The organism is Cellulomonas sp. P2_F12, from assembly GCF_056403775.1.
In genome coordinates, this window is sequence record NZ_JBFUEV010000003.1 from 277,272 (window position 1) to 334,942 (window position 57,671).

The following is a 57,671-nucleotide window of genomic DNA, read 5'->3' on the forward strand; positions in this document are numbered from 1 at the left end:
GGCGTCGGTCGCTTCTACACCGGTCACACCGGGATCGCGGTGACGCAGCTCCTGATGACCGTGGTGGGCTGGCTGACGGTCATCTTCTTCGTCGGAGTCTTCCTGCTGATCGGCGTCGCGATCTGGGCGTTCATCGACGGGATCATCCTGCTCTCCGCGGGCGGGACGGACTCGCGAGGGTTGAAGCTCCGCTAGTGCGCTGGGTCGTCGTGGTTCCTGTGAAGCCCGCCGCCGCGGGCAAGACGCGGCTGGCCGGGGCGCTGTCCGACGCCGCCCGCGAGCGGCTGGTCCGCGCGATGGCGCTCGACACGGTCGCCGCTGCTGCTGCCGCCGAGGGCGTCGAGAGGGTGGTCGTCGTGACCGCCGACGCGGCGTTGCGCACGCTGCTCGCGGCGTCCGTCGAGCTGGTCGACGACCCCGACGGCGGCCTCAACACCGCCGTGCGCGCGGGGATCGACCGGGCCGCGGTGCTCGACCCGGAGGCGGGCGTCGCGGCCCTGCTCGGCGACCTGCCCGCGCTGCGGCCCGCCGACCTGGCGGACGCCCTGAGCATGGCGGGGGCCCACGACAAGGCCGTGGTCGCCGACGCCGGCGGGACCGGGACGACCCTCCTGGCGGCCCTGCCCGGGGTCGTGCTCGAGCCTCGGTTCGGCGCAGGCTCCGCCGCCGCGCACGAGCGGGCCGGGCACGTCCGGCTGACGGTTCCCGCCACCTCGACCGTGCGGCGGGACGTCGACGTGCCGGACGACCTGGTCGAGGTCGAGCGGCTCGGCGTCGGGCCCGCGACGCGCGCGGTGCTGGGCCTCGATCGAGACCCGGTGGGTTAGCGTCAGCGCGTGCTCCTGTACCGCTGTCCCCGCTGTGCGAGCGTCGCCTTCGTCGAGACCACCGCGTGCGACGCGTGCGGGCTGGAGATGGGCTTCCACCCGCCGACGCTGACCATGCGGCCGGCGCCGGCGCAGGGCACCGACGTCGACGGCACGTGGTGGTTCCCGTGCACCAACCGCGGGTGGGGGTGCAACTGGCTCGCGGCGGCCGACTCGGGGGCCGGTCGTTGCCTCGCCTGCCGGTTGATCCGCACCCGGCCGGACAACGCCGACACCCTGGCGCTGGAGAAGCTCGCCACGACCTCGGGCGACGAGCGCCGGCTGCTCGTGCAGCTGGCCGACCTCGGGCTGCCGATCACGCCCTGGTACGAGAAGCAGGGCGGCCTCGGCTTCGACCTGCTCTCGTCACGGTCCGACGGGGCGAGCGTGCGGATCGGGCACGCCAACGGGATCGTCACCATCGACCTCGCGGAGTCGCTCGACGCGCACCGGGAGGCCCTGCGGGTCCGGCTGGGCGAGCCGTACCGCACGATGCTCGGCCACTTCCGGCACGAGGTCGGGCACTACTACGAGTGGATCCTGGTCGAGCAGACGGGCTGGATCGACGAGTGCCGCACGGTGTTCGGCGACGAGCGCGCGTCGTACCGCGACGCCATCGCCCGCCACTACCGCACGGGCGCGCCGCGGGACTGGGCCGAGAGCTTCATCTCCGAGTACGCGACGATGCACCCGTGGGAGGACTTCGCGGAGTGCTTCGCCCACTACCTGCACCTGACGAGCACCCTGCAGACGGCGGCCGCGGGCGGGCTCACGCTCCAGGTCGAGGGCGTCCCGCAGATGGCCGACGGCGAGGTGCGTCCGCGGACCGGCTACGCCGCCGCGACGATGGACGAGATCCTCACCGACTGGCTGCCGGTCGCCACGTTCCTCAACCGGGTCAACCGCGCGATGGGCAAGAGCGACCTGTACCCGTTCGTCATCGCGGAGCCGGTGGCCCGCAAGCTCGACTTCGTGCACCGCGTGGTCACGGCGTCCCGCGTGGAGCGCCCGTTCGGCTGACGCCCGTCAGGGGAGCCGGTCGACCAGGGCGAGGGCGTCGGCCGCGATGCGCGCGGTCGTCGGGATGTCGCGCATGAGCGTGTCCACCGCGGCTGCGGCCCAGCCGCCCTCGCGCAGCGTCGCGACGGCGTCCGCGTCGACGGTGTCCACCAGCCACGCGTCCAGCACCCCGGCGGGGCGCCGGCCGTAGTGCTCGGCCACGGCGAGCGCCGTCGTCTCCACGCCGATCGCGGCCAGGCAGGCGTCGGCCATGCCCCGCACGGGCGCGCCGCCGATCACGGGGCTGATCCCGACGACCGGCGCGGACGTGGTGCGCACGGCGTCACGGATGCCGGGGATCGCGAGGATCGTGCCGACGGACACCACCGGGTTGGACGGCGGGACGACGAGCACGTCGGCGCCGGCGATCGCCGCCAGGACGCCCGGTGCGGGGTCCGCCGTCCAGAGGTTGGTCTGCACGAACCGGCGGGCGGGCAGGGCGGCGCGGTGCCGGACCCACCACTCCTCGAAGTGCATCGTCGTGCCGTCGTCGACGACGACCTGCGTCTCCACCTCGTCGTCGGTCATCGGCAGGAGCGTGACGCCCGGCTCCCAGCGCTCCGCCAACCGCGCCGTGACCTGCGACAACGGCAGCCCCGAACGCAGAAGCTCGGTGCGGGCCAGGTGGGTGGCCAGGTCGAGGTCGCCCAGCGTGAACCACTCCCAGCCGAGCCCGTACGCCTGCAGGTCGTCGCTGACCCGACGGGTCTCGTCGCGGCGCCCCCAGCCCTGGTCCTCGTGCACGGCGCCGCCGAGCGTGTACATCAGCGTGTCGAGGTCGGGGCAGACGCGGACGCCGTGCAGCCACATGTCGTCGCCGGTGTTGGCGACGACCGTGATGTCCGCGTCGGGCACCAGGGCCCGCAGGCCGCGGGTGAAGCGCGCACCGCCGACCCCGCCGGACAGGACCGTGATCTTCATGCAGGCCTCCTGGGATCGGGGGACGTCTCGTGGAACGCGATCACGGGGCGACCCGTGCGGGGGTGCTCGAGGACGTCGGCCTCGACGCCGTAGACCTCCCGCAGGAGGTCGGGCACGAGGACGTCGCGCGGGTGGCCGGCTGCCGCGAGGTGGCCGTCGGCCAGCACGAGCACGTGCTCGCAGAACGCGGCGGCGAGGTTGAGGTCGTGCAGGGCCGCGATGGTGGTGGTGCCCAGGTCCCGGACGAACGCCAGCAGGCTCAGCTGGGCGCTGACGTCGAGGTGGTTGGTCGGCTCGTCGAGGAGCAGCAGGTCGGGCTCCTGCGCGAGGGCGCGGGCGATGTGCACGCGCTGCCGCTCGCCGCCGGACAGGGAGGACCAGGGGCGGTCGGCCAGGTGGTCGGCCTGCGCGCTGACCAGCGCGCGGTCGATCGCGGCGTCGTCCGGGTCGCTGCCCCACAGGCTCCGGTAGGGGATGCGGCCCAGCGAGACGACCTCGCGGACCGTGAGGGGGACCGTGCTCGACGACTCCTGCTCGAGCAGGGCGATGCGTTGCGCGCGGCCCTTGCGCGGCAGCTCGTGGACCGGCGTGGCGTGGTCGACCAGGACCCCGCCCCGCTCGGGCGGGAGCAGCCCGGCGATGAGCCGCAGCAGGGTCGTCTTGCCCGCGCCGTTGGGGCCGAGCAGCCCGGTCAGGTGGCCCGCGGGTGGGGTGGCGTCGATGCCGTCGACCACCCAGCGGCCGCCCAGGCGGGTGCCGACGCCGTCGAGGGTCAGCTCCATGCCATCCCCTTCCCGCGGCGCAGCAGGTACGCGAAGACGGGGACCCCGATGAGGGCCGTGACGATGCCGACGGGCAGCTCCCGCGGGTCGAACAGCGTGCGCGCGAGGGTGTCCGCCCAGATCAGGAACACCGCGCCGCTGAGCGCCGCCACGGGCAGCAGCCTGCGGTGCGCCGGACCGGTGAGCGACGAGACCGCATGGGGGAGGATCAGGCCGACGAAGCCGATGGCCCCGCTCACCGCGACCATCGCGCCCGTCAGCAGCGCGACGACCGTCATCAGGGTCCAGCGGGTGCGGTCGACGTCGATGCCGAGCGCCCCGGCCGACGTGTCACCGAACGCGAACGCGTCGAGCCGGGTGGCGGCCCCCAGCAGGACGACGCCGGTGACGACGACCGCGGACCCGGCGATGGCGACGGACGACCACGTGGAGCCCGCCAGCGACCCGAGGAGCCAGTTGAGGATCTCGCGGTAGGAGTCGCCCGTGGCGGTCCAGAAGATGACGAAGCTGGTGCCGGCCGCGAACAGCTGCGACACGGCCAGGCCCGCCAGGACCGCCCGGCCAGGTGCGAGCGTGCCGCCGGTGCGGGCCAGCGCCAGGGTGGCGACGAGGGCCACCAGCGCACCCGCGAAGGCCGCGACCGGGAGCAGCAGGCTCACGCCCACCACCAGCACCGCAACGGCGCCCAGCGACGCGCCCGACGACAGCCCGAGCAGGTACGGGTCGGCCAGCGGGTTGCGGGTCAGGCTCTGCATCACCGCGCCGGCGATCGCGAGCCCGGCTCCGACCGCCGCCGCCGTCAGCACGCGGGGCAGGCGCAGGTCCCAGACGATCGCGTCGTGCAGGCGCGGCACCGGGCCGACCGGGAGGCCCAGGTGCCCGCCGATGCTCCGCGCGACCTCCGAGACGCTCAGGTCCGCCGGTCCGATGGTCACCGCCACCAGGATCGTCAGGACCAGCGCTGCGAGCCCGGCGGCGACCAGCAGCGCGAGCGGTGTCCGGGCTCTCACCCCAGCGCGGCGAGCTGGTCGTCGAGGGACTTCACGGCGTCGGCGTTCCGCACGCCCGCCTCGGACGCCGGGAACGGGATGGTGAGGTACCGGTGCTCCTTGACCGCCGTGAGCTGGTTGGTCGCCGGGTTGGCCTCGAGCATCTCGATCTTCTTCGCGGCCGTGTTCCAGCTGGCGTCCACCAGCACGATCACGCTCGGGTCCGCCGCGACGATCTGCTCCCAGCCGGCCGACGTCCAGGTGTCGTGCACGTCGGCGAAGATGTTGGTCAGCCCCGCGGCGTCCATCATCATCTGCGGCGCGCCGATGCCCGCGCCGACGTACGGGGTGTCGGAGCCCGAGCTGTACCAGAGTGCGGTCGTCTTCTCGGTCGGCTTCGTCACGGCCGCGAGCGTCGCCTTCTGCTCCGCGATGAGCTCCTCCGCGCGGTCCTGCACCCCGAAGATGCTCGCCACCTCGCGGATCTCGTCGTCGACCTTGTCGAAGGTCAGCGGGTCGGGCATGTAGTCCGGCTCCTTGCACGCGGCGGGGGAGACGTAGCTGGCGATCCCGAGGTTCGCCAGGGTGCTGCGGTCGCCGACGCCGTCGGCCGAGAAGTTCGACTCCCAGCCGCCGTAGACGAAGTCCGGCTCCAGCGCGAGCAGCGCCTCCTGGCCGGGCACCTTGTCCGAGACGACGGGGATCGAGTCGTAGGCCGCAGCCTGGTCGTCCGGCACCGGGCCGTCGGCGAACGCGGTGCCGATCATCACGTCCTGCAGCCCGAGCGCCAGCAGCATCTCGGTCGCCGTCGACTTGATGGTGACGACCTTCGTCGGCGGCGCGTCGATGGTGACCGGCGTGCCGCAGTTGTCGAGGGAGACCGGCGCGAACGTGGCGCTCGGCGTGCTGGTCGGCGCGGTCCCGGACGTGCTCTGCGCCGCCGAGCAGCCGGCGAGCGCGAGGGTCGCCGCGGCGGCGACGACGAGGATGCGGGTTCTGGGCATGAGGGGTGCGGGCTCCGGGGTGCTCGTTCGCCAGGCGCGCGGCGGTGCATCGCTCGCGCGGGGGTGGGGTGCACGTCGCACCTCCGGAGGGCCGCCCACGACCGGGCGGCGCGACCCGGCCAGATCCGGTCGGGTTCCGCGCACAGAGTAGGCCTGGGGGGTGGCCACTCGGCAAGCGGAGCCGCTGGTCAGTGGCGGATCTCTCGCTCAGGGGGCCGCGGCCAGGGCGAGGGCGCGGGCGACGTCGTCGACCTCCGCGCCGAGCAGGCCGACCGTGACGCGGACGTGGTCGCCCGCACCGCTCGTGCCGTCGGCGCAGAACGGGGCGCCCGGCGCGACGCGGATCCCGGCCGCCTCGAGCCGGACGAGGGCCGTGCGCTCGTCGTGCACGGGCAGCCACAGGTTGATGCCGTCGCCGGGCTCGAGCGCGATGTCGTGGGTGGCCAGGGCCTCGCGCAGGGCCCGGCGGCGCGCGAAGTACACGCGCCGGGCGTGGGCGACGGCCTCGATGGCCCCGCCGTCGGTCAGCAGGTCCACCAGGACGTGCTGCAGGAGCCGGCTGGTCCAGCCCGGGCCGAGCATCCGCCGGGCCACGAGGCCGTCGAGGACGGTGGCCGGTCCCCCCACGGCGGCGATGCGCAGGTCAGGCCCGTGCGACTTCGAGTAGGAGCGGACGTGCACGACGCGGTCGGGCAGGAACGCCCCGAGGCTCACGTCCCGGGCGGACGCGATCTCGCCGGAGTGGTCGTCCTCGACGACCAGCGCGTCGTGCCGGCGCAGGACGTGCGCCAGCTCCCGCGCCCTGGTCGCCGTCGTGCTCACGCCCGTGGGGTTGTGCGCGCGCGGCTGCAGCACCACGACGCCGGCCCCGCCGTCGAGCGCCCGCTCCAGGTCGTCGGGCCGCATGCCCTGCCGGTCCAGCGTGACAGGCACCCTCTCGAGCCCCAGCTGGTCCAGGAGGTCGAACAGCGGCGGGAAGCCGGGGTCCTCGACGGCCACGCGCGAGCCGTAGACCGCCACCCGCTCCAGGACGCGGCTGATCGCGTCGAGCGCCCCGTCGACCACCGTGATCCGCTGCGCCGCGAACGGCCACGACTCGCGCAGGAGGACCTCGAGCGCGGGCACGACGGGGGCGGCCAGGTAGGCGCCCGTGTCCGCGGCGGGGCGCTGCAGCGCGACGCGGGCGAGGGCGGGGCCGATCAGGGGCAGGAGCTCGGGGTCCGGGGTGCCGGTCGAGAGGTCGACCCGCGCCGGGGCGCCGCCGGCGAGGTCGCGGTAACGCGGCGGCAACCAGCTCGCCGGCGGGGGGAGCACGACCGTGCCGGCGCGACCGCGGGAGATGACGATGCCGACGGCCGCCAGCGCCTGCCAGGCACCGCTGACGGTCGCGGGGCTGACGCCGAGCTCGGCGGCGAGCGTGCGGACGGTGGGCAGGCGGTCGCCCGGCCGCAGGTCACCGCCACGCACGAGGCGGGCCACGGTCGCGGCGATGCCGCGGGGGCTGCGGTCGTCGACGTGGGCGGCGAGGTCCATGCGGGTCAGGATGCCTGCCACGGGGGCCGGGTCCGAGGCGGTCCGGCGTGGCGCCCGCGTGCGGGACGAAGTGTTTACGCGGCGGTCATCGATGTTCGCGTCCAGGAAACGGGGAGTAACGCCGCAGAAATGTTCAACCCCGACAGTCACATTCCAGGCTACGGTGCCAAGAACGGGCACTCAGGCGCCGCGTGGGCTCCGAGGCCGGTCGAGGACAGAGAAGCGGAGGAGCCCTATGACCGTCGTACGCGTCGCGTTCACCCAGGCCACCTGGACGGGCGACAAGGAGTCGATGACCGCGCTCCACGAGGCCTGGACCCGGGAGGCCGCCTCGCAGGGTGCCCAGATCATCGCGTTCCAGGAGCTCTTCTACGGCCCGTACTTCGGGATCACGCAGGACACCGCGTACTACGACTACGCGGAGTCCGTGCCCGGCCCGACGACGGAGCGCTTCTCGGCGCTGGCCAGGGAGCTCGGCATCGTCATCGTGCTCCCGGTCTACGAGGAGGAGCAGCCGGGCGTCCTGTACAACACGGCGGCGGTCATCGACGCGGACGGCAGCTACCTGGGCAAGTACCGCAAGCACCACATCCCGAACCTGCCCAAGTTCTGGGAGAAGTTCTACTTCCGGCCGGGCAACCTCGGGTACCCGGTGTTCGAGACCGCGGTCGGCAAGATCGGCGTGAACATCTGCTACGACCGGCACTTCCCGGAGGGCTGGCGCGTGCTGGCCCTCAACGGCGCCGAGATCGTCTTCAACCCGAACGCCACGGCCCCCGGCATCTCCAACAAGCTGTGGGAGATCGAGCAGCCGGCCGCGGCGGTGGCCAACGGCTACTTCGTCGTCGCCAACAACCGCGTGGGGCTCGAGGACAACGAGTACGGCGACGAGGCCGTCAACTTCTACGGCTCGTCGTACGCGGTCGGCCCCGACGGCAACTACGTCGGCGAGGTCGGCTCGTCGAGCGAGAACCAGCTGCTGATCCGCGACCTCGACCTCGACCAGGTGCGGATCGTGCGGGAGCGGTGGCAGTTCTTCCGCGACCGCCGGCCCGAGGCCTACGGCCCGATCGTGGCTCCGTGAGCGGGGAGGGACACCGATGAAGACCCTGATCTCCGGCGGCACCCTGGTCAGCGCGACCGGGCGGACGGCCGCGGACGTGCTCATCGACGGCGAGACGGTCGCCGCCGTGCTCAGCCCCGGCTCGACGCTGCTCGGCTTCGACCTCGCCGCGAACGTCGACCAGGTCATCGACGCGAGCGGCAAGTACGTGATCCCGGGCGGCATCGACGCACACACGCACATGGAGCTGCCGTTCGGCGGCACCAACGCCTCGGACACGTTCGAGACGGGCACCCGGGCAGCGGCCTGGGGCGGGACGACCACGATCATCGACTTCGCCGTGCAGCGCACGGGGGAGCGGGTCATGGACGGGCTGGGCGCCTGGCACGAGAAGGCCGCCGGCAACTGCGCGATCGACTACGGCTTCCACCAGATCATCGGCGGCGTCGACGAGGACTCGCTCAAGGCGATGGAGGGCCTGGTCGCCGAGGGCATCACCAGCTACAAGCTCTTCATGGCGTACCCGGGGGTCTTCTACTCCGACGACGCCCAGATCCTGCGCGCGATGCAGAAGGCGGCCGACCTCGGGCTGCTGACGATGATGCACGCGGAGAACGGGCCGGCCATCGACGTGCTGGCCGCGCAGCTGGTCGCCCAGGGCAAGACCGACCCGTACTACCACGGCATCGCGCGCGCCTGGCAGCTCGAGGAGGAGGCCACGCACCGCGCGATCATGCTGGCCGACGTCACGGGAGCCCCGCTGTACGTGGTGCACGTGAGCGCCAAGCAGGCCGTGGCGCAGCTGGCGTGGGCGCGCGACGCCGGCAAGAACGTGTTCGGCGAGACGTGTCCGCAGTACCTGTACCTGAGCCTCGAGGAGCAGCTGGGAGCACCAGGCTTCGAGGGCGCCAAGTGGGTGTGCTCCACGCCCCTGCGCTCGCGGGCCGATGGTCACCAGGAGCACATGTGGCAGGCGTTGCGGACCAACGACCTGCAGATGGTCAGCACCGACCACTGCCCCTTCTGCATGAAGGGCCAGAAGGACCTGGGGGTCGGTGACTTCCGGGCCATCCCGAACGGGATCGGCTCGATCGAGCACCGCATGGACCTCATGTACCAGGGGGTCGTGACGGGCCAGATCACCCTGGAGCGCTGGGTCGAGCTCACGTCGACCACGCCCGCGCGGATGTTCGGGCTCTACGGGAAGAAGGGCGTCGTGGCGCCGGGGGCCGACGCCGACGTCGTGGTCTACGACCCCGCGGGGCACACGTCGATCGGCGTGGGCAAGACGCACCACATGAACATGGACCACTCCGCGTGGGAGGGCTACGAGATCGACGGGCACGTCGACGTCGTCCTGTCGCGGGGGTCCGTCGTCGTGGACGAGACCGGCTACCGCGGGCGCGCCGGGCACGGGCAGTACGTGCCGCGCGGCCTGTCCCAGTACCTCCTGTAGATCGGACCCATACATGGACTTCGGCGTCGTCCTGCAGACGAACCCGCCCGCCTCCCGGACGGTGGAGCTCGCCCGCCTGGCCGAGACCCACGGGTTCAGCCACGTCTGGACCTTCGACTCGCACCTGCTGTGGCAGGAGCCGTTCGTCATCTACTCGGCGATCCTCGCGGCCACCCGCAAGGTCATGGTCGGCCCCATGGTGACCAACCCCGCGACGCGGGACTGGACGGTCATCGCGTCGCTGTTCGCCACGCTCAATGAGATGTACGGCAACCGGACCATCTGCGGCATCGGTCGCGGCGACTCGGCGGTGCGCACCCTGCACGGGAAGCCGTCGAACCTGGCGACCCTGCGTGAGGCCGTGCACGTGATCCGCGAGCTCGCCAACGACCGGGCCGTGGAGATCAACGGCGCGAAGGTGCAGTTCCCGTGGTCGCGGGGGTCGGCGCTCGACATCTGGGTGGCGGCCTACGGACCGCTGGCGCTCAAGCTCACCGGCGAGGTCGGCGACGGGTTCATCCTGCAGCTCGCGGACCCCGACATCGCGGCGTGGACCATCAAGGTGGTGCGGGACGCCGCGGAGCAGGCCGGCCGGGATCCCGACGCGGTGAAGTTCTGCGTCGCAGCGCCGATGTACATCGGGGACGACTCGCCCGACAGCAGAGCGCACATGCGCGAGCAGTGCCGCTGGTTCGGCGGGATGGTCGGCAACCACGTGGCCGACATCGTCGCCCGCTACGGCGCCGACTCGTCCGTGCCGAAGGCCCTCACCGACTACATCGCGGGGCGGCAGGGCTACGACTACAACGAGCACGGCCGCGCCGGCAACACGCACGCCGCGTTCGTGCCGGACGAGATCGTCGAGCGCTTCTGCATCCTCGGCGGCGCGAGCGAGCACGTCGAGCGCCTCGAGGCCCTGCGCGAGCTCGGCGTCACGCAGTTCGCCGGCTACCTCCAGCACGACAACAAGGAGGAGACGATGCGCGTGTACGGCGAGCACGTCATCCCCGCGCTGGCGACACCGGTCGTGGCCACCGCATGACCGATCTCGCGACGACCCTGGCCCCTCCGCAGACCGCCCCCGTCCCGGTCCCCGGCCGGTCCGGGCGCCGGAACCCGGGGCGCCAGGTCCTCGTCGGCGTGCTCGCCGTCGTGCTGCTGGCGGTGCTGTGGGAGCTGGTCAAGGTCGTCGTCCCCGACACGGGCGGCCACGTCGGCGGGGCGAGCCTGCTGCCGCGGACCGACGACGTCGCGATGCCGCACGTCTGGGAGATCGTGCAGCGGGTGCTGCAGCCCGAGACCTCCGCCACGGGCTCGCCCACGGTCCTGAGCGCGATGTTCGCCGCGTGCTGGTTCACGTTGCGGGTCGCGCTCGCCGGCTGGCTGCTGGGGTCGGTCGGCGGCCTGCTGCTCGCTGCGCTGATGCAGCGCTCGCCCCTCGCCGAGTCCGCGCTCGTGCCGTGGGTCGTCCTGAGCCAGACCGTGCCGCTCATCGCGCTCGCGCCGCTGGTGGTCGGTTGGGGCGGGCGGATCCACCTCGGCGGGCTCGAGTGGCAGCGCTGGATGTCGGTGGCGCTGATCGCGAGCTACCTGGCGTTCTTCCCGGTGACCATCGGCGCCCTGCGGGGGTTCCAGTCGCCTCCGGCCGCGCAGGTCGAGCTCTACAGGTCCCTCGCGGCCGGCTGGACCCGCACCCTGGTCTCCCTACGGCTGCCCGCGAGCGTCCCGTACCTCCTGCCTGCGCTGCGGCTCGGGGCGGCCACCGCGGTGGTCGGCGCGATCGTGGCCGAGGTGTCGACGGGCACCAAGGGCGGCATCGGGCGGCTGATCATCGGCTACGCCCAGTCCGCCAGCGGCGACCCCTCCAAACCGTGGGCCGCGATCATCGCGGCCGCTCTGCTGGGCCTGCTCGCCGCGGGTCTGGTGTCGCTGCTCGGGCTCGGCCTGGGCCGCTTCCGCTACGGGGAGGTCCGATGAACAGGGAGCGCGCCGGCGTCGTGAACTCCGTGGAAGCCCGGGGCGTCGGGAAGGTCTTCACGTCCCGGTCGGGCGAGGTGGTTGCGCTCGACGGCATCGACCTCACGGTCGCGGCGGGGGAGTTCGTCTCGTTGATCGGGCCGTCGGGCTGCGGCAAGTCGACGCTCCTGCGGCTCATCGCGGACCTGGACGTCCCGACGTCCGGGGAGCTCACCGTGTTCGGCAAGACCCCGCAGCAGGCCCGCGAGGCGCAGGACTACGGCATCGCGTTCCAGCAGGCGGGCCTGCTGCCGTGGCGGACGGTCACCGCGAACGTCGAGCTCCCGCTCGAGCTGCACGGGGTGGGCAAGGCGGAGCGGGCGGCGCGCGTGGTCGAGCTGCTGGACCTGGTCGGTCTGAGCGACTTCGCCGGTCACTTCCCGCACCAGCTGTCCGGCGGGATGCAGCAGCGTGTGGCGATCGCGCGGGCGCTGGCCGAGCGGCCGAGCATGCTGCTGATGGACGAGCCGTTCGGGGCGCTCGACGAGATGACGCGCGAGCGGATGCAGACCGAGCTGGTGCGGATCTGCGCCGAGAGCGGTGCGGCGGTCGTGTTCGTCACGCACTCGATCCCGGAGGCGGTGTTCCTCTCGCAGCGCGTCATCGTGATGTCGCCGCGGCCGGGCCGGATCAGCGCGGTCGTCCCGGTGAACCTGGGCGACGAGCGCGGCGAGGGGCTGCGGGAGGACGCCGCGTTCTTCGCCGCCGTCACGGCGGTGCGCGAGGCCCTGCACGGCACCCCGGTCGCCGCCCGCGGGATGGACCAGCGATGACCGGCGCCACCGTCCGCCGCTGGCTGGCCCCCGTGGTCGTCGGCGTGCTGGCGCTGCTGGTCTGGCAGGCGATCGTCGTCGGCGCCGGCCTCAAGCCGTACCTGCTGCCCAGCCCGACGGCCATCGTCGAGCAGCTGCTGCTGGTGATCCCGCTGGTGTGGTCCGCCGCGCTCGCGACGGGCATGAACGTGCTGGTCGGGCTGGTGGTCGGCAGCGTGGCGGCGATCGGCGCGGCCATCGTCGCGGCGCGCAGCCGGATGGCGGACACCCTGCTGTCGCCGACGGCCGCCGCGCTGAGCGTCATGCCGATCGTCGCGCTCGCCCCCGCCCTGAACACGATGTTCGGCACCACGTCGACCACCCCGCGACGCCTCGTCGTCTCCGTCGTCGTGTTCGCGCCCGTCTTCGTCAACACCCTGCGCGGCCTGCGCCAGGTGCAGCCGGTCCACCGCGACCTGCTCAAGGCGTACGCGGCGACCCCCCGGCAGATCACGCGGACGGTGACCATCCCGGGCGCGCTGCCGTACCTGTTCACCGGCCTGCGCATCGCGTCCTCGACCGCCGTGATCGCGGCGATCGTCGCCGAGTACTTCGGCGGGCTGCAGAACGGCCTCGGCTCCCGGATCACGTCGGCGGCGTCGAACAGCGCCTACGCCCGGGCCTGGGCCTTCGTCCTCGGCGCCATCCTGCTGGGGCTCGTGTTCTACCTCGCGACGCTCGCCCTGGAGCGCGGCGTCGCGAGGCGCCAGGGGGGATAGGAACGTCCGCCTGCCACCGGAGCCAGGCCGGCCGATCAACCGCACAGCACAGCCAACGAGAGGATTGACGATGAGACTCACCAGGCGTACTGCGTGGGGCGCGGCCGCGGTCGGCGCTGCCGCCGCGCTCGTCCTGTCGGGATGCAGCTCCGACGACGGCGGGGACGCGGGGAGCGACCCCTCGATGAGCTCGCAGGTGCTCATCCCCGTCAAGCTCCAGCTGCAGTGGTTCACCCAGGCCCAGTTCGCGGGCTACTACGCGGCGGTGGACCAGGGCTACTACGTCGACGAGGGCCTCGACGTGCAGATCGTCGAGGGCGGCACGGACATCGTGCCGCAGTCGGTGCTGGCCGACGGCTCGGTCGACTACGCGATCGCGTGGGTGCCCAAGGCGCTGGCGTCGCGCGAGCAGGGCGCGGGCATCACCGACGTCGCGCAGATCTTCCAGAAGTCCGGGACGCTGCAGGTCGCGTTCAAGGACAAGGGCATCACCAGTGCGGCCGACCTGGCGGGCAAGAAGGTGGGCAACTGGGGCTACGGCAACGAGTTCGAGCTGTTCGCGGGCATGACGAAGGCGGGCCTCGACCCGGCCACCGACGTCACGCTGGTCCAGCAGCAGTTCGACATGAACGCGTTCCTGGCCGGGGACATCGACGCGGCGCAGGCCATGACGTACAACGAGTACGCCCAGCTGCTCGAGGCTGAGAACCCCGACACGGGCGAGCTCTACACGGCCGACGACTTCACGGCGGTGAACTGGAACGACGAGGGCACCGCGATGCTCCAGGACGCCATCTGGGCGAACTCCGACAAGCTCGCGAACGACAAGGACTACCAGGACCAGACCGAGAAGTTCATCAAGGCGAGCCTCAAGGGCTGGATCTACGCCCGCGACAACCCGGAGAAGGCGCGGGACATCGTCGTGGCCCAGGGCTCGCAGCTGGGCAACAGCCACCAGCTGTGGCAGACGAACGAGATCAACAAGCTGATCTGGCCCTCGCCGGACGGCATCGGCATGATCGACGAGGCCGCCTGGAAGCAGACGGTCGACGTCGCGCTCAAGACGAAGAACGACCAGGGGGCGACGGTCATCACGGCCGAGCCCGACGCCGACGCGTACACCAACGAGTACGTGCAGAAGGCCCTGGCCGAGCTCAAGGACGAGGGCGTCGACGTGTCCGGCGAGGACTTCACGCCGATCGACGTCACACTCGAGGCCGGCGGCAAGTGACCTCTCGCGCGCGGGCGTCGACCACGGCGCCCGCGCGCGGGGACGCATCAGAAGGAGAAGCACCATGACCACCGACGACGACGCCACCGCGCTGCGTCTCGACCGCGACCACGTCTTCCACTCGTGGTCGGCGCAGGCCCACCTGAACCCGATGGTGATCGCGGGCGGGCTCGGCTCGACCGTGTGGGACCACAGCGGGCGGCGGTACCTGGACTTCTCCAGCCAGCTGGTCAACACGAACATCGGCCACCAGCACCCCCGCGTGGTCGCCGCGATCCAGGAGCAGGCGGCAACCCTGACGACGGTCGCGCCGGCCACGGCCAACCTCACGCGCGGCCGGGCGGCGCAGAAGGTGCTGAGCCACGCGCCGCAGGGGTTCAGCAGCGTCTTCTTCACCAACGGCGGGGCCGACGCCAACGAGAACGCGATCCGGATGGCCCGCCTGCACACCGGGCGGGACAAGGTCGTGTCCGCGTACCGGTCGTACCACGGCAACACCGGCGCGGCCGTGGTCGCGACGGGGGACTGGCGCCGCGTGCCCAACGAGTACGCCCGCGCGCACGTGCACCACTTCGGGCCGTACCTGTACCGCTCGGAGTTCTGGTCGACCACCCCGGAGCAGGAGAGCGAGCGCGCGCTGCACCACCTCGAGCGCGTGATCCAGGCCGAGGGGCCGACCTCGGTCGCGGCGATCCTGCTGGAGACCATCCCCGGCACGGCCGGCGTGCTGGTGCCGCCGCCGGGCTACCTCGCGGGCGTCCGCGCCATCGCCGACCGGTACGGGATCCTGCTCATCCTCGACGAGGTCATGGCCGGGTTCGGCCGGACGGGACAGTGGTTCGCGTTCGACGGGTTCGACGTGGTCCCGGACCTCATCACCTTCGCGAAGGGCGTCAACTCCGGGTACGTCCCGGCGGGCGGCGTCATCCTCAGCGACGCGATCGAGGCGACGTTCGAGGACCGTGTGTTCCCCGGCGGCCTCACCTACTCGGGCCACCCGCTGGCCATGAGCTCGATCGTCGCGACCCTGGACGCGATGGCGGACGAGGGCATCGTCGAGCACGCCGCCGCCATCGGCCGTGACGTGCTCGGCCCGGGCCTGGCGGAGCTGGCCGAGAAGAACCCGCTGGTGGGAGAGGTGCGCGGGCTCGGCGTGTTCTGGGCGGTGGAGCTGGTCAAGGACCAGGCGACCCGCGAGCCGGTCGATGCCGCGCTGATGGGCCGGGTCAAGGCCGGCGCGCTCGCCCGCGGGCTGCTCCCGTTCCTGGCCGACAACCGCGTGCACGTCGTCCCGCCGTGCGTGGTCACGGCCGACGAGGCTGCCACCGGTCTCGGACTGCTGACCGAGGTCCTGGCCGAGGTCGCCTAGCCTTCTGCGTAGTCCCACCCACCCCTTGGAGTTCCGCATGAGCACACGCACGCCCCGACGCGCCCTGGTCACGGGTGCCTCCTCCGGCATCGGCGCGGCGACCGTCCGTCGCCTGCGCGCGGAGGGCTGGGACGTCGTCGCGACCGCCCGCCGCGCGGACCGGCTCGCCGCGCTGGCCCAGGAGACGGGCGCGCAGACCGTCGTCGCCGACGTCACGGACGACGCCGACGTGGCGCGCCTCGCCGAGCAGGTCGCCGCGGGCGGCCCCCTCGACGCGCTGGTCAACAACGCGGGCGGCGCCTTCGGGCTCGACCCCGTCGAGTCGGCGGACCTCGATCACTGGCGCCAGATGTACGAGCTCAACGTGATCGGGACGCTGCGGGTCACCCAGGCGCTGCTCCCGCAGCTGCGCGAGGGCGACGGCGGCGACATCGTCGTCGTGACGTCCACGGCCGCGCACGGCACGTACGAGGGGGGCGCCGGGTACGTGGGCGCCAAGCACGCGGAGCGCATGCTCGCGACGACGCTGCGCTGGGAGATCCTGGGCGAGCCCATCCGGATCATCGAGATCGCGCCCGGGGCCGTGGCCACCGAGGAGTTCTCGATGGTCCGGTTCGACGGGGACAGCGAGCGGGCCGCGGCCGTGTACGCGGGCTACGAGCCGCTCGTCGCGGACGACATCGCCGACGCCATCGCGTGGTCGCTGAGCCGGCCCGCGCACGTCAACATCGACCTGCTGGTCGTCCGTCCGCGCGCGCAGGCGAGCAACAACAAGATCGTGCGCACCGGAGCCTGACCGTCCCGAGGGTCGGATCGATCGGGCAACTGTCGGACCCCGTCCGTAGTGTGGAGGCGTGCCTTCTGCTCCACCCGCCGGTCCCGCACGTCCCGAGTCGACCACCCGCGTGCTCCTGCGCCTGCGCCACTGGGCGCGCCCCGCGCTCCCGCGGATCGCGCTCGGCGGTCTGACGGCCCTCGGCGCGAGCCTGCTGGCGCTCGCGGTGCCGCAGGTCCTGCGCGTGATCGTCAACGGCCCGCTGCTCAGCGAGGGATCGCAGCGCGGGGTCGTCATCGGCGCGCTCGTCGTCCTGGGGCTCGGGGTGCTCGAGGCGTTCCTGGTCTGGTGCCGCCGCGCGCTGATCCTCACGCCGGGCACCACGGTCGAGCGCGACATGCGCACCGACCTGTTCCGCCACCTGCTGGACCTCCCTGTCGAGTTCCACGACCGCTGGTCGGGCGGGCAGCTGCTGTCCCGCGTGATGTCGGACCTCGGCACGATCCGCCGCTGGACGGTGTTCGGGCTCGTGATGCTGCTGGTCAGCGCCACGACGGTCGTGGTCGGCATCGGGCTGATGATCTGGACCAGCTGGGTGCTCGGGCTGGTCTACCTGGTCGGCGCGGTGCCCATGATCTGGCTCGGCTTCCGGTTCCGCGAGGACTACAAGGTGGTCGCGCGGCGGGCCCGTGACCAGGCGGGCGACCTGGCCACGACGGTCGAGGAGTCGGTGCACGGCATCCGCGTGCTCAAGGCGTTCGGCCGGGGCGCCGACGCGCTCGACGACTTCGCGCGGCAGGCCGACGAGCTGCGCACCACCGAGGTGCACAAGGCCAGGACGCTGTCCCGGGTGTCGTTCGCGCTCGGCGCGATCCCGGAGGCGATCCTCGCGGTCTCGCTCGGGTTCGGCGTCGTGCTGACGTCCCGCGGCGAGCTCAGCGTCGGCGCCCTCGTCGCGTTCTTCGCCACCGCGGCCGTGGTGAACAACCCCGTCGAGCGTCTCGGCATGCTGCTCGCGATGACCCTCGACGCGAAGGCCGCGACGGACCGGTACCTGCAGGTCATGGACACGGGGTCGACCGTCCGGGACCCCGCGGAGCCGGCGGCGCTGCCCACGGCCGACCCGGCGGGCTCGCGCGTCGAGCTGCGGGGCGTCCACTTCGGGCACCCGCGCGGCGTCGACGCCGAGGGCCACCCGCGCGGCGGCTCCGACATCCTCGCGGGCATCGACCTCGTGCTGGAGCCGGGCGAGACCATGGCGCTGGTCGGGCTGACCGGCAGCGGCAAGACGACCCTGCTCCAGCTGGTCCCCAGGCTCTACGACGTGACCGCGGGCAGCGTGCGGATCGACGGCGTCGACGTCCGGGACCTCACGCGCGCGGACCTGCGGGCGGCGGTCTCGGTCGCGTTCGAGGACCCGATCCTGTTCTCCGCGTCGGTGCGGGAGAACGTGCTGCTCGGCACCGACCTCACCGGGACCGAGGCCCACGACCTGGTCACCGAGGCGCTCGACGTCGCCCGCGCGGGCTTCGCGTACGGGCTTCCGGACGGCCTCGACACCGTGATCGGCGAGGAGGGGCTCAGCCTCTCGGGCGGCCAGCGGCAGCGCGTCGCCCTGGCCCGCGCCATCGCCGTCCGACCCCGCGTGCTGCTGCTGGACGATCCACTCTCGGCGCTCGACGTCACCACGGAGGCCGCGGTCACGGCCCGGCTCCGGGACATGCTCACGGGCACCACGACCCTCGTCGTCGCGCACCGGCCGTCCACGGTCGCCCTGGCCGACCGGGTGGCGGTGCTCGAGGACGGGCGGATCACGGGGGTCGGCCGGCACGCCGACCTGCTGACCACCCACCCGCACTACCGGTACGTGCTCACGGCGCTGTCGGCGCTCGACGACGTGGACCACCTCGAGGAGGTGAGCCGGTGAGCGTCCTGACCTCGGAGGCCTTCGGGGACGAGGCCACGAAGGCCGAGTCGCGGCGGATCCGCCGACGTTCGCTCGGGCTGCTCGGCACGCTGCTGCGGCCCGTCGCGGGTCCGGCGTGGTGGACGGCCGCGCTCGTGGTGGGCTCGCAGCTCGCCGCGGTCGCCGGCCCGGCGCTCGTCGCGTACGGCATCGACAAGGCCCTGCCGGCCCTCACCGCGGGCGACGCCCGTCCGATCACGCTGGCGACCCTCGGGTATCTCGCGGCGGCGCTGCTCGGCGGCGTGCTCACCGCGGCGACCGTGCGGGCGTCCGCGCGCGTGAGCCAGACGATGCTGCTGGACCTGCGGCGCCGGGTGTTCCGGCACACGCAGCGGCTCAGCCTCGAGTTCCACGAGAAGTACACGTCGGGCCGGATCATCTCGCGGCAGACCTCCGACCTCGACGCGCTGCGCGAGCTGTTGGACGGCGGCGTCACCAACCTGGCGTCGAGCGTGCTCGCCATGGTGTTCACCGCGGTCTCGCTCGTGCTGCTCGACTGGCGCAGCGGCCTGGTGCTGCTCATCGCGGTGATCCCCGGCGTGGTGCTCACCCGGTGGTTCCAGGTGCGGTCGCAGGTCCAGTACCGCAGGCAGCGGACCGCCGCGGCACGGCTCATCGTGCGGTTCGTCGAGACGATGACCGGCATCCGCGCCGTCCAGGCGTTCCGCCGTGAGCCGCAGGTCGAGGAGGTCTACGGCGGGCTGTCGGAGGACTACCGGGAGACCAACGCCGCGGGGATCCGCCTGAACGGCGTCTTCGACACCGGGCTCACGCTCATCGGCAACGTCACGGTCGCCGCGGTGCTGCTGGTCGGCGGCCTGCGCGCGCTCGACGGCGGCCTCGAGGTCGGCGTGCTCGTCGCGGCGGTGCTGTACGCGCGACGGTTCTTCAACCCGCTGCAGCAGATCGGCATGTTCTACAACTCCTTCCAGTCGGCCACCGCGGCGCTGGAGAAGGTCGCGTCGCTGCTGGCCGAGGAGCCGACGGTCCCGGACCCGCAGCACCCGTCGGCCCTCGCGCACGCCCGCGGAGACGTCCGGTTCGACGACGTCGAGTTCGGCTACGGCACGGGGCCGACGGTCCTCCCGCACGTCGACCTGCACATCCCGGCCGGCCAGTCGCTCGCGCTCGTCGGGGAGACGGGGGCCGGCAAGTCCACCATTGCCAAGCTGCTCGCCCGGTTCTACGACGTGCGTGGCGGCGCCGTGCGGCTCGACGGGCTCGACCTGCGCGAGATCGATCCGGTCGACCTGCGGCGGGCGGTCGTCATGGTGACCCAGGAGGCGTACCTCTTCTCGGGCTCGGTCGGCGCCAACATCGCCCTCGGCAAGCCGGACGCCACGCCGGCGGAGATCGAGGCGGCCGCGCGCGCGGTCGGCGTGCACGACCTGATCGCGTCGATGCCCGACGGCTACGCCACCGAGGTGGACAAGCGCGGGGTGCGGCTCTCGGCCGGCCAGCGTCAGCTCGTCTCGTTCGCCCGCGCGTTCCTGGCGGACCCGGCCCTGCTGATCCTCGACGAGGCGACCAGCTCGCTCGACGTCCCGGGGGAGGCCCTCGTGCAGCTGGGGCTGCAGACCCTGCTGGCCGATCGCACCTCGGTCGTCATCGCCCACCGGCTCTCCACGGTCATGGGCTCGGACCGGGTTCTGGTGATCGAGGGCGGCCGGATCGTCGAGGACGGCACTCCGGACGGGCTGGTCGCGGCGGGCGGCCACTTCGCGGAGCTGCACGCCGACTGGCAGCGGTCGATCCGCAGCACCACCTGACGTCTACCCCTCAGAGGTGCCGCGCCGCGTACTCGTGCAACGCGTCGCGGACGAACGTCGCGCCCTGCTCGCCGCCGTAGCTCGCGGCGAACCGCGGGTCGGCGACGTACATCTCGGCGAGGCCCACGATGTACTCCTTCACGGGGGTCGACCCGTGCCCGGGCGTACCAGGGATGCTGCCGAGCCAGGCGACGTGCCGCCGGGCCAGCTCCTGGGCCTCGTCGGACGCGGGGTCCGCGCCGGCCGACGCGGCGGCGCCCCACTCGGTGGCGAGCCGCGCGGTGGTCGCCTTCCACGCGGCTCGCTCGTCGTCGGTCATGCCACGCCACCAGCCGTCGGACGTCGCGTAGGCGTCGGCGCCCCAGCGGCGCTCCACCTCGTCCTTGTGCTGGGTGTGGTCGAACCCGTCGAACATGTCCTCGGCCATGATCGGCCCTCCGTTCTCTCGTGCGGTGATGGTCCGTTCGACAGAGGCCGCCTGCCGCTCCAGGCGTCGCTGCTCGCTGCGCAGCCAGTCGAGGTGGGCGCGCAGCGCGGCGGTCTCGTCCTGCTCGCTCATCAGCACCCGGCCGATGTCGGGCAGCCCGAGCCCGAGCCGGCGCAGCAGCAGGATCCGCTGCAGCCGGACCAGCGCGTGGTCGTCGTACCAGCGGTACCCGTTGTCGCCGACCCGGCTGGGCTCGAGCAGACCGATCGCGTCGTAGTGCCGCAGCGTCCGGCTCGTGGTGCCCGTCAGGCGGGCGACCTCCTGGATCGATGCCTCCATGCCGTCCACGGTAGGAGTTGACGCAACGTCAAGGTCAAGCCCGGCGAGCGATCCCGTTGCCGACGCGCGCCAGGACCGTGCGCCGGAGCTCCTCGACGGTGTCGACGACGGCGACGGCACCCGCGGCCACGAGCTCGCCCGGCGCCGCGTATCCCCAGGTCACGCCCACGCAGTCGATGCCGTGCGCACCGGCACCGTGCACGTCGTGCTCGCGGTCCCCGACCATCAGCGTGGTCGCGGGCGACGGCGCGTGCGGTTCGGCGGCGAGCGCGCGGGCGATCACGTCCGCCTTAGTGCCGGACTCGTCGAGCGGTGCGCCGAAGATGCCGTCGACCAGCGGGGTGAGCCCGTGGTCCGCGCAGATCGGCACGGCGAACACCTCGGGCTTGGAGGTCGCGACGACGAGCCGGCAGCCTGCCGCGCGCAGGTCGACGAGCAGCTCGGGGACGCCGTCGAACACCGTCGCGTCGTGCATCCCCGTCGCCCCGAAGTCCTCGCGGTACGCGCGGACGAGCTCGCCGACGCGCTCGTCGGGGACGCCGTGCGCGCGGAGGCTGTCGCCGATGGGCGGCCCGACGAACGTGCGCAGCTCCGCGGGCGTCGGGACCGGCAGGCCGCACCGGCGGTACGCGACGGCGATGGACGCCGTGATGCCGGGGATGGAGTCGATGAGCGTGCCGTCGAGGTCGAGCAGGACGAGGGGAGAGGTCACGCGTCGATCATGCCCGGGGGATCGAGCAACCGGCGCCGCCGCTCGTAGGCTGACCGCATGGCGACCACCGAGACCGCACCCGGACAGCAGCTGCCCCAGGAGCGGGAGGTGCTCGACTGGGAGCTCTTCGGCACCGCGGCCCGGGAGCTCGCGCAGACGGTGGTCGACGACGGCTTCGTCCCGGACATCGTCATCGCGGTCGCCCGCGGGGGACTGCCGCCGGGCGGGGCGATCGCGTATGCGCTGGGCACCAAGGCTGTCGGCACGCTGAACGTCGAGTTCTACACGGGCATCGACGAGCGGCTGCCGGACCCCGTGGTCCTGCCGCCGCTGCTGGACACGGACGCGATGCACGGCTTGCGCGCGCTCGTCGTCGACGACGTCGCGGACACCGGCGAGACGCTGGCCCTCGTCCAGAGGCTGATGACCCTGCACTGCGCGGAGGCCCGGACCGCCGTGCTGTACGCCAAGTCCCGGTCGATCATCGAGCCCGACTACGTGTGGCGCCGCACCGACCGCTGGATCACGTTCCCGTGGTCGGCGCTCCCGCCGGTCGTCGCGTCGGCCACCTGACCGCGGCCGTCGGGTCGGACCACCAACGCTGAAGGGCGCCGTGCGGGAGCCATGTACAACGATGTACAGAGTCTCCACAACGTTGTAGATTTCGGATCCGGTGGTCCACCGCGGCACTGCGCACGACGTCGGCGGCCGGTCCCCGTGTCCTGAGTCCGACGTCGCACCAGGAGTTCCGATGGCCCGTCCAGCCCTCCGTGCCGCCCTCACGGGAGCCGCCCTCACCCTCGCGCTCGTCGCCACGAGTGCACCCGCCCAGGCGGACCGCCGCGCCTCCGACCCACCACCGCCGACCTTCCAGGACGTCTCGGTGCACGACCCGTCGGTCGTCGTGGCCGACGGCGACATCTGGGTCTTCGGGAGCCACCTGGCCGCCGCCCGCACCGACGACCTGATGTCGTGGGAGAAGGTCGCCGACGGCGCGAACGCCGACAACCCGCTCTTCGACGACGTCCGCGAGAACCTGCGCGAGACGTTCGAGTGGGCGCAGACCGACACCCTGTGGGCCGCGGACGTCATCCAGCTCCCCGACGGCCGGTTCGCGATGTACTACAACGCGTGCAAGGGCGACTCGCCGCGCTCCGCGATGGGCATCGCCGTCAGCGACGACGTCGACGGCCCCTACGTGGACCAGGGGATCTTCCTGCGCTCGGGCATGTGGGACCTGCCCTCGGAGGACGGCACGACCTACGACGCCCGCGTGCACCCCAACGTCGTCGACCCCGACGCGTTCGTCGACGCGCGCGGCCGCTGGTGGCTCGTGTACGGCTCGTACTCGGGAGGCATCTTCATCCTGCGGCTCGACAAGTCGACCGGGAAGCCCGTGCCCGGCCAGGGCTACGGCACGCACCTCGTGGGCGGCAACCACAGCCGGATCGAGGGCCCGACTGTCATGTACGACGCCTCGACGAGCTACTACTACCTGTTCCTCTCGTTCGGCGGCCTCACCGCCGACGGCGGGTACAACGTCCGGGTCGCACGCTCGAAGAACCCCGACGGCCCGTACCTCGACGCCGCCGGCAACGACATGGCGCAGGTGAAGGCGGACCCGACGCTGCCGCTGTTCGACGACGCGTCGATCGAGCCGTTCGGCACCAAGATCCTCGGCAACCACCTGTTCGCGCGCGAGGTCGGCGACCCGGGCGAGGGCCCGGGCACGGGGTACCTCTCGCCCGGTCACAACTCCTGGTACCGCGACCCGACGACCGGTGAGACGTTCCTCGTCTTCCACTCCCGGTTCCCGGGGACGGGCGAGCAGCACGAGGTCCGTGTGCACCAGATGTGGATGAACGCGCAGGGCTGGCCGGTGCTCGACCCGTACCGGTACGCCGGCGGGGACGACCGGCGCATCGAGCGGCGCGACGTCGCAGGCGCGTACGCGCTGGTCACGCACGACAAGGCGCTCACCGCCGACCAGCGGCGGGCCACGTCCGTCACGCTCGCGTCGGACGGCACGGTCTCCGGCGCGCTCACGGGCCGGTGGTCGCTCGAGGGCGCGGGCCGCGCGAGGCTCGACGTCGGGGGCACCCGCTACGACGGCGTGTTCACGCGCTCCTGGCAACCGGACCTCGCGCGGTGGGTCGTGACGTTCAGCGTCCTGTCCCGCGACGGGGTCACGCTCTGGGGCAGCACCGTCCCGCCGATGTCCGCGCGCCAGGCGGTGGACGCCGTCGTCGCGGACCTCGACCTGGGCGACACCTCGGGTCTCGTCGCCGACCTCGTGCTCCCGACCACGGGCACGCACGGCACGACGATCACCTGGACGAGCTCGGACGAGGCCGCCGTGTCCACGACCGGCGACGTCACGCGTCCCGAGGCCGGCGCGGGCGACGCGCACGTGACGCTCACCGCGCGGGTCACGAACGGCTCGGTCGAGCGCGCGGTCACGATCGAGGTGGTCGTGCTGCAACGGGTCGCGGGCGGACTCGTCGGCTCCTGGTCGTTCGAGGGCGACCTCGCCGACGGGACGGGGGCGCACGCTCCGGCCACGACGACCGGCCCGCGCCTCGACCAGGCCGGCGGCCAGGTCACGTACACCGACGGCGCGCACGGCCAGGCGGTGCACCTCGACGGCGCGTCAGGCGTCCGGCTGCCCGACGGGCTCGTCGCCGGCTCGACGTGGTCGGCCGCGATGTGGCTGCGGCCCGAGGTCCTCACGCAGTTCACGTCCGCGTTCTTCGCCGCGCGCGACGGCAACGCCTGGGTGAGCGTCGTGCCGCGCGGTCACGACGGCGTCGCAGGCTCGACCATGGTCTGGTCGGGCTCGCAGTGGTACGACGCGGGCACCGGCACGCAGATCCCCGTCGGGCAGTGGAGCCACGTCGCACTCACCGTGGACGGCGGCGAGCTCGTCGTGTACATCGACGGGCAGGCGGCCTTCACGGGGACCGGGTTCCCGGACGTCCTGACGACGACCACCGGCACGTTCGCGCTCGGCGTCAACTGGTGGGACACACCGTTCCAGGGTGACGTCGACGAGGTGTCCGTCTGGAGCTCGGCGCTCACCGCGTCGCAGGTCGCCGCCCTCGCGACGCGCTGACGCCGCACCGACGGCACGGTCGCCACGGCGCTGCGCGTGGTGACCGTGCCGGGCGCGGCATTCCGGTGGCGGGCCGGCCGGACGGGCCCGCTAGACTCGGCCGCACAGGCGTCGACCCGGACATCACCGGCGAGCCTCCGGAAGAACGGGCCCGCAAGGCCTCATTAGAACCGGACGGGTAGGCCCGTCACAGCCCTCACGAAGTGGTCGACGACCCGCCAGGGGAGCCGGCAAGCGAGGTGGTACCGCGGTAGAGCCCGGCCGGTCCGGGTCCCATCGTCCTCGCAGCCGAGAGCGACGCACCCCACCGGGTGCCGACCACAGGAGAGCCGCACGGTGGCCTACCCGCTGCACCGCCAGTCCGGAGTCCCCGCGTCCCCGGACCTGCCCGCCCTCGAGAAGGACGTGCTCGCGTACTGGGAGTCCGACGGCACGTTCCAGGCGTCCATCGACGCCCGCGACGCCGGCGAGCACGGCAGCAACGAGTTCGTCTTCTACGACGGCCCGCCGTTCGCCAACGGCCTGCCGCACTACGGCCACCTGCTGACCGGCTACGCCAAGGACGTCGTGCCGCGCTACCAGACGATGCGCGGCCACCGCGTGGAGCGTCGGTTCGGCTGGGACACCCACGGGCTGCCGGCCGAGCTCGAGGCGCAGCGGCTGCTCGGCATCACCGACACCTCGCAGATCGAGGAGATGGGCCTCGCCGCGTTCAACCAGGCGTGCCGCGAGTCGGTGCTGCGGTACACGGGCGAGTGGCGCGAGTACGTGACGCGCCAGGCGCGCTGGGTCGACTTCGACCACGACTACAAGACGCTCGACGTCACGTTCATGGAGTCGGTCATCTGGGCGTTCAAGCGCCTGTACGACCAGGACATGGCGTACGAGGGCTACCGCGTGCTGCCGTACTGCTGGCGCGACGAGACGCCGCTGTCCAACCACGAGCTGCGCATGGACGACGACGTCTACCAGTCGCGCCAGGACCCCGCGCTGACGGTCGGCCTGCGCCTGGAGACCGGCGAGCTCGCGCTCATCTGGACCACGACCCCGTGGACGCTGCCGAGCAACCTGGCGATCGCGGTCGGGCCGGACGTCGACTACGTGACGGTCGAGCCGGGTCCCGACTCGGCGCTCGCGGGGGAGCGCGTGGTGCTGGCGGCGGCCCGCGTCGGCGCGTACGCGAAGGAGCTCGGCGAGGCGACCGTCGTCGCCACCGTCAAGGGCCGGGAGCTCGCGGGCCGCCGGTACACGCCGCCGTTCGACTACTTCGTCGGCCGGGAGAACGCGCACCAGGTGCTGCTCGGCGAGTTCGTGACCACCGAGGACGGCTCGGGCATCGTGCACATGGCGCCCGCGTTCGGCGAGGACGACATGGTCGCGTGCGAGGCCGTCGGCATCGCGCCGGTCGTGCCCGTCGACTCGCAGGGGAAGTTCACCACCGAGGTGCCGGACTACGTCGGCCAGCTGGTGTTCGACGCCAACAAGCCGATCATCGCGGACCTCAAGGCCGGCACCGGCCCGCTCGAGCGCGTCCCGGCGGACCAGCGGTCGGTCCTCGTCCGCCACGAGACGTACGAGCACTCCTACCCGCACTGCTGGCGCTGCCGGAACCCGCTGATCTACAAGGCGGTGACCAGCTGGTTCGTGCGCGTGAGCGACTTCCGCGACCGCATGGTCGAGCTCAACCAGGACATCACCTGGACGCCGGAGCACATCAAGGACGGCCAGTTCGGCAAGTGGCTGTCGAACGCCCGCGACTGGTCGATCAGCCGCAACCGCTACTGGGGCACGCCCATCCCGGTGTGGGTCTCGGACGACCCGTCGCACCCCCGCGTCGACGTGTACGGCTCGCTGGCCGAGCTGGAGGCGGACTTCGGTCGGGTGCCGACGAACGAGGCGGGCGAGCCGGACCTGCACCGGCCGTTCATCGACGAGCTGACGCGCCCGAACCCGGACGACCCGACGGGCGCCTCCACCATGCGCCGGATCCCGGACGTGCTGGACGTGTGGTTCGACTCGGGCTCCATGCCGTTCGCGCAGGTGCACTACCCGTTCGAGAACGCGGACTGGTTCGAGCACCACTACCCGGGCGACTTCATCGTCGAGTACATCGGCCAGACCCGCGGCTGGTTCTACACGCTGCACGTGCTGGCCACGGCCCTGTTCGACCGCCCGTCGTTCCGCAACGTCCTGTGCCACGGCATCGTGCTCGGCGACGACGGCCGCAAGGCCAGCAAGAGCCTGCGCAACTTCCCGGACCCCGCCGAGATGTGGGACCTGTACGGCTCCGACGCCGTGCGCTGGTTCCTCATGTCGAGCTCGATCCTGCGCGGCGGCAACCTCATCGTCGGCGAGGAGGGCATCCGCGACGGCGTGCGCCAGGTGCTGCTGCCGCTGTGGAGCACGTACTACTTCTTCTCGTTGTACGCCGGGGCGGCGGACGGGGGTGCCGGCTACAGGGCCACGCCGGTCGACGCCGCGCGTGCCGCCACGCTCGCGCCGATGGACCGCTACGTCCTGGCGCGCACGCGGGATCTGGTGGCGCGCACCACGGAGCAGTTGGATGTGTACGACATCTCGGCGGCGTGCGAGACCGTGCGCGAGCACCTCGACGTCCTCACCAACTGGTACGTGCGCACGCAGCGCGACCGGTTCTGGGCCGAGGACGCCGACGCGTTCGACACGCTCTGGACGTCGCTGGAGGTGCTCACGCGGGTCATGGCGCCGCTCGCGCCGCTGGTCACCGAGGAGGTCTGGCGGGGCCTGACGGGCGGGCGCAGCGTGCACCTGACCGACTGGCCCTCCGTCGACCTCGCGCCGGCCGACGAGGCGCTCGTGTCCGCGATGGACCAGGTCCGCGCAGTGACGTCGACCGCGCTCGGCCTCCGCAAGGCCGCGGGCGTGCGCGTCCGGCAGCCTCTGCACACGCTCACCGTGGCGGTCGACGACGCGGACGCCCTGGCGCCGTACCGCGACCTGCTCGCGGCCGAGCTGAACGTCAAGGCCGTCGACCTGGTCACGGCCGACGCCGGCACGGCCGAGCGGTTCGGCATCACGCAGCGCCTCGCGGTGAACGCCCGCGCGGCGGGCCCGCGGCTCGGTCGCGGCGTGCAGGTGGTCATCCAGGCCGCGCGCTCGGGCGCCTGGCGGGTCGACGGCGACGCGGTCGTCGTCACCACCACCGACGGGGACGTGGCGCTCGAGCCGGCCGAGTACGAGCTCACGACCGTGGTCGGCGCCGAGGGCGGGGCCGCGGCGGTCCTGCCCGGCGGCGGCTTCGTGGTGCTCGACCTCACGCTCGACGACGCCCTGCGCGCCGAGGGCTACGCCCGCGACGTCGTCCGGGTGGTCCAGGACGCCCGCAAGGCCGCCGGCCTGCAGGTGGGAGACCGGATCGTGCTGACGCTCGACGTCCCGGCCGAGCACCTCGCGGCCGTCGAGGAGCACCGGGACACCATCGCCCGCGAGACCCTCGCGGTCTCCGTGGAGATCGAGACGGGGCCCGCGCTGCAGGCCACCGTGGAAGCCGTCGACGCCGGAGGGTACGAGGCATGAGTGCGCGCGAGCAGGGCACGGGACGGTCAGGAGGGTCCGACCACCTGCGCCGCCAGGCCGAGAAGGAGGCCCGCACGGCCGCCGACGAGGTCTACCAGGCGATCCTGGCGCGGGCCCCGGAGCACGACATCGACCCGACCCTGGACCGGGTGCGGGCGGTGTGCGAGCTGCTGGGCGACCCGCAGAAGGCGTACCGGACGATCCACCTCACCGGCACCAACGGCAAGACGTCGACCTCCCGCATGGTCGAGCGGCTGCTGCGCGAGCACGGCCTGCGCACGGGCCGGTTCACCAGCCCGCACCTGAGCCGCGTGAACGAGCGGATCGCGATCGACGGCGAGCCCATCAGCGACGAGCGGTTCGTCGAGGTGTGGCAGGACGTCGCGCCCTACGTGCACCTGGTCGACCAGGGCTCGATCGAGAAGGGCGAGCCGCGGCTGTCGTTCTTCGAGGTGTTCACCGTCATGGCCTTCGCCGCGTTCGCGGACACCCCGATCGACGTCGCCGTGATCGAGGTGGGCCTGGGCGGCACGTGGGACTCCACCAACGTCGTCGACGGCGAGGTCGCGATCATCACGCCGATCTCGCTGGATCACGAGCGCTACCTCGGCCACACGCTGGTCGAGATCGCGTCGGAGAAGTCCGGGATCATCAAGGACGGAGCCACGGTCGTCCTCGCGCAGCAGACCGAGGACGTCGAGGGCGTGCTGCTGGCGGTAGCCGCCGAGCGCGGCGCGCGCGTGCTGCGCGAGGGCGTCGACATCGCGGTCGGGGAGCGGCAGGTCGCCGTCGGCGGGCAGCTGATCACGCTGCAGGCGCTGGGCGGCACCTACACGGAGATCTTCCTGCCCCTGCACGGGGAGTTCCAGGCGCACAACGCGCTGCTCGCGCTCACCGCGGTCGAGGCGTTCCTCACCGGTGGCCGCGCGCTCGACCCCGGCGTCGTCGAGGTCGCGTTCGCGGACGTCGACTCGCCGGGTCGGCTCGAGGTCGTGCGGTCGAGCCCGACGATCATCGTCGACGGCGCGCACAACCCCGCGGGGATCGAGGCGCTCGTCGCCGGCCTCGAGGAGGCGTTCGAGCTCACGCGGCTCGTCGGGGTGGTCGGCGTGATGGCCGACAAGGACCCTGAGGGCATGCTCGCCGCGCTCGAGCCGCTGCTCGCCGAGGTCGTGGTCACCCGTGCATCGACGTCCCGCGCGCTCGACGCCGAGGACCTGGCGGACATCGCGATCGACATCTTCGGCGAGGACCGCGTGCACACCGTCGAGCGGCTGAACGACGCCCTCGACCTCGCGGTGTCGCGGGCGGAGAGCGAGGTAGAACGCGGGTCCGGCGTGCTCGTCACCGGTTCGATCCTGCTCGTGGCCGAGGCGCGGCGGCTGCTCGGGCGTCCGTGACTCCTGGTCACCCGTCCGGGTGACGCCGCGCCGCTCACGCCGCCGCGTGCACGAATGTGCACCGACTGCGCACGATCTCCCCTTGACGCCCCCGTTGCACGACAACAAGGTGAGGTTTGTCGGGACGAAGGAGTTCACGACGGACGTGCGGGGCCTGCCGTGGGTGCCCGGTGGAAGGGATGGCTGCAGTGAAGAAGCTCATCAACGACCCGCAGACCGTCGTGGCCGAGTCGCTCGAAGGATTCGCGGCCGCGCACGCTGACGTGGTGGCGGTCGACGCCGACCACGCCGTCGTCACCCGGGCGGGCGGCGCGAAGGCCGGGAAGGTCGGGCTCGTGAGCGGCGGCGGCTCGGGTCACGAGCCGCTGCACGGTGGGTTCGTCGGCGTCGGCATGCTCGACGCCGCGGTCGCCGGACCGGTGTTCACGTCGCCGACCCCGGACCAGATCACCCCGGCGTTCGAGGCGGCCGACGGAGGCGCCGGCGTCCTGGCGATCGTCAAGAACTACACGGGCGACGTGCTCAACTTCGAGATGGCGGCCGAGGTGGCCGACAACGTGACGGTCCGGACCGTCATCGTCAACGACGACGTCGCCGTCGAGGACTCGCTGTACACGGCGGGCCGTCGTGGGGTGGCCGGCACGGTCGCCGTCGAGAAGATCGCAGGCGCCGCCGCGGAGCGCGGGGACGACCTCGACGCCGTCGTCGCCGTGGCGGAGAAGGTCATCGCGAACGTGCGCTCGATGGGCGTCGCGCTCACCGCCTGCACGGTCCCGCACGCGGGAGGACCCAGCTTCGACCTGCCGGACGACGAGATCGAGATCGGCATCGGCATCCACGGCGAGCCCGGGCGTCGGCGCATCCCGCTGGCGAGCGCCGACGAGATCACCGAGATGCTGCTGACACCCGTCGCGGACGACCTCGGGCTGTCCGGCGGCGAGAAGGTGCTGCTCTTCGTCAACGGCATGGGTGGCACGCCCGCCTCGGAGCTCTACGTGGTCTATCGTCGGGCCCGCGCGTTGCTGGAGGAGCGAGGGGTCGAGGTGACCCGGTCGCTCGTCGGCAACTACGTGACATCGCTGGAGATGCAGGGCGCGTCGGTCACCGTTCTCCGGCTGGACGACGAGCTGACCGCCCTGTGGGACGCCCCGGTGCACACGACCGCCCTGCGGTGGTGACGCGGGGGCTCCGCATCGGGGCCGGACTTCTCGAGGGAGCGTGGGCATGACGCTGGACGTCGCGTGGGCGATCGACTGGGTGCGCCTGTCGGCACAGACGGTCACGGAGCATCGCAGCGAGCTGATCGAGCTCGACCGACAGATCGGCGACGGCGACCACGGCGAGAACATGTTCCGCGGCTTCACGGCCGTGATCGCCAAGCTCGACGCGCTCGAGGCGCCGCCCGCGGAGATCGGCGACGTCCTCAAGCTGGTCGCCACGACGCTCATGTCGACGGTCGGCGGTGCCGCCGGTCCGCTCTACGGCACCGCCTACCTGCGCGCCGCCAAGGCGACGGGCGTCCCGGAGCTGGACAGCCAGGGCGTCGTCGCGCTGCTCGAGGCGGCGCTCGAGGGCATCGTCGCCCGTGGCAAGGCGACAACGGGGGAGAAGACGATGGTCGACGCGTGGACGCCGGCCACCGAGGCGGCCGTCGTCGCCGCCGACGCGGGAGCCACGCCCGCCGAGGTGCTCGCCGCCGCCGCGGACGCCGCGCACGACGGGGCCGAGGCCACCATCCCGCTCGTCGCCACCAAGGGTCGGGCAAGCTACCTGGGGGAGCGGTCCGCCAACCACCTCGACCCGGGCGCCCGCTCGACCGAGCTGATCCTGCGCGCCGCGGCGCAGGCCGCCGCGTGAGCGGGTCGTCCGAGCGCGAGCCTGCGCCGGTCGCCCTCGTCCTGGTCTCGCACTCGCGCGGCCTGGCCGAGGGGGCGGTCGAGCTGGCGGGGCAGATGGCACCGGGCGTGCTGCTGCTCGCGGCGGGGGGCATGCAGGACGGGGGGCTGGGCACCAGCTTCGACACGGTCGAGGCCGCCCTGCTCGAGGCCACGAAGGACGGTCGTTCGGCGGTCGTCCTCACCGACCTGGGCTCGGCCGTGCTGACCGCCGAGTCGGTGCTGGACCTGCTCGACGAGGACGTCGCCGCCCGGGTTCGCCTGGCCGACGCCCCGTTCGTCGAGGGTGCCGTCGCGGCGGCCGTGACGGCGCACGGCGGAGCGGACCTCGCGGGGGTCCTGGCGTCCGCGGAGCACGCCGGCACCACCTTCGGCGGCACGGACGGCCCGGCCGAGCCTGCCGACGCTGGCCCGCAGGACGGCGTGGTGCGTGCCACGGCCGTGCTGCGCAACCCGCTCGGCCTGCACGCCCGCCCGGCGGCCGTCGTCGCGCGCATGCTCGCCGCCTACGACGCCAAGGTCCGGGTCAACGGCGCGAACGCCGCCAGCGTGCTCGAGCTGATGAAGCTGGGCGCGAAGCAGGGCGTCGAGCTGACGATCGAGGCGGAGGGCCCGCAGGCCGCCGAGGCGCGCGACGCCCTGGTCGCCGCGGTCGAGGGCGGGTTCGGCGAGGTCTGAGCCGCCGGGGCGTGCCGGCGCTCTGTGATCGATGGCACATGGACGCACGTCCAGCCCAAAGTTGCAGTGCATGTAAAGTTGCACCTCGTGCAGAACCCTGGGATCGAGGCGCCCGCCCTCGGGCTGCGTGAGCGCAAGAAGCGCGCGCGGCGCGAGGCGCTGATCGACGCGACCCACCGCCTCGTCGCCGAGCACGGCCTCGACGCGGTCACCGTCGACGCGATCTGCGAGGAGGCCGGCGTCTCGGTCCGGACGTTCTTCAACTACTTCGAGACCAAGGACGACGCGGTCCTCGGCCACACCCCGTGGCCGCTCGAGTCGGCAGCCACGGACGTGTTCGCCGCGGGGGGCCCCACCGGTCACCTCATGCCGGACCTGCAGGCGCTGCTCAGCTCGTTCCTCAGCGAGCCGCCGCTCGGCCGTGAGCGCATGGCCCGGGCGCTCGAGCTCGCCGCGAAGGAGCCGCGGCTCCTCGCCCGGCACCTCGCCTCGTTCGAGCAGCACAAGGGCCAGCTCTCCGCGCTCGTCGAGCGGCGCCTCGGCGACGACCCCACGCACTCACCGGAGATGGTCGGCTCCGTCCTGCTGTTCCTCACGCACGCGACGTTCATGCACTGGGACGCCGCGGGCGGCCACGGCGACCCCGACGAGCACCTGACCGCCGTCGTCGCCGAGCTCCGATCCATCCTCACCGACTGACTCGTCCGAGCACGCCCACCACCCCACTTCACGAACGAGGTTTCTCGCATGGCCACCGCAGCACCCGAGGCACCAGCGGTCGACAAGCCGCTGATCGTCCTCACCCCCAGGACCGTCTGGCTCATCTTCGGCGCGCTCATGGCCGGGATGTTCATGTCGTCGCTCGACCAGTCGATCGTCGGCACGGCGATGCCGACCATCGTCGGCGAGCTCAACGGCGTCGAGCACCAGGGCTGGGTCGTCACGGCCTACATCCTGGCGATCGCGATCGTCATGCCGCTCTACGGCAAGTTCGGCGACCTCTGGGGCCGGCGGTGGCCGTTCCTCGTGGCCATCGGCCTGTTCACCGTGGCGTCCGCGGGCGCCGGGTTCGCGAGCACGTTCGGCGAGCTCGTGTTCTGGCGCGGCGTGCAGGGCCTCGGCGGCGGCGGTCTCATGATCCTGTCGCAGGCGATCATCGCGGACATCGTGCCCGCGAAGGACCGCGGCAAGTACATGGGCCCGATGGGTGCGCTGTTCGGGATCTCCGCCGTCATCGGCCCGCTCCTCGGCGGCCTGTTCACCCAGCACGCCGACTGGCGCTGGTGCTTCTGGCTGAACATCCCCATCGGCCTGGCGGCCTTCGGCATCGCGTGGTTCACGCTCAAGCTCCCGTCGCACCGGTCCGGCAAGAAGATCGACGTCGCCGGCATCTTCTTCATGGTCACGGCGACCTCGGGACTCGTGCTGGCCACCAGCTGGAGCAGCTGGACCGGCAACCGCGGCTACGACTGGTCGAACCCGGCCCTGCTCGCGCTGGTGATCGGCACGCTCGTCGCCATCGCGGCGTTCATCTGGGTCGAGCTGCGCGCCAGCGAGCCGCTGCTGCCGCTGCGCCTGTTCAAGAACCCCACCTTCACCATCGCCACCGCGATCGGGCTCATCCTCGGCATGGGCATGTTCGCCGCCCTGGCGTTCCTGCCGACGTTCCTGCAGATGTCGACCGGCGCGGGCGTCACCGAGTCCGGCTTCCTGCTGCTCCCGATGATGCTCGGCGTCATGATCACCGCCATCGGCTCCGGCATCGCGATCACGAAGACCGGCCGCTACAAGATCTTCCCGGTGGTCGGCCTCGGCATCACGACGCTGGGTGTCGCGTGGCTGACGCAGATCACCGGCGACATGTCGATGTGGCTCTTCGGCGCGATGATCTTCGTGCTCGGCGCCGGCATGGGCCTGGTCATGCAGACGATCGTGCTGGCCGTGCAGAACTCCGTCGACCCGCACGAGATCGGGACGGCGACCAGCACGAACAACTTCTTCCGGGAGATCGGCGCGGCCGTCGGCACGGCGCTGTTCAGCACGATGTTCACCACCAAGCTGGCGGACAACCTCGCCGGGGTCTTCGCCGGGGTGCCCGCGGGCTCCGGTGCCGACGCCTCCAGCCTGACGCCCGCCGCCGTGCAGGCGCTGCCCGAGCCGCTCAAGACCGGCGTCATCGACGCGTTCACCAACGCGCTCGCGCCGTCGTTCTGGTACCTCGTGCCCGTCGTCGCCGTCGGCTTCGTGCTCGCGCTCTTCCTGCGCGAGGTCAAGCTGTCCGACGTGGCCGGCATGGTCGCCCGTGGCGAGGCCCTCGCGGCCGACGGCTCGGGTGCACCCACCGAGACCATCGACGGCGCCGTCGTCCTGGACGAGCTCTCGGGGCCGGTGCACGAGGGGCTGCCGACCCAGCGGGACGCCGCCCCGGACGGCGTCGAGGCTCCGGCCCACCGGTAATCTGACCCGATGAGCTCCACCGTCCCGGACGGCCAGGCCGTGCGCCGCAAGCGTCCCGCGAAGCCCCAGTTCGCCCAGACGATCCTCGTCCTCGAGGCCGTGCTGGTGTTCTTCGCGACGCTCGTGGCGTTCGGCCTGCGGCTGGCCCCCGTGTCCACCATCTGGTGGGTCGGCGGCACCATCTCCGTGGTGCTGATCCTGCTGTCCGGGATGGTGTCGCGGCCCGGCGGGTACCTCGGCGGCACGATCGCCCAGGTGCTCGTCCTGGCCGGCGGCTTCTTCGTGCCGATGATGTTCATCATCGGCGGGATCTTCGTCGTGCTGTGGTTCGTCGCGCTGCGGCTGGGCGGCCGGATCGACCGGGAGCGGGCCGAGTACGACGCCGCCCACCCGGGGGCGGTCGGGCCGTAGGTGGTCGGCGACCGCCGGTTAGGGTGGCGCCCATGACTGATGCACCCGCCCCGCAGCGCACCCTCGTCCTCGTCAAGCCCGACGGTGTCCGCCGTGGCCTCGCGGGCGAGGTCCTCCGCCGGGTCGAGGCCAAGGGCTACACGCTCGTCGCCGTCGAGCTGCGCGAGGCCGACGACGCCCTGCTGGCCGAGCACTACGCCGAGCACGCCGGCAAGCCGTTCCTGGCGCCGCTGGTCGAGTTCATGCGCTCCGGCCCGGTGCTCGCGATCGTGGCCGAGGGTCACCGCGTGATCGAGGGCTTCCGCTCGCTCGCCGGCGCCACCGACCCCACCGTCGCGGCGCCCGGCACCATCCGCGGGGACCTGGCTCGCGACCAGGGCCTCAAGGTCATCCAGAACCTGGTGCACGGCTCGGACTCCGAGGAGTCCGCGGCGCGGGAGATCGCGCTCTGGTTCCCCGCGCTCTGAGCCGATGACCGGGCGCCCGGTCGACTGGGTCGGCGCCGCGTGCGACGCGCTCGGTGTCGACGCGGTGGTCGTCTGGTGCGTCGGGCTGCTGGACGGTCGGCCCGTCGACGACGGGCCGTCGCTCGACCTCATCGGCGGTCCGGGCGCCGCCCGCCTGGTGGCGTCCGCGGAGACGCCGGGGGCCCTCGACCACTGGGCCCGCGTCTGGGCGGCCCGTGCCCTGCGGTACGCGTGGCAGGACCGCGCAGACGTCCATCGGGCGGTCGTCGCGGCCCTCGGCGACCCCGCGTGGCGCGTGCGGGAGACCACCGCGTCCCTCGTGCGCGTGCACGAGGTGGGCGCGGCCGCCGGCGCGCTGCGTGACCGGCTCGACGACGACGTCCCGCGGGTCCGCGTAGCCGCCGCCCGCGCGCTGGCCGTCGTCGGCGAGCACGACGACCTCGAGGCGCTGGCCGGCACCGCCGAGGCCGACCCGCACGTCCGCGAGGTGGTCGACCGCGCCCGGCGACAGCTGGCCGAGCGCCTCGACCTGCCCGACCCGGGCCGCTGACCCGCACCGCCGTGCGGGTGGACCTCCCCGGAGCCGCCTCGCGCGCACCTTAGGCTCTGTGCGTGCACCTCAAGACCCTCACCCTGCGGGGGTTCAAGTCGTTCGCCTCGGCGACGACCCTGAACTTCGAGCCGGGCGTCACCTGCGTGGTCGGGCCCAACGGCTCGGGCAAGTCGAACGTCGTCGACGCCCTGGCCTGGGTGATGGGGGAGCAGGGCGCCAAGTCGCTGCGCGGCGGCAAGATGGAGGACGTCATCTTCGCCGGCACCGCCGGCCGCCCGCCGCTCGGCCGGGCCGAGGTCGCGCTCACCATCGACAACTCCGACGGCGCCCTGCCGATCGAGTACTCCGAGGTCACCATCTCGCGGACGCTGTTCCGCAACGGCGGGTCCGAGTACGCGATCAACGGCCAGGGCTGCCGCCTGCTCGACATCCAGGACCTGCTGTCGGACTCGGGCCTCGGGCGCGAGATGCACGTGATCGTCGGCCAGGGCCAGCTCGACGCGGTCCTGCGCGCGACCCCCGAGGAGCGCCGCGGCTTCATCGAGGAGGCGGCCGGCGTCCTCAAGCACCGCAAGCGCAAGGAGAAGGCGCTCCGCAAGCTCGAGGCCATGCAGGCCAACCTCACGCGGCTGTCCGACCTGACGGGCGAGATCCGCCGCCAGCTCGGCCCGCTGGGTCGCCAGGCCGAGGTGGCCCGCAAGGCCGCGGTCGTCCAGGCGGACCTTCGCGACGCCCGCGCCCGGCTGCTCGCCGACGACCTCGCCCAGCTGACCTCGACGCTCGAGCAGGAGATCGCCGACGAGAGCGCCCTGCGGGTCCGTCGCGAGGAGGTCGAGGCCGCGCTGGCCGCGACCCGCGCCCGCCTGGCCACCCTGGAGCGCGAGGCCGCCGAGGCCGCACCGGCGCTGAGCGAGGCCAGCGAGGTCTGGTACCGCCTGTCCTCCCTGCGCGAGCGGCTGCGCGGCACGGCGTCGCTGGCCGCCGACCGGGTCCGCCTGCTGGGCAGCGCCGGGCCGGAGCGCACGGGCGGGTCCGACCCCGACGACCTCGCCGCCCAGGCCGAGCGCGTGCGCGCCGCCGAGGCCGAGCTGGCCGCCGAGGTCGAGATCGCCCGGGCCGCGCTCGAGGCCGCCGTGACCGCGCGCCAGGAGGCCGAGACCGAGGCGACCGGAGCGGAGAAGGAGGTCGCGACGGCGTTGCGCGGTGCCGCCGACCGCCGCGAGGGCGTCGCCCGACTTGCCGGCCAGGTGGCCGCCCGGCGCAGCCGCGTCGAGGCGACGCAGGCCGAGCTCGGGCGGCTTCGCGAGTCGCTGGCCGCCGCCGAGCAGCGCGGGCAGGAGGCGACGACGCAGTTCGCGGTCCTCGAGTCGCAGGTCGCGGGAGTCGAGGAGGGCGAGGAAGGGCTCGACGCCGAGCACGAGGCCGCGGTCGAGGCCCTCGAGCAGGCGAGCGAGCGGCTCGGTGCCCTGCAGGAGCAGCTGAGCGCCGCCGAGCGCGAGCGCGCCGCGCTGGAGTCCCGCGCCGAGACGCTGGAGCTGAGCCTCACGCGCAAGGACGGTGTCGGCGCCCTGCTCGCGGCCGACGGCCAGCCCGGCCTCGTCGGCTCGGTGGCGGCGCTGCTGGCGGTCGACCCGGAGAACGAGGAGGCGATCGTCGCCGCCCTCGGTGCCGTGGCCGACGCCGTCGCCGTCGACTCGGTGGACGCCGCGGTCGACGCCATCCGCTACCTGCGCACGGAGGACGCCGGACGCGCGACGCTGCTGGTCAGCGGCTCGTCGTCGCCAGCGCCCGCGCTCTCCGACGTCCCCGCCGGTGCCGCCCGGGCCGTCGACCTCGTGCGCGCCCCCGAGAACGTGCGGGCGGCTGTCGAGACCCTGCTGGCGGACGTCGTCGTCGTCGACGACCTGGCCGCCGCCCGCGCGATCGTCGCGGCGCGTCCCGACCTCGTCGTCGCGACGCGCACCGGGGACGTCCTCTCCCGGCACCGGGCGTCGGGCGGCTCGGCCACGGCCCCCAGTGCCCTGCACCTGCAGTCCGCCCTCGACCAGGCCCGCGCCGGTGTCGCCCAGGCCACGGCGGACGCCGAGCGCGTGCGCTTCGAGCTGGTCGGCGCGACCGAGGCCCAGGCCGCGGCACGCGCCGCGCACGAGAGCACTCTGGACCGGCTCAACGAGTCCGACGCCGCCCTGGCCGCCGTCGCGGAGCAGCTGGGCCACCTCGGCTCGACCGCCCGCGCCGCGAGCGCCGAGGCCGCGCGCCTGCAGCAGTCGCTCGAGGCGGCCTCCCGCACGCTCGAGGACGACACCGCCCAGCTCACGGAGCTGACCGAGCGGCTCGCCGCGGCCGAGGTCGAGCCCGCCGAGAGCGAGGCGGCCATCGTCGAGGGCAGCGCGCGGCGCGACCGGCTGATCGAGCTGGCGTCCGGGGCCCGGTCCCGCGAGACCGAGGCCCGGCTGACCCTGCGCACCGGCGAGGAGCGCGCCCGGGCGCTGTCCGGCCGGGCCGAGTCGCTCGAGCGCGCCGCCCAGACCGAGCGTGTCGCACGCGAGCGCGCCGCCGAGCGCGAGCGCGCGCGGTCGCGGCAGGCCACCGTCGCCCAGGCCGTCCGCGACGGGGCCACGCAGGCGCTGGCGGTGCTGGACGAGTCGCTGCGGCGCGCGTCCGCCGAGCGCGACGCCGCCGAGGTCGCCCGGGGGGAGCGGGACCGCGAGGTCACGGCCGCCCGCGCCGAGGTGGACGTCCGCGCCGCCGAGCTCGCGCAGCTCACCGACGTCGCGCACCGGGACGAGGTCGCCCGCACGCAGCAGCGCCTGCGGATCGAGGCGCTCCAGTCGCGGGCGGTCGACGACCTCGGCCTGGACCCCGCCGTCCTCCTGGAGGAGTACGGCCCGCACCAGGACGTCCCCGTGATCCCCCTGCCGGGCGCGGAGGTCGACCCGGAGGCGCCGACCGCGGTGCCGTACGTGCGCGAGCAGCAGGAGAAGCGACTGCGCGCCGCCGAGCGGGCCCTGTCGCTGCTCGGACGCGTCAACCCGCTCGCGCTCGAGGAGTTCGCCGCGCTCGAGGAGCGTCACCAGTTCCTGGTCGAGCAGCTGGCGGACCTGAAGAAGTCGCGCACGGACCTGCTGGAGATCGTCAAGGAGATCGACGAGCGGGTCGAGCAGGTGTTCGCCGAGGCCTACCGCGACACCGCCGCCGCGTTCGACGTCGTCTTCCCGCGGCTGTTCCCGGGCGGCGAGGGTCGGCTGGTGCTCACCGACCCCGACAACATGCTGACCACCGGCATCGAGGTCGAGGCCCGACCCGCCGGCAAGAAGGTCAAGCGGCTGTCGCTGCTGTCCGGCGGCGAGCGGTCGCTGACCGCCGTGGCGCTGCTCGTCGCCATCTTCAAGGCCCGGCCCAGCCCGTTCTACGTCATGGACGAGGTCGAGGCCGCCCTGGACGACGCCAACCTGGGCCGGCTGCTCGAGATCTTCAAGGAGCTCCAGGAGGACTCGCAGCTCATCGTCGTCACGCACCAGAAGCGCACCATGGAGATCGCCGACGCCCTGTACGGCGTGACCATGCGGGGCGACGGCGTGACCACCGTGATCAGCCAGCGGATGCGCGAGGACGTCGCGGTCTGAGCAGCGGTGGCCCGTTCGGGCCGCTCGTCCGGCGTGTGGAGATTGTGTGCGGTTTGCCGCTCCCTGTGCGTGGGGCGCTCCCGCATCCAGGTTCGGCACGGACACTGGATGTCATGGCCATCCTCGTCGCGATCGTCCTGGCACTTCTCGTCGCCGCCGGCGTCCTCCTCGCCGCGAGCATCACCAGCTCCTCGCGCGGCGACGGCGAGTCGCCGCTGCAGGCCTTCCGCGCCGGCTGGGTGGCGCGCAAGCACCCCGACGCCGACCAGCGCGCAGCCGCCGCGGCCGCCTCGGTCGAGCCGGTCGACATGTCGCTGGCCCAGTTCCTGCGGGAGACGGTCGACGAGGGCGAGGCGTACCTGCAGGTGGACGACCTGGCCGCCACGCTGCAGCGGGCCCGTGACAAGGCCGTCGGGGTCCTGCCCGGCAACCATCGCCGCTGACGCGTCGGCTCGCTTCCGTAGCCCGCCGCCCGACAGACTGTCCCGGTGACCAACGAGACGCTCGAGATCCTCCTGGCCGCCGGCATCCCGACGGCCATCGCCGTCGCGCTGGCGACCGTCTTCGTGCGGCGACGCCGCGGCTCGACGACCGACGAGGCCCCGCCCGAGGTCGACGTGCCGGCCCAGGCGCCGGCCCCGACCGTCGAGACGCCGGCCGCCGAGACGGCGCCCGAGGTCGAGACCGCGCCCGAGGTCCTGCCCGAGGAGGCCGAGGCCGCGCCGGCGCTCGACGTCCCGGCACCGACCGCCGGACGCCTGTCCCGCCTGCGCGACCGGCTCGCCCGTTCCGGTTCGCCGCTGGGCGCCCGGCTCCTCGCGGTGCTCTCCAAGGATCACCTCACCGAGGACGACTGGGACGAGCTCGAGGAGACGCTGCTGCTCGCCGACGTCGGCGCCGGTCCCACGGGCGAGCTCATCGACGCCCTGCGCACCCGCGTCCGGGTCGAGGGGCTCAAGGACCCCGCCCAGGTGCGTGCCGTCCTGCGCGAGCAGCTGCTCGCGCTCGTCGACCCGTCCCTCGACCGCAGCCTGCACACCGCGCCCGGCGCGGCGGCCGACGGCTCGCGGTTGCCCGCGGTCGTCCTCGTCGTCGGCGTCAACGGGACGGGCAAGACCACGACCGTCGGCAAGCTCGCCCGCGTGCTCGTCGCCGACGGCCGGACGGTCGTGCTGGGTGCCGCGGACACGTTCCGGGCCGCCGCCGCCGACCAGCTGCAGACCTGGGGCTCCCGGGTCGGCGTGCACACCGTCCGGTCGGACCGCGACGGAGCCGACCCCGCCGCCGTGGCCTTCGACGCCGTGCGCACGGGCCGCGCCGAGGGGATCGACGTCGTGCTCGTCGACACCGCCGGACGCCTCCAGAACAAGGCCGGCCTGATGGACGAGCTGGGCAAGATCACCCGCGTGATCACGCGGGAGGCGCCGCTGTCCGAGGTGCTGCTGGTCCTCGACGCGACCACCGGCCAGAACGGTCTGAACCAGGCACGCGTGTTCAACGAGGTGGCCGGCGTGACCGGCATCGTGCTGACCAAGCTCGACGGCACGGCGAAGGGCGGCATCGTCGTCGCCGTGCAGCGCCAGCTGGGCGTCCCGGTCAAGCTCGTCGGCCTGGGCGAGGGTCCCGACGACCTGGCCCCGTTCGACCCGGAGGCCTTCGTCGACGCGCTGCTCCAGGGCTGACGTTCCTGGACGACCGCTCACCACGAAACCGAACGTTTACCTGCGCGTGAGGTTTGTCACGTCGACGTAACGTCCCCCGTCCACGGCCGAAACCCGCCTCATCGACTGTAATCCCGACCAGCCACCCCCGGCTGGCGAGTGGAGAGGCGATCTCGATGGAATTCGCTTTGGACAGCGGGAACACGGCGTGGATGCTCACCGCCGCGTCGCTCGTGCTGCTGATGACGCCGGGGCTGGCGTTCTTCTACGGCGGCATGGTGCGCGGCAAGAGCGTCCTGAACATGATGATGATGAGCTTCGCGGCGATCGGCGTCGTCGGGCTCATCTGGGTGCTCTACGGGTACTCCGGCACGTTCGGCCCTGACCTCGGCGGCGGCTGGCTCGGCAACCCGTTCACGTACTTCGGCCTGCAGGGCTTCACGGACGACGACAGCCTGATGGCGTCGACGGGCGTGCCGTTCCTCGTGGCCGCCGGCTATCAGGCGACGTTCGCGATCATCACGGTCGCACTCATCTCCGGCGCCATCGCCGACCGCCTGAAGTTCAGCGCGTGGCTGATCTTCTCGGCCATCTGGGTCACGGTCGTCTACATGCCGCTGGCGCACTGGGTGTGGGGTGGCGGCCTGCTGAGCGCGACCGGCATCACCGAGGGACTCTCGACCCCGATCGACTTCGCAGGTGGAACGGTCGTCCACATCGACGCCGGTGTCGCGGGCCTGGCGCTCGCGATCCTGCTGGGCCGCCGCAAGGGCTGGCCGAGGGAGCCCATGCGGCCCCACAACCTGCCGTTCGTCATGCTCGGCGCCGCGCTCCTGTGGTTCGGCTGGTTCGGCTTCAACGCGGGCTCGGAGTTCGGTGCCGACAGCACGGCCGGTCGCGCGTGGCTCAACACCATGCTCGCCACCTGCGTCGCCATGCTCGCCTGGCTCGCCACGGAGAAGCTGCGTGACGGTCACGCGACGTCGCTCGGTGCGGCGTCGGGCGTCGTCGCCGGTCTGGTCGCCATCACCCCGGCCGCCGCGGCGGTCGACACGTGGGGTGCGATCGCGGTCGGCCTCGTCGCCGGTGTGCTCTGCGCCCTGGCGGTCGGTCTGAAGTTCAAGTTCGGCTTCGACGACTCGCTCGACGTCGTCGGCGTCCACGCCGTCGGTGGTCTCGTCGGTACGCTCCTGATCGGCTTCTTCGCCACCGACAAGAACGGCGGCTGGTACCCGGACGGGGCCATGAACGGGCTCTTCTACGGCGGCGGGCTCACGCAGCTGGCCACGCAGGCCATCGTCGCGGGCTGCGCGGTGCTCTTCAGCTTCACGGCGACCTACGTCATCGCGCTCATCCTCAAGGCGACCATCGGTCTGCGGGTGTCCGACGAGGCCGAGGTCGGCGGTATCGACCTGGCTGTGCACGCTGAGACCGCATACGAGACGCTGGGCGTCGGCGCCCGTGTCGTGACGGAGGTGAAGTGATGACGAAGCTCGTGACGGCTGTCATCCAGCCGCACCGGCTGGACGATGTGAAGTCGGCCCTCGAGGCGGCCGGCGTCCGGGGTCTCACCGTGAGCGAGGCCAGCGGCTACGGCCGCCAGCGCGGTCACACCGAGGTCTACCGCGGTGCCGAGTACACGGTCGACCTGGTCCCCAAGGTCAAGATCGACGTGCTCGTGTCCGACGCGGACGTGGTCAGCGTGACGGACGTCATCGTCCGCGCCGCGCAGACCGGCAAGATCGGCGACGGCAAGGTCTGGGTCGTGCCGGTCGAGGACGTGGCTCGCGTCCGCACCGGTGAGCACGGCGACGACGCCCTCTGATCAGGACGGTCGACCGCCACACATGACACAGGAACGGCCGCCCGCGGGGGGCGCGGCCGCGAACGGGTCGCCCGAGGTCCCGCACCCCGCGATCGGGGTGCGGGACCTCCGCGTCGAACGGCTCGAGCTCGCCGCCGGCCTGACGGGTCCCGGCGCTGACGGCGTCGCGCGCCGCGCCGCGATCGTCGAGCTGGTCGTCGGCCGGCTGCGCGAGCAGTGGGAGATCGCGACCCAGGGCGAGGACGTGTCCGGCATCGCGCTGGGCGCCGTCGGCAGCGTCGGGCGCGGCGACGCCAGCCCGGTCAGCGACCTCGACCTGCTGCTGGTGCACGAGGGGCGCGGGCACTCGCCTGAGGAGCTCTCGGCGCTGGCCCAGAAGCTCTGGTACCCGATCTGGGACGCGGGGCTGGACCTCGACCACTCGGTGCGGTCGCTCGCGCAGTGCCGCCAGGTCGCGTCCAAGGACCTCCCGGCGGCGGTCGGGCTGCTCGACCTGCAGCCCGTCTCCGGCGACGTCGTCGTCATCGCCCGCGCCAAGTCCGCGCTGCTCGAGGACTGGCGCTCGGCCGCTCGTCGACGGCTCCCCGAGCTGCTCGCCTCCACCCGGCAGCGCGCCGAGCGCCACGGTGAGCTCGCCTACCTCATCGAGCCGGAGCTCAAGGAGTCGCGCGGCGGCATCCGCGATGCGGTCGTGCTGAGCGCGCTGGCCGCCACGTGGCTGACCGACCGCCCGCACGGCGCTGTCGACATGGCGTACGCCCACCTGCTGGACGTCCGCGACACGGTCCAGGTGGTGACCCGTCGGCACACCAACCGGCTGCTGCTCGCGGACCAGGACGAGGTGGCCGCGCGCGTCGGCTTCGACGACCGCGACGACCTCCTGGCGAGCATCGCCGAGGCGGCCCGCGTCATCTCCTACGCGCTCGACACCACGGTGCGCAACGCCCGCCAGGCCCTGCAGCGGCCGGCGCGCGCGACGATGCTGGTGCGCGGTCGACGCACCGCCCCGCGCCTGCGGACGATCGCGGAGGACCTGGTCGAGCACGACGGCGAGATCGTGCTGGCGGTCGAGGCCCGTCCGGCGGAGGACCCGCTGCTGTCCCTGCGCGCGGCCGCGACGGCGGCCCGGACCGGGCTGAGCCTGTCGCCCGTCACGGTCGCGAGCCTCACCGCCACCCCGCCGCTGCCGACGCCGTGGCCCAAGGCTGCGCGGACCTACCTCCTGCAGCTCCTGGGGTCGGGACCCGCGCAGGTGCCCATCTGGGAGGCGCTCGACCTCGCGGGCGTCGTCACCACCTGGATCCCCGAGTGGGCGGCCGTGCGCAACCGGCCGCAACGCTCGTCGATCCACCGCCACACGGTCGACCGGCACCTCGTGGAGGCGGTCGCGCGGGCCGGCCGCGACAAGCGCGTCGTCGAGCACGGCGACACGCTGCTGCTCGCGGCGCTGCTGCACGACATCGGCAAGCGGGCAGGCGCGGGCGACCACTCGATCGAGGGCGCGCGGCTCGCGGGACCGATCGTGCTGCGCATGGGGTTCGACGACCAGATGGCCGCCGACGTCACGCGGCTCGTGCGCGAGCACCTCACCCTGTCGGAGCTGGCCACCACGGCGGACCCGGACGACCCGACGACGATGGCGCGCCTGCTCGACGCCGTCGACCACCGCCCGGACATGCTGGTCCTGCTGCGCGCATTGACCGAGGCGGACGCGGGCGCCGCCGGCCCGCAGGCGTGGAGCACGTGGCGCGCCACGCTCGTCGACGACCTGACGGCACGGGCCACCCGTGAGCTGGCGGGTACGCTAGGCCGTCCGTGAAATCGTAAGAACCCCCGAAGCGTGAGGACCGCCAGGTGTTCGCCACCCTGTCCGACCGACTGACGTCGACCTTCAAGAACCTGCGTACCAAGGGCCGTCTGTCCGAGGCGGACATCGACGCCACCGTGCGCGAGATCCGCCGGGCGCTGCTCGACGCCGACGTCGCCGTCCCGGTCGTCCGTTCGTTCACCGGTGCCGTGCGCGAGCGCGCGCTGTCGGCCGAGGTGTCCGGCGCGCTCAACCCGGCGCAGCAGGTCGTCAAGATCGTCAACGAGGAGCTCGTCGCCATCCTCGGTGGCCAGACGCGCACGCTGAACCTCGCCAAGAACCCGCCGACCGTCATCCTGCTCGCAGGTCTGCAGGGTGCCGGCAAGACGACGCTCGCCGGCAAGCTCGCGCTGCACCTCAAGGGGCAGGGACACACCCCGCTGCTGGTCGCCGCCGACCTGCAGCGGCCCAACGCCGTCACGCAGCTCCAGGTCGTGGGGGAGCGCGCCGGCGTCCCGGTCTTCGCCCCGCACCCCGGCAACCAGGGCAGCGACGACGTCATGCCGTTCGGTGCCGACCCGGTCGCGGTCGCCCGCGAGGGTCTCGCGACGGCCAAGTCCAAGCTGCACGACGTCCTGATCGTGGACACGGCCGGCCGCCTCGGCGTCGACGCCGAGCTGATGCAGCAGGCGTCGGACATCCGCGACGAGCTGGACCCGGACGAGATCCTCTTCGTCATCGACGCGATGATCGGTCAGGACGCGGTCACCACGGCGCAGGCGTTCCAGGACGGGGTCGGGTTCACCGGCGTCGTGCTGACCAAGCTCGACGGCGACGCGCGCGGTGGTGCCGCGCTCTCGGTGGCCAGCGTCACCGGCAAGCCGATCATGTACGCGTCCACCGGTGAGAAGCTCACCGAGTTCGAGGTGTTCCACCCGGACCGCATGGCGTCCCGGATCCTCGACATGGGCGACATCCTCACGCTCATCGAGCAGGCCGAGAAGGCGTTCGACGCCGGCCAGGCCGAGGAGATGGCGGGCAAGCTCGCCGCCGGCCAGGACCTCACGCTCGAGGACTTCCTCGTGCAGATGCAGCAGCTGCGCAACGCGGGCCCGCTGAAGAAGATGATGGGCATGCTCCCCGGCATGGGGCAGATGCGGGAGGCGCTCGACAACTTCGACGAGCGCGAGGTCGACCGCATCGAGGCGATCATCCGGTCGATGACCCCCGCCGAGCGCCGCACGCCGCGGATCATCAACGGGTCGCGCCGCTCGCGCATCGCCGCCGGCTCGGGCACCAAGCCGAGCGACGTCAACCAGCTGCTCGAGCGCTTCGACGGCGCGCAGAAGATGATGAAGCAGATGGCCAAGGGCGGCGGCATGCCGGGCATGCCCCCGGGCATGGGCAACCTGCCGGGCATGGGCGGCAAGAAGTCGCGCGGCCGCCAGGCGCCGGCCCGCAAGGTCAAGGGCAAGTCGGGCAACCCGGCGCGCCGCGCCGAGCAGGAGCGCGGCATCACGAGCCGTCCCGCGGCTCCGGCCGGCTCCGCGTTCGGGATCGCCCCGCAGCAGCCCGAGGCCGCCCCCACGGAGCTCGAGCTGCCTGCCGGTCTGGACCGTTACCTCGGCGGACGCTGAGGGTTCCGTGCTCCTCCACCTGCGCGGCACCGTCGTGCTCGACGACGAGCGCGAGGCGGGTGACGCGTGGGTGGTCGACGGCCGTCTCACGTTCGAGCGGCCGGCTTCGGTTCCGGATGCCGTGCTCGAGGGATGGATCCTGCCCGGCCTCGTCGACGTGCACTGCCACATCGGCCTGGCCTCGGACGGACCGGTCGACGACGGGACCGCGGAGAAGCAGGCGCTCGCCGACCGCGACTCCGGGGTGCTGCTCGTCCGCGACGCAGGCTCTCCTGCCGACACCGGGTGGGTGCACGCCCGCGACGACCTGCCGCGCCTGATCCGGGCGGGCCGGCACCTCGCCCGCCCCAAGCGGTACCTGCGGCACTACGGCCGGGAGCTCGCCGACGTCGCCGAGCTCGCGGGCGCCGTCCGCGAGGAGGCCGCGCGCGGCGACGGCTGGGTCAAGCTGGTCGCCGACTGGATCGACCGCGACCTCGGCGCCGACGGCGACCTGCGCCCGCTCTGGCCGGCCGACGTGCTCGCCGACGCCGTGGCCGCCGCGCACGCCGCGGGCGCCCGCGTGACCGCCCACACCTTCGCCACGGAGGCGCTCGACGCGCTGCTCGACGCCGGCGTCGACTGCCTGGAGCACGCCACGGGCGCGACGCCCGACCAGATCGACCGCATCGCCGCCGCCGGGATCCCGGTCACCGCGACCCTGCTGCAGATCGGTCAGTTCGAGGCCATCGCCGCACAGGGCTCCCGCTACCCGCTGTTCGCCGCCCGGATGCGCGCGCTCTACGAGCACCGGTACGCGCTGGTCCGCGACCTGCACGACGCGGGCGTGCCCGTGCTCGTCGGCACCGACGCGGGCGGGACGATCGGGCACGGCCGGATCGCCGACGAGGCCGCCGAGCTGGTCCGCGCCGGGCTCCCCGCGCGCGAGGTGGTGGCCGCCGCCAGCTGGCGGACGCGCGCGTGGCTCGGCGCCGAGGGGCTCGACGAGGGGGCGAGCGCGGACGTCGTCGTCTACGCCGAGGATCCCCGGGCCGACGTCCGGGTCCTCGCGGACCCGCGCGCGGTGGTGCTCCGGGGAGAGGTCGTCCTCGACCGGCTGTGACCTGCGGGACATGGTTGGGAGCGGCCCGCCGCATCTGGCACAATGGTCGGCTGTACCCGGCGCTTGCAGCCCCTCTACCTGCATTCGTCGTGTCCCCGACCAGACCTGCGCGCCCAACCCCACGGGCCATGCGCGGCGAGGTCACCACAGCAGACATCAGGAGAAGACCACACCGTGGCCACCAAGATCCGCCTCAAGCGTCTCGGCAAGATCCGCGCTCCGTACTACCGCATCGTCGTCGCCGACTCGCGCACCAAGCGCGACGGCCGCGTGATCGAGGAGATCGGCAAGTACCACCCCACCGAGGAGCCCTCGTTCATCGAGATCACCTCGGACCGTGCCCAGTACTGGCTCGGCGTCGGCGCGCAGCCGACCGAGCAGGTCGAGGTGCTCCTCAAGATCACCGGTGACTGGCAGAAGTTCAAGGGTCTCCCGGGCACCGAGGGCACCCTGCGCACCAAGGCCGACAAGGTCGACCCGAAGGCCGCCATCGACGCCGTCGCGCTCGACGCCGAGAAGGCCAAGGCCAAGGCGTCGGAGAAGAAGGCCGCCGCTGCTGTCGAGGCTCCGGCCGAGACGGTCGAGGACGAGCAGGCCTGATGCTCGCCGACGCTCTCGAGCACCTGGTGCGTGGCATCGTCGACCACCCGGACGACGTCCGCGTGAACGCGTCGACGCTGCGTCGTGGGGACCTGCTCGAGGTGCGCGTGCACCCCGACGACCTCGGCCGGGTCATCGGCCGCGGTGGTCGCACGGCCCGCGCCCTGCGCACCGTCGTCGGCGCGCTCTCGACGGACGGCGCGGTCCGTGTCGACGTCGTGGACGTCGACCGGCGCTGACCGACGCGCGCTGACTGATCGCTCAAGGCCCGGTCCCCTAACCTGGGGACCGGGCCTTCGCCATGACCGATGAACCGTGCCCCAACGTGAGGACTCCCATGCAGCTGACCGTCGCGCGGATCGGCCGTGCCCACGGCCTGCGCGGAGAGGTCGCCCTCGACCTGCGCACCGACAACCCCGACGAGCGGTTCGTCGTCGGGGCGGTGCTGTCCACCGAGCCCGCCGCGCGCGGCCCGTTGACGGTCGTCGGTACCCGGACCCAGCAGGGCCGCTGGTACGTGACGTTCGCGCAGATCAACGACCGGACCACGGCCGAGGCGATGCGCGGCACCGAGCTGGTCGTCGACGAGGACACCTCCGACGAGGACGACGCCTGGTACCCGCACGAGCTCGCGGGTCTGCGCGCGGAGCACGTCGACGGCCGGGTGCTCGGCGAGATCATCGGCCTCGAGCACCTCCCTGCCCACGACATGCTCGTGCTCCGCGAGCCCGACGGAGCGCGCACCCTCGTGCCGTTCGTCCGCGCGATCGTCCCGGTGGTCGACGTGGCCGGCGGTCGCGTGGTCCTCGACCCGCCCGGCGGTCTCCTCGCGTCCGACGCGGCCAACCTGGTGGTCTCCGACGAGACCGTGGGCGACGACTGACGTGCGCATCGACGTCGTCTCGATCTTCCCCGAGTACCTGGCTCCGCTCGAGCTGTCCCTGGTGGGCAAGGCGCGCACCGGCGGGCTGCTCGACCTGCGCGTCCACGACCTGCGGGACTGGACGAGCGACCGCCACCGGACCGTCGACGACACCCCGTTCGGCGGCGGTGCCGGGATGGTCATGCGGCCCGACGTGTGGGGGACCGCCCTGGACGAGCTGGTCGACGACGGCACGCACCTGCTGGTGCCGACGCCGTCGGGCGAGCCGTTCACGCAGCGGACCGCCGAGGCGCTGGCGGGCGAGAGCCACCTCGTTCTCGCGTGCGGCCGGTACGAGGGCATCGACGCGCGCGTGGCCGAGCACTACCGCTCGCGGGTGCGGGTGACCGAGCTCTCGCTCGGCGACTACGTGCTCAACGGGGGTGAGGTGGCGGCGCTCGTCGTGGTCGAGGCGGTCGCCCGGCTGCTGCCCGGTGTCGTCGGCAACCCGGAGTCTCTGGTCGAGGAGTCGCACGGCGCGGCCGGCCTGCTGGAGTACCCGGTGTACACCAAGCCGCCGACGTGGGCCGGGCTCGACGTCCCCGACGTGCTGCTGTCCGGGCACCACGCGCGGATCGCGCGCTGGCGGCGTGACACGGCGCTGCACCGCACCGCCGAGCGCCGTCCGGACCTCGTCGGAGCCCTGCGGGTCGACGAGCTCGACGCGCACGACCTCGCGCTGCTCGCGACGCTCGGCTGGACGCCGGTCGACGGACGCCTCGTCCAGGACTCGATTACCTGACGGTCGGGCCGGTGTGGCAGACTGGTTCGTTGGTGCGCGCAGGTCGCGTCTCTGCCACAGGGGAGACGAATCACGACCACCCGGGGATCGCCCGGACGCACCGGACCACCAGACCAAGGACGCCGGTCCTGCCCTGCGGGGCGGCCGTGACGCCCTCGACGACGTTCCTGACCTGTGGCAGGGCGGGGAAGTGACATCACATGCACACGCTCGACAGTGTCGACGCAGCATCGCTGCGCACCGACATCCCGGCCTTCCGCGCCGGTGACACCCTCAAGGTCAACGTCAAGGTCGTCGAGGGCAACCGCTCGCGCATCCAGGCGTTCCAGGGTGTCGTCATCCGTCGCCACGGCGACGGCGTCCGCGAGACGTTCACGGTCCGCAAGGTCAGCTTCCAGGTCGGCGTCGAGCGCACGTTCCCCGTGCACTCCCCGAGCCTGGAGTCGATCGAGGTCGTGACGCGCGGTGACGTGCGCCGCGCGAAGCTGTACTACCTGCGCAAGCTCCGCGGCAAGAAGGCCAAGATCAAGGAGAAGCGCGAGTTCGCTCCGGCTGCCAAGAAGGCCTGAGCCTTCCTGCGCGACGTCCCGACGGGCGGTCACCGATCCGGTGGCCGCCCGTCGGCGTCCCCGGGCGGCGCCGGTGCTGGTCACGCCCGGATGCACCCTGCGGGCACGGGTCACGACGGCGCGAGCGTGCGAACCGGGGCGAATCTCGGCCGCCGGTCGTGTGCGCGTCCGGGCGTCCCGCGTGCGAGAGTGTGCGGGTGATCGACCGACCCGCCCGAGACCTCGACGAGGACTCGTCGCCCACGTCGTGGCCGGGCCAGGCGGCCCGGAGCGGCGAGCCGGCCGGTTCCGCGCCCGGGCTCCCGGACGTCACCGAGGCGGCGGGGGACGGGTCGTCCGAGCCCCCCGCGTCCAGCCGACGGCACGCCGCCGCCCGCCGGCCGAGCGGGGCGGGCTCACTGCTGCGCGAGACGGTGATCATCCTCGTCAGCGCCATCGTCCTGTCGCTGCTGGTCAAGACGTTCCTGGTGCAGGCGTTCTTCATCCCGAGCCAGTCGATGCACGACACCCTGATCGAGCACGACCGCATCCTCGTCAGCAAGCTCACGCCCGGACCGTTCGACCTGCGCCGCGGGGACATCGTCGTCTTCAAGGATCCGGGCGGGTGGCTGCCCGCCGACGTCGCCCCCGACCCCGGTCCCGTGCGCGGTGCGATCAACGACGCCCTGACCTTCATCGGGCTCTACCCGGCCGACGCCAACGAGCACCTGGTCAAGCGTCTCATCGGGCTGCCAGGCGACCACGTGGCGTGCGCGGGGCCGGGCGAGCCGGTCACGGTCAACGGCGTCCCGCTCGACGAGCCGTACCTCGCCGCGGGCGTTCAGCCCTCCGACATCGCCTTCGACATCACCGTGCCCGCGGACAGCATCTGGGTGATGGGCGACAACCGCTCGCACTCCTCCGACTCCCGCTACAACCAGGGCAAGCCCGGGGGCGGCTCCGTGCCTATCGCCAACGTGGTCGGCATGGCCTTCGTGACCGTCTGGCCGATCGAGCGCGTCGGGCTCCTGCACAACCCCACCAGCACGTTCGCGGACGTGCCCGACCAGCCGTGACCGTGCTCGAGGCGTCCCGTCGCCCGGCAGCGCCGCGACCGGCGCCGCACCTGCGGCACGAGCGGCTCCTCCTGCGCGACGGTGCGCGGCTGCTGGCGGGGATGGACGAGGTCGGCCGAGGGTCGCTCGCGGGTCCCGTCAGCGTCGGCGTGGTCGTCGTCGACGCGACGACGCGGTCGGCCCCCAAGGGTGTCGCCGACTCCAAGCTGCTCGCACCGGCGGCCCGGACGAGGCTGCTGCCCGCGCTCAGCCGGTGGGGCGTCGCCCGTGCCGTCGGGCATGCGAGCGCCGACGAGATCGACGCGATCGGGATCATCGCCGCGCTGAGGCTCGCCGGGAACCGCGCGCTGGCAGCGATCGCCGCGACGATCGGCCCCGTGGACGTCGTGCTCCTCGACGGCTCCCACGACTGGCTGAGCCGCCCCGCCCAGGCCGACCTCTTCACGCTCGACGACGAGCCCGAGGCGCCGGCTCCCCGGGTGCACATGCGCGTGAAGGCCGACCGGACGTGCGCGTCGGTGGCGGCGGCGAGCGTGCTGGCCAAGTGCGAGCGTGACGCGCTGATGGTCGGGCTGTCGGCCACTCACCCCGCCTACCGCTGGGACGAGAACAAGGGCTACGCGTCGCCCGAGCACATGGCCGCCCTGCGCGAGCTGGGTCCGAGCGTCCTGCACCGTCGCTCGTGGCGGTTGCCGGGGACCGGGGACGACCAGCTCCCCGACGACGACGCGTTCTGACGGTTCGCCGCGTGGCGTCGCGCGGCCGCGGGCTCGGGCATGGGGGATGATGTCCCGGTGAGCGCGGAGGACCTGGAGAACTACGAGACCGACATGGAGCTCGCGCTGTACCGCGAGTACCGCGACGTCGTGGGGCTCTTCTCCTACGTCGTGGAGACGGAGCGGCGGTTCTACCTGGCCAACCAGGTGGACCTGCAGGTGCGGTCCGCCGCCGGGGAGGTCTACTTCGAGCTGACGCTCGCCGACGCCTGGGTCTGGGACGTGTACCGCTCCGCCCGGTTCGTGAAGTCGGTGCGCGTCGTGACGTTCAAGGACGTCAACGTCGAGGAGCTGGCCAAGGCCGAGCTGGATCTCGGGGGCAGCGCGGGCTTCGCCCGCTGATCGGCGCTCGCCGAGGCGTCCACAGCCCACGCGGCTGACTCCCTCCCGCACAGACCCGCCGTCCGGCCGTCGACGCCCGGTCAGGGGCTGGCAGCGTCGTGCGCGGAGGTGGTCCGGTGCGCGCGAAGGACGCAGTGGGGCGGTACGGCGAGGACGTGGCGGAGGCGCACGTCCGAGATCGCGGCTGGGACGTGCTGGACCGCAACTGGCGGACCCGGGACGGTGAGCTCGATCTCGTCGCGCTCGACGGGGACGAGCTGGTCGTCGTGGAGGTCAAGACCCGGCGGTCGATCTCGTTCGGGTACCCCGCGGAGGCGGTGACCGCACGCAAGCTCGCGCGGGTCCGGCGGCTCGCGGCGCAGTGGCTGGCCGCGCACGACGTGCACCCGAGGTCGGTCCGGATCGACGTCATCGCCGTGATCCTCCCGGCGCGGGGCGCCGCGCAGATCGACCATCTCGTCGGGGTGGTCTAGGTGGTGCTGGGGCGCACCCTGGGCGTCGCGCTGGTGGGCCTGACCGGCCACGTCGTGGAGGTGGAGGCTCATCTGGCGCCGTCGCTCCCGGCGTTCACGCTGGTGGGCCTGCCGGACGCCTCGCTGGCGGAGTCACGGGACCGGGTCCGGGCCGCGGTCACGTCCTCGGGCCTCGCGTGGCCCAACCGGCGCATCACCGTCAACCTCTCGCCCGCCACCCTGCCCAAGTCCGGCTCGGGGTTCGACCTCGCGATCGCCGTCGCCACGCTCGCCGGTGCAGAGGCGATCGACGCGGCCGCGACGGTGGGTGTCGTGCACCTCGGCGAGCTGGGTCTCGACGGCCGGCTCCGCCCGGTGCGGGGCGTGCTGCCCGCGGTCGCGGCAGCGGTCGCGGCCGGTCGGCCACGAGTGGTCGTCGCAGAGGCGAACGCCGCCGAGGCGCGGCTGGTCCCCGGGGCGCAGGTGATCGGTGCCGCGAGCCTCGCGCAGGTGGCCGCCGGCTACGGGGCCAGTCTCGACGTCCCCGCGGTCGCGGCGGTGGCCACCGACGCCGTCGCCGCCCGACCGGACGCCGCCGTCCTGGACCTCGCCGACGTCGTGGGTCAGCCGGAGGCCCGGGCCTGCCTCGAGGTCGCGGCGGCCGGCGGCCACCACCTGCTGATGGTGGGACCGCCCGGCACGGGCAAGACCATGCTGGCGGCCCGCCTGCCCGGTCTGCTGCCCGACCTCTCCGAGGCGGACGCCGTCGAGGTCACGGCGGTGCACTCCGTGGCGGGCGCGTTCGACCCCGGCGGCGGCCTCCTGCGCCGACCGCCGTTCGAGGACCCGCACCACACCGCGACCCCGGCGAGCGTGGTGGGCGGGGGCTCGGGCATGCCGCGGCCCGGCGCGGCGTCGCGGGCTCACCGCGGGGTGCTGTTCCTGGACGAGGCCCCCGAGTTCTCCACCGCGGTGCTGCAGACCCTGCGTCAGCCGCTGGAGCACGGCGAGCTCGTGCTGCACCGCGCCGCCGGCACCGCTCGTTACCCCGCGCGGTTCCAGCTCGTCCTCGCCGCCAACCCGTGCCCGTGCGGCCAGGCGGTGGGCAAGGGGCTCGCGTGCACGTGCCGTGCCGAGCAGCGGCGCCGCTACTTCGGCAAGCTGTCCGGGCCTCTGCTGGACCGCGTGGATCTCCAGGTCGAGCTGGGCCTGTCGCGGGCCGGTGCGTCGGCGGGGGAGTCGACGACCGTCGTCGCTGCGCGGGTGGCCGGCGCGCGCCTGGCGCAGGTCGAGCGGCTCGCGGGCACGCCGTGGCGCTCCAACGGGGACGTCCCAGGCGGGTGGTTGCGCGACCGGCTCGGCGCCGACCGGTCGCTGGTCTCCGACCTCGACCGCGCGCTCGATCGCGGCACGCTGAGCCTGCGGGGCGTCGACCGGGTGCTGCGCGTCGCGTGGACCCTGGCCGACCTGGCGGGGCGCGCGGCTCCCGGGCGTGCCGATGTCGGTCAGGCGCTGCTGCTGCGTACGCGCGGGCACGGCGCATGAGCGACGACACGGCCGACGTGCTCGCGCGCACGACGTGGAGCGCGCTGGTGGAGCCGGGGGACACGGTCGCCGGAGCGCTGGTCGGGCTCCTGGGTGCCGCGGAGGCGCTCGCGTGGGTCCGGGCCGCGGTCGACGCGGGAGGTCGGCCCGATGTCGGTCGGCTCGACGAGGGTCGGGGACCGCTCGCACCCGCGGACGTCAGCAGGATCGGTCGGGCGCTGGAGCGCTGGGCGGCCCGGTTGCCCGACTGCGACCCGCTGCGCGACCTCGAGCGGCTGTCCCGGCTCGGTGGTGCGGTCCTGGTCCCGGGGGACGCCCGGTGGCCGAGCGCGCTGGACGACCTCGGCGCGGAGGCCCCGTTCTGCCTGTGGGTCCGGGGCGAGCTCGATCTCGCGACGTCGACGGCGCGGAGCGTGTCGATCGTCGGATCGCGTGCCGCGACGTCCTACGGCGAGCGGGTCGCGTTCGACCTCGCCGACGGCGTGGTGGGTGCGGGCGTCTGCGTCGTCTCGGGCGGCGCCTACGGCATCGACGCGGCGGCGCACCGTGGTGCGGTCGCCCGCGGCGGGCCGACGCGGGGTGCTCGCCGGCGGGGTGGACCGGGCCTATCCGGCCGGCAACGCCCGCCTGCTCGAGGCCGTGGTCGCCGTCGGGGGAGCGCTGGTCTCGGAGGTACCGCCGGCCAGCCTGCCCACCAAGAGCAGGTTCCTGCAGCGGAACCGGTTGATCGCCGCCGCGGGCCGGGCGACCGTCGTCGTGGAGGCGGCATGGCGGTCGGGGGCGATGAGCACCGCGCACCACGCCGCCCGGCTCCTGCGTCCCGTCGGGGCGGTGCCCGGCCCCGTGACGTCGATGGCGTCGGCGGGCTGTCACCGCCTGCTGCGGGAGGGCGTGGCCGTCTGCGTCACCGATGCCACCGAGCTGCGCGAGCTCGCGGCCCTCGGGACGGCGGACCTCGCCGCCGCCGTCGCGGCCGAGCGGGCCGCCGACGACCGGGCGTCGCGCCCGAGCGACGGGCTCGACCCGGTGTCCCGGCGCGTGCTCGATGCGATGCCGCGCCGCGTCCCGGCCGACCTCGACCGCGTGGCGAGCGTCGCGGGCGTCTCTGTGGCCGAGGCGCGGGGGGCTCTGGGCGTCCTCGAGCTCGACGGCTGGGTGGTGCGGCGGGACGGCGGGTGGTCGGCGGTGAGTCGTTCCTCACCATGACGGCCCAGGCGTTGTCCAGAAGGCGCGCCGAAAAGGACTTCTTGAGTGCAGGGGTGAGGCGATCCGCGGGTGAAAAAATCGCGCAACCGGGCATTTCTTGGTCGGCGAATCGGACATTGCGCCGGGATTCGCCCAACGTTAGGCCGGCCAGGTGAATTCACTGCTTGTTCCCGGCTGTGTTTCAGGTCACCGTACTCACATGGACGTGGCCGAGATCACTGCAGGGGCGCCGAATCGCGTGCGCCTCCTGTCGGAGTTCTCGGCGCACCTGGGTGCCCAGCGCGGATTGTCGGCGCACACCATCCGCGCCTATGTCGGGGATGTCGACCTTCTTCTCGGCTATGCGTCGCGGCACGGCCGGACAACTCTCGACTCGATCGACCTCGCTGTCCTGCGCGGCTGGCTCGCCTCCATGGCGACCACGCAGCGCAGCCGCGCGACCCTCGCCCGCCGAGGCGCCGCCGTCCGCACGTTCTTCGCCTGGGCCACCCGCACGCACCGGATCCCGGTCGACCCCGCGCTTCGTCTCGCGACCGCCCGGACCGCCTCGCCCCTGCCGACCGTCCTGCGCGTCGAGCCCGTCACGCAGATGCTCGACCTGGCCCGTGACCGTGCCGCCGACGGCGACGCGCTCGCGATCCGCGACTGGGCGCTCCTCGAGCTCCTCTACGCCACGGGCGTCCGCGTCGGCGAGGTCTGCGGCGCCGACCTGGGCGACCTGGACGTGCACGAGCGGACGCTGCGGGTCGTCGGCAAGGGCGACAAGGAGCGGGTCGTCCCGTTCGGCAAGCCCGCCGCGACGGCGCTGAGCGCCTGGCTCGAGCGTGGCCGCCCGCAGCTCGTCCACCCCGCCTCGCCGCCGGCCGTGTTCCTCGGCCTGCGCGGCGGGCGTCTCGACCAGCGCCAGGCGCGCACGGTCGTCCACCAGTCCGCCGCCCTCGCGGGCGTCGACGACGTGGCGCCCCACGCGCTCCGTCACACCGCAGCGACCCACCTTCTCGAGGGTGGGTCCGACCTGCGCAGCGTCCAGGAGCTCCTCGGCCACGCCAGCTTGGCCACGACGCAGCGCTACACGCACGTCTCCGCCGACCGACTGCGGTCGGCGTTCCAGCAAGCGCACCCCCGAGCATGACGCACAAGATGGAGTCGACGATGACGACGCAGCTGGACGCCGCCTTCCCGGTGCGCACCCGTATGACGAGCACGGCCCCCGAGGGCGTCATCCCGCAGCCGTGGCCGTCGTCCGGCGACCAGCTCGCCGCGCCGACCGTCCCGATCACGCGCGGGGTCCCGACCCCTCGCGGCCCGGTCGCTCCGAGTCGTTCGGTCGAGGAGGTCGACGCCCTGTGGTCGGACTACAAGGCGACCGAGTCCCCCCGGGCGCGTGAGGGCCTGATCCTGCACTACGCCTCCCTGGTGTCGGCGGTCGCCGGCCGGGTGGGGATGCGGCTGCCCAGCACCGTCGAGC

General features: G+C 73.2%; 54 protein-coding genes and 1 pseudogene (2 of these 55 cut by a window edge). 48 read left to right on the forward strand and 7 right to left on the reverse strand.

Annotated features, from left to right (window positions below):
• The 3 genes in view from AC1DWH_RS09405 to AC1DWH_RS09415 are tightly spaced (at most 14 nt apart) and all read left to right on the forward strand, a layout consistent with a single transcriptional unit that may run on beyond the window.
• Positions 1–195, forward strand: partial view of a TM2 domain-containing protein gene (locus tag AC1DWH_RS09405; protein WP_477093449.1) — the 3' portion only. It extends 150 nt beyond the left edge of the window; 195 of the gene's 345 nt are visible here — the last part of the coding sequence; the start codon falls outside the window, past its left edge; the stop codon is at positions 193–195.
• Between the two features lie 14 nt (positions 196–209).
• The gene (cofC, locus tag AC1DWH_RS09410; RefSeq protein WP_477093450.1) at positions 210–827 is read left to right on the forward strand and encodes a 2-phospho-L-lactate guanylyltransferase; all 618 of its coding nucleotides are present in this window, start codon (positions 210–212) and stop codon (positions 825–827) included.
• A gap of 9 nt (positions 828–836) precedes the next feature.
• The gene (locus AC1DWH_RS09415; protein WP_456846711.1) at positions 837–1,886 is read left to right on the forward strand and encodes a zinc-binding metallopeptidase family protein; all 1,050 of its coding nucleotides are present in this window, start codon (positions 837–839) and stop codon (positions 1,884–1,886) included.
• Positions 1,887–1,892: 6 nt separating this feature from the next.
• Here AC1DWH_RS09415 and cofD read toward each other — a convergent pair whose 3' ends face one another.
• From cofD to AC1DWH_RS09440, 5 genes are all read right to left on the reverse strand, one after another.
• Complete coding sequence (gene cofD, locus AC1DWH_RS09420) at positions 1,893–2,846, reverse strand: 2-phospho-L-lactate transferase (protein WP_477093451.1); 954 nt, start codon at positions 2,844–2,846, stop codon at positions 1,893–1,895.
• On the reverse strand, positions 2,843–3,628 hold the full coding sequence (locus tag AC1DWH_RS09425) for a putative F420-0 ABC transporter ATP-binding protein (RefSeq protein WP_477093452.1): 786 nt from the start codon (positions 3,626–3,628) through the stop codon (positions 2,843–2,845). The genes cofD and AC1DWH_RS09425 overlap by 4 nt, the downstream gene beginning before the upstream one ends.
• Entirely contained in the window at positions 3,619–4,638 is a 1,020-nt protein-coding gene (locus AC1DWH_RS09430; RefSeq protein ID WP_477093453.1) for a putative F420-0 ABC transporter permease subunit, read from the reverse strand. Before AC1DWH_RS09430 ends, AC1DWH_RS09425 begins: the two co-directional genes overlap by 10 nt.
• Positions 4,635–5,621 carry a putative F420-0 ABC transporter substrate-binding protein gene (locus AC1DWH_RS09435; protein WP_456847024.1) on the reverse strand — a complete coding sequence of 329 codons (987 nt, stop codon included), beginning with the start codon at positions 5,619–5,621 and terminating at the stop codon, positions 4,635–4,637. The genes AC1DWH_RS09430 and AC1DWH_RS09435 overlap by 4 nt, the downstream gene beginning before the upstream one ends.
• A gap of 207 nt (positions 5,622–5,828) precedes the next feature.
• Positions 5,829–7,175 (reverse strand): aminotransferase-like domain-containing protein, encoded by a 1,347-nt coding sequence (locus tag AC1DWH_RS09440; RefSeq protein WP_477093454.1) that lies wholly within the window; start codon positions 7,173–7,175, stop codon positions 5,829–5,831.
• Between the two features lie 214 nt (positions 7,176–7,389).
• On the opposite strand from AC1DWH_RS09440, the gene AC1DWH_RS09445 reads away from it, so the two are divergent.
• From AC1DWH_RS09445 to AC1DWH_RS09495, 11 genes are all read left to right on the forward strand, one after another.
• Positions 7,390–8,238, forward strand: coding sequence for a nitrilase-related carbon-nitrogen hydrolase (locus tag AC1DWH_RS09445; protein ID WP_477093455.1), 849 nt, complete (start codon positions 7,390–7,392; stop codon positions 8,236–8,238).
• Between the two features lie 16 nt (positions 8,239–8,254).
• A complete protein-coding gene (gene hydA / locus AC1DWH_RS09450) occupies positions 8,255–9,673 on the forward strand; it encodes a dihydropyrimidinase (protein WP_477093456.1) in 1,419 nt (472 codons plus the stop codon).
• A 13-nt stretch (positions 9,674–9,686) separates the two neighbouring features.
• Positions 9,687–10,715 carry a TIGR03842 family LLM class F420-dependent oxidoreductase gene (locus tag AC1DWH_RS09455; protein ID WP_477093457.1) on the forward strand — a complete coding sequence of 343 codons (1,029 nt, stop codon included), beginning with the start codon at positions 9,687–9,689 and terminating at the stop codon, positions 10,713–10,715.
• On the forward strand, positions 10,712–11,650 hold the full coding sequence (locus AC1DWH_RS09460) for an ABC transporter permease (RefSeq protein WP_477093458.1): 939 nt from the start codon (positions 10,712–10,714) through the stop codon (positions 11,648–11,650). Before AC1DWH_RS09455 ends, AC1DWH_RS09460 begins: the two co-directional genes overlap by 4 nt.
• Positions 11,647–12,462, forward strand: coding sequence for an ABC transporter ATP-binding protein (locus AC1DWH_RS09465; RefSeq protein WP_477093459.1), 816 nt, complete (start codon positions 11,647–11,649; stop codon positions 12,460–12,462). Before AC1DWH_RS09460 ends, AC1DWH_RS09465 begins: the two co-directional genes overlap by 4 nt.
• On the forward strand, positions 12,459–13,220 hold the full coding sequence (locus AC1DWH_RS09470) for an ABC transporter permease (RefSeq protein ID WP_477093460.1): 762 nt from the start codon (positions 12,459–12,461) through the stop codon (positions 13,218–13,220). Before AC1DWH_RS09465 ends, AC1DWH_RS09470 begins: the two co-directional genes overlap by 4 nt.
• A gap of 70 nt (positions 13,221–13,290) precedes the next feature.
• Positions 13,291–14,451, forward strand: coding sequence for an ABC transporter substrate-binding protein (locus tag AC1DWH_RS09475; protein ID WP_477093461.1), 1,161 nt, complete (start codon positions 13,291–13,293; stop codon positions 14,449–14,451).
• Positions 14,452–14,515: 64 nt separating this feature from the next.
• Positions 14,516–15,820, forward strand: a complete 1,305-nt coding sequence (locus AC1DWH_RS09480; protein ID WP_456846487.1) for an aspartate aminotransferase family protein — start codon at positions 14,516–14,518, stop codon at positions 15,818–15,820.
• A 37-nt stretch (positions 15,821–15,857) separates the two neighbouring features.
• Complete coding sequence (locus AC1DWH_RS09485) at positions 15,858–16,616, forward strand: SDR family oxidoreductase (RefSeq protein ID WP_477093462.1); 759 nt, start codon at positions 15,858–15,860, stop codon at positions 16,614–16,616.
• A gap of 58 nt (positions 16,617–16,674) precedes the next feature.
• Positions 16,675–18,522, forward strand: coding sequence for an ABC transporter ATP-binding protein (locus tag AC1DWH_RS09490; protein WP_477093463.1), 1,848 nt, complete (start codon positions 16,675–16,677; stop codon positions 18,520–18,522).
• Positions 18,519–20,330, forward strand: coding sequence for an ABC transporter ATP-binding protein (locus AC1DWH_RS09495; protein WP_477093464.1), 1,812 nt, complete (start codon positions 18,519–18,521; stop codon positions 20,328–20,330). The genes AC1DWH_RS09490 and AC1DWH_RS09495 overlap by 4 nt, the downstream gene beginning before the upstream one ends.
• Before the next feature lie 10 nt (positions 20,331–20,340).
• Here AC1DWH_RS09495 and AC1DWH_RS09500 read toward each other — a convergent pair whose 3' ends face one another.
• Both AC1DWH_RS09500 and AC1DWH_RS09505 read right to left on the reverse strand, forming a co-directional pair.
• Positions 20,341–21,096: a MerR family transcriptional regulator gene (locus AC1DWH_RS09500; protein ID WP_477093465.1), complete on the reverse strand. Its 756-nt coding sequence runs from the start codon at positions 21,094–21,096 to the stop codon at positions 20,341–20,343.
• Positions 21,097–21,130: 34 nt separating this feature from the next.
• Positions 21,131–21,808: an HAD hydrolase-like protein gene (locus AC1DWH_RS09505; protein WP_477093466.1), complete on the reverse strand. Its 678-nt coding sequence runs from the start codon at positions 21,806–21,808 to the stop codon at positions 21,131–21,133.
• 57 nt (positions 21,809–21,865) lie between these two features.
• On the opposite strand from AC1DWH_RS09505, the gene AC1DWH_RS09510 reads away from it, so the two are divergent.
• The 34 genes and pseudogenes from AC1DWH_RS09510 to whiG form a co-directional block, all read left to right on the forward strand.
• Positions 21,866–22,381 carry a phosphoribosyltransferase gene (locus AC1DWH_RS09510; RefSeq protein WP_456846933.1) on the forward strand — a complete coding sequence of 172 codons (516 nt, stop codon included), beginning with the start codon at positions 21,866–21,868 and terminating at the stop codon, positions 22,379–22,381.
• 178 nt (positions 22,382–22,559) lie between these two features.
• A complete protein-coding gene (locus tag AC1DWH_RS09515; protein WP_477093467.1) occupies positions 22,560–24,920 on the forward strand; it encodes a LamG-like jellyroll fold domain-containing protein in 2,361 nt (786 codons plus the stop codon).
• Positions 24,921–25,256: 336 nt separating this feature from the next.
• Entirely contained in the window at positions 25,257–28,475 is a 3,219-nt protein-coding gene (ileS, locus tag AC1DWH_RS09520) for an isoleucine--tRNA ligase (RefSeq protein ID WP_477093468.1), read from the forward strand.
• Entirely contained in the window at positions 28,472–29,875 is a 1,404-nt protein-coding gene (locus AC1DWH_RS09525) for a bifunctional folylpolyglutamate synthase/dihydrofolate synthase (RefSeq protein ID WP_477093469.1), read from the forward strand. The genes ileS and AC1DWH_RS09525 overlap by 4 nt, the downstream gene beginning before the upstream one ends.
• Before the next feature lie 188 nt (positions 29,876–30,063).
• The gene (gene dhaK / locus AC1DWH_RS09530; protein ID WP_477093623.1) at positions 30,064–31,053 is read left to right on the forward strand and encodes a dihydroxyacetone kinase subunit DhaK; all 990 of its coding nucleotides are present in this window, start codon (positions 30,064–30,066) and stop codon (positions 31,051–31,053) included.
• Positions 31,054–31,099: 46 nt separating this feature from the next.
• Complete coding sequence (gene dhaL, locus AC1DWH_RS09535) at positions 31,100–31,732, forward strand: dihydroxyacetone kinase subunit DhaL (protein ID WP_477093470.1); 633 nt, start codon at positions 31,100–31,102, stop codon at positions 31,730–31,732.
• Positions 31,729–32,448 carry a dihydroxyacetone kinase phosphoryl donor subunit DhaM gene (gene dhaM, locus AC1DWH_RS09540; protein ID WP_477093471.1) on the forward strand — a complete coding sequence of 240 codons (720 nt, stop codon included), beginning with the start codon at positions 31,729–31,731 and terminating at the stop codon, positions 32,446–32,448. The genes dhaL and dhaM overlap by 4 nt, the downstream gene beginning before the upstream one ends.
• 87 nt (positions 32,449–32,535) lie before the next feature.
• Positions 32,536–33,147, forward strand: a complete 612-nt coding sequence (locus tag AC1DWH_RS09545; protein WP_477093472.1) for a TetR/AcrR family transcriptional regulator — start codon at positions 32,536–32,538, stop codon at positions 33,145–33,147.
• 48 nt (positions 33,148–33,195) lie between these two features.
• Positions 33,196–34,905 carry an MDR family MFS transporter gene (locus AC1DWH_RS09550; protein WP_477093473.1) on the forward strand — a complete coding sequence of 570 codons (1,710 nt, stop codon included), beginning with the start codon at positions 33,196–33,198 and terminating at the stop codon, positions 34,903–34,905.
• Between the two features lie 9 nt (positions 34,906–34,914).
• Positions 34,915–35,316 carry a DUF4233 domain-containing protein gene (locus tag AC1DWH_RS09555; protein ID WP_456847071.1) on the forward strand — a complete coding sequence of 134 codons (402 nt, stop codon included), beginning with the start codon at positions 34,915–34,917 and terminating at the stop codon, positions 35,314–35,316.
• A 32-nt stretch (positions 35,317–35,348) separates the two neighbouring features.
• Positions 35,349–35,783, forward strand: a complete 435-nt coding sequence (ndk, locus tag AC1DWH_RS09560) for a nucleoside-diphosphate kinase (protein WP_456847072.1) — start codon at positions 35,349–35,351, stop codon at positions 35,781–35,783.
• 4 nt (positions 35,784–35,787) lie between these two features.
• The gene (locus AC1DWH_RS09565) at positions 35,788–36,333 is read left to right on the forward strand and encodes a hypothetical protein (protein ID WP_477093474.1); all 546 of its coding nucleotides are present in this window, start codon (positions 35,788–35,790) and stop codon (positions 36,331–36,333) included.
• A 62-nt stretch (positions 36,334–36,395) separates the two neighbouring features.
• Entirely contained in the window at positions 36,396–39,962 is a 3,567-nt protein-coding gene (gene smc, locus AC1DWH_RS09570; protein WP_477093475.1) for a chromosome segregation protein SMC, read from the forward strand.
• Between the two features lie 113 nt (positions 39,963–40,075).
• The gene (locus AC1DWH_RS09575; protein ID WP_477093476.1) at positions 40,076–40,405 is read left to right on the forward strand and encodes a hypothetical protein; all 330 of its coding nucleotides are present in this window, start codon (positions 40,076–40,078) and stop codon (positions 40,403–40,405) included.
• Between the two features lie 45 nt (positions 40,406–40,450).
• On the forward strand, positions 40,451–41,644 hold the full coding sequence (ftsY, locus tag AC1DWH_RS09580) for a signal recognition particle-docking protein FtsY (protein WP_477093477.1): 1,194 nt from the start codon (positions 40,451–40,453) through the stop codon (positions 41,642–41,644).
• Positions 41,645–41,799: 155 nt separating this feature from the next.
• Positions 41,800–43,107 carry an ammonium transporter gene (locus tag AC1DWH_RS09585; protein WP_477093478.1) on the forward strand — a complete coding sequence of 436 codons (1,308 nt, stop codon included), beginning with the start codon at positions 41,800–41,802 and terminating at the stop codon, positions 43,105–43,107.
• The gene (locus AC1DWH_RS09590) at positions 43,107–43,448 is read left to right on the forward strand and encodes a P-II family nitrogen regulator (RefSeq protein WP_056093079.1); all 342 of its coding nucleotides are present in this window, start codon (positions 43,107–43,109) and stop codon (positions 43,446–43,448) included. Before AC1DWH_RS09585 ends, AC1DWH_RS09590 begins: the two co-directional genes overlap by 1 nt.
• A gap of 22 nt (positions 43,449–43,470) precedes the next feature.
• Positions 43,471–45,267, forward strand: a complete 1,797-nt coding sequence (locus AC1DWH_RS09595; RefSeq protein ID WP_477093479.1) for a [protein-PII] uridylyltransferase — start codon at positions 43,471–43,473, stop codon at positions 45,265–45,267.
• Between the two features lie 35 nt (positions 45,268–45,302).
• On the forward strand, positions 45,303–46,892 hold the full coding sequence (ffh, locus tag AC1DWH_RS09600; RefSeq protein WP_477093480.1) for a signal recognition particle protein: 1,590 nt from the start codon (positions 45,303–45,305) through the stop codon (positions 46,890–46,892).
• Between the two features lie 7 nt (positions 46,893–46,899).
• On the forward strand, positions 46,900–47,994 hold the full coding sequence (locus tag AC1DWH_RS09605; protein ID WP_477093481.1) for an amidohydrolase family protein: 1,095 nt from the start codon (positions 46,900–46,902) through the stop codon (positions 47,992–47,994).
• Positions 47,995–48,168: 174 nt separating this feature from the next.
• A complete protein-coding gene (gene rpsP / locus AC1DWH_RS09610) occupies positions 48,169–48,594 on the forward strand; it encodes a 30S ribosomal protein S16 (RefSeq protein WP_456845521.1) in 426 nt (141 codons plus the stop codon).
• Positions 48,594–48,833 carry an RNA-binding protein gene (locus tag AC1DWH_RS09615; RefSeq protein ID WP_055922281.1) on the forward strand — a complete coding sequence of 80 codons (240 nt, stop codon included), beginning with the start codon at positions 48,594–48,596 and terminating at the stop codon, positions 48,831–48,833. The genes rpsP and AC1DWH_RS09615 overlap by 1 nt, the downstream gene beginning before the upstream one ends.
• Before the next feature lie 98 nt (positions 48,834–48,931).
• Positions 48,932–49,477 carry a ribosome maturation factor RimM gene (gene rimM / locus AC1DWH_RS09620; RefSeq protein ID WP_477093482.1) on the forward strand — a complete coding sequence of 182 codons (546 nt, stop codon included), beginning with the start codon at positions 48,932–48,934 and terminating at the stop codon, positions 49,475–49,477.
• A 1-nt stretch (position 49,478) separates the two neighbouring features.
• Positions 49,479–50,258 carry a tRNA (guanosine(37)-N1)-methyltransferase TrmD gene (gene trmD / locus AC1DWH_RS09625; RefSeq protein WP_477093483.1) on the forward strand — a complete coding sequence of 260 codons (780 nt, stop codon included), beginning with the start codon at positions 49,479–49,481 and terminating at the stop codon, positions 50,256–50,258.
• Positions 50,259–50,458: 200 nt separating this feature from the next.
• Positions 50,459–50,827: a 50S ribosomal protein L19 gene (gene rplS / locus AC1DWH_RS09630; protein ID WP_456845524.1), complete on the forward strand. Its 369-nt coding sequence runs from the start codon at positions 50,459–50,461 to the stop codon at positions 50,825–50,827.
• 197 nt (positions 50,828–51,024) lie between these two features.
• The gene (lepB, locus tag AC1DWH_RS09635) at positions 51,025–51,882 is read left to right on the forward strand and encodes a signal peptidase I (RefSeq protein ID WP_477093484.1); all 858 of its coding nucleotides are present in this window, start codon (positions 51,025–51,027) and stop codon (positions 51,880–51,882) included.
• Entirely contained in the window at positions 51,879–52,619 is a 741-nt protein-coding gene (locus AC1DWH_RS09640) for a ribonuclease HII (RefSeq protein ID WP_456845526.1), read from the forward strand. Before lepB ends, AC1DWH_RS09640 begins: the two co-directional genes overlap by 4 nt.
• A gap of 57 nt (positions 52,620–52,676) precedes the next feature.
• On the forward strand, positions 52,677–53,000 hold the full coding sequence (locus AC1DWH_RS09645; protein WP_055922267.1) for a DUF2469 domain-containing protein: 324 nt from the start codon (positions 52,677–52,679) through the stop codon (positions 52,998–53,000).
• A 116-nt stretch (positions 53,001–53,116) separates the two neighbouring features.
• Entirely contained in the window at positions 53,117–53,473 is a 357-nt protein-coding gene (locus tag AC1DWH_RS09650) for a YraN family protein (protein WP_456845527.1), read from the forward strand.
• Entirely contained in the window at positions 53,474–54,997 is a 1,524-nt protein-coding gene (locus AC1DWH_RS09655) for a YifB family Mg chelatase-like AAA ATPase (protein ID WP_477093485.1), read from the forward strand.
• Positions 54,994–55,867: pseudogene (locus tag AC1DWH_RS09660) on the forward strand (DNA-processing protein DprA); the annotation flags it as partial. The gene AC1DWH_RS09655 and the pseudogene AC1DWH_RS09660, both read left to right, overlap by 4 nt.
• A gap of 180 nt (positions 55,868–56,047) precedes the next feature.
• Positions 56,048–56,203: a DprA-like winged helix domain-containing protein gene (locus AC1DWH_RS09665; RefSeq protein ID WP_477093624.1), complete on the forward strand. Its 156-nt coding sequence runs from the start codon at positions 56,048–56,050 to the stop codon at positions 56,201–56,203.
• A 199-nt stretch (positions 56,204–56,402) separates the two neighbouring features.
• Entirely contained in the window at positions 56,403–57,335 is a 933-nt protein-coding gene (locus tag AC1DWH_RS09670; RefSeq protein WP_456845530.1) for a tyrosine recombinase XerC, read from the forward strand.
• A gap of 20 nt (positions 57,336–57,355) precedes the next feature.
• Positions 57,356–57,671 carry the beginning of an RNA polymerase sigma factor WhiG gene (gene whiG, locus AC1DWH_RS09675; protein ID WP_456845531.1) on the forward strand. The gene runs 623 nt beyond the window's last position, so only the first 316 of its 939 coding nucleotides appear in the window; it begins with the start codon at positions 57,356–57,358; its stop codon lies beyond the right edge, outside the window.

Bases quoted from the DNA above. Each gene is read 5' to 3' on its own strand.
- dhaL (WP_477093470.1), top strand. From the start codon at position 31,100: ATGACGCTGGACGTCGCGTGGGCGATCGACTGGGTGCGCCTGTCGGCA.
- AC1DWH_RS09590 (WP_056093079.1), top strand. From the start codon at position 43,107: ATGACGAAGCTCGTGACGGCTGTCATCCAGCCGCACCGGCTGGACGAT.
- rimM (WP_477093482.1), top strand. From the start codon at position 48,932: ATGCAGCTGACCGTCGCGCGGATCGGCCGTGCCCACGGCCTGCGCGGA.
- AC1DWH_RS09445 (WP_477093455.1), top strand. From the start codon at position 7,390: ATGACCGTCGTACGCGTCGCGTTCACCCAGGCCACCTGGACGGGCGAC.
- AC1DWH_RS09615 (WP_055922281.1), top strand. From the start codon at position 48,594: ATGCTCGCCGACGCTCTCGAGCACCTGGTGCGTGGCATCGTCGACCAC.
- AC1DWH_RS09510 (WP_456846933.1), top strand. From the start codon at position 21,866: ATGGCGACCACCGAGACCGCACCCGGACAGCAGCTGCCCCAGGAGCGG.
- rplS (WP_456845524.1), top strand. From the start codon at position 50,459: ATGCACACGCTCGACAGTGTCGACGCAGCATCGCTGCGCACCGACATC.
- AC1DWH_RS09475 (WP_477093461.1), top strand. From the start codon at position 13,291: ATGAGACTCACCAGGCGTACTGCGTGGGGCGCGGCCGCGGTCGGCGCT.
- AC1DWH_RS09425 (WP_477093452.1), bottom strand. From the start codon at position 3,628: ATGGAGCTGACCCTCGACGGCGTCGGCACCCGCCTGGGCGGCCGCTGG.
- AC1DWH_RS09665 (WP_477093624.1), top strand. From the start codon at position 56,048: ATGCCGCGCCGCGTCCCGGCCGACCTCGACCGCGTGGCGAGCGTCGCG.
- AC1DWH_RS09585 (WP_477093478.1), top strand. From the start codon at position 41,800: ATGGAATTCGCTTTGGACAGCGGGAACACGGCGTGGATGCTCACCGCC.
- AC1DWH_RS09455 (WP_477093457.1), top strand. From the start codon at position 9,687: ATGGACTTCGGCGTCGTCCTGCAGACGAACCCGCCCGCCTCCCGGACG.
- AC1DWH_RS09670 (WP_456845530.1), top strand. From the start codon at position 56,403: ATGGACGTGGCCGAGATCACTGCAGGGGCGCCGAATCGCGTGCGCCTC.
- ndk (WP_456847072.1), top strand. From the start codon at position 35,349: ATGACTGATGCACCCGCCCCGCAGCGCACCCTCGTCCTCGTCAAGCCC.
- AC1DWH_RS09485 (WP_477093462.1), top strand. From the start codon at position 15,858: ATGAGCACACGCACGCCCCGACGCGCCCTGGTCACGGGTGCCTCCTCC.
- AC1DWH_RS09550 (WP_477093473.1), top strand. From the start codon at position 33,196: ATGGCCACCGCAGCACCCGAGGCACCAGCGGTCGACAAGCCGCTGATC.
- AC1DWH_RS09465 (WP_477093459.1), top strand. From the start codon at position 11,647: ATGAACAGGGAGCGCGCCGGCGTCGTGAACTCCGTGGAAGCCCGGGGC.
- AC1DWH_RS09555 (WP_456847071.1), top strand. From the start codon at position 34,915: ATGAGCTCCACCGTCCCGGACGGCCAGGCCGTGCGCCGCAAGCGTCCC.
- AC1DWH_RS09525 (WP_477093469.1), top strand. From the start codon at position 28,472: ATGAGTGCGCGCGAGCAGGGCACGGGACGGTCAGGAGGGTCCGACCAC.
- AC1DWH_RS09470 (WP_477093460.1), top strand. From the start codon at position 12,459: ATGACCGGCGCCACCGTCCGCCGCTGGCTGGCCCCCGTGGTCGTCGGC.
- AC1DWH_RS09575 (WP_477093476.1), top strand. From the start codon at position 40,076: ATGGCCATCCTCGTCGCGATCGTCCTGGCACTTCTCGTCGCCGCCGGC.
- AC1DWH_RS09500 (WP_477093465.1), bottom strand. From the start codon at position 21,096: ATGGAGGCATCGATCCAGGAGGTCGCCCGCCTGACGGGCACCACGAGC.
- hydA (WP_477093456.1), top strand. From the start codon at position 8,255: ATGAAGACCCTGATCTCCGGCGGCACCCTGGTCAGCGCGACCGGGCGG.
- AC1DWH_RS09435 (WP_456847024.1), bottom strand. From the start codon at position 5,621: ATGCCCAGAACCCGCATCCTCGTCGTCGCCGCCGCGGCGACCCTCGCG.
- AC1DWH_RS09460 (WP_477093458.1), top strand. From the start codon at position 10,712: ATGACCGATCTCGCGACGACCCTGGCCCCTCCGCAGACCGCCCCCGTC.
- AC1DWH_RS09515 (WP_477093467.1), top strand. From the start codon at position 22,560: ATGGCCCGTCCAGCCCTCCGTGCCGCCCTCACGGGAGCCGCCCTCACC.
- AC1DWH_RS09595 (WP_477093479.1), top strand. From the start codon at position 43,471: ATGACACAGGAACGGCCGCCCGCGGGGGGCGCGGCCGCGAACGGGTCG.
- AC1DWH_RS09480 (WP_456846487.1), top strand. From the start codon at position 14,516: ATGACCACCGACGACGACGCCACCGCGCTGCGTCTCGACCGCGACCAC.
- AC1DWH_RS09565 (WP_477093474.1), top strand. From the start codon at position 35,788: ATGACCGGGCGCCCGGTCGACTGGGTCGGCGCCGCGTGCGACGCGCTC.
- cofD (WP_477093451.1), bottom strand. From the start codon at position 2,846: ATGAAGATCACGGTCCTGTCCGGCGGGGTCGGCGGTGCGCGCTTCACC.